Source organism: Orenia marismortui DSM 5156 (assembly GCF_000379025.1).
In the GTDB taxonomy this organism is placed as follows: Bacteria; Bacillota; Halanaerobiia; order Halobacteroidales; family Halobacteroidaceae; genus Orenia; species Orenia marismortui.
Genome location: NZ_KB900617.1, coordinates 586,316 through 643,986 on the forward strand (window position 1 = coordinate 586,316; position 57,671 = coordinate 643,986).

At 30.9% G+C, this 57,671-nt stretch carries 53 protein-coding genes, 1 tRNA gene, 2 other RNA genes and 1 other annotated feature (2 of these 57 running past the window's edge); of the genes, 7 read left to right on the plus strand and 49 right to left on the minus strand.

The window, feature by feature from the left end; translation table 11 throughout:
• Positions 1–507: a sequence feature (16S ribosomal RNA rRNA prediction is too short), on the minus strand; it reaches 113 nt to the left of the window's first position.
• A gap of 465 nt (positions 508–972) precedes the next feature.
• From OREMA_RS18145 to OREMA_RS0102720, 25 genes are all read right to left on the minus strand, one after another.
• Positions 973–1,518, minus strand: a complete 546-nt coding sequence (locus OREMA_RS18145; protein WP_018247724.1) for a class I SAM-dependent methyltransferase — start codon at positions 1,516–1,518, stop codon at positions 973–975.
• A 279-nt stretch (positions 1,519–1,797) separates the two neighbouring features.
• Positions 1,798–2,199: a Fe-S cluster assembly scaffold protein NifU gene (gene nifU / locus OREMA_RS0102610; RefSeq protein WP_018247725.1), complete on the minus strand. Its 402-nt coding sequence runs from the start codon at positions 2,197–2,199 to the stop codon at positions 1,798–1,800.
• A 50-nt stretch (positions 2,200–2,249) separates the two neighbouring features.
• Entirely contained in the window at positions 2,250–3,407 is a 1,158-nt protein-coding gene (gene nifS, locus OREMA_RS0102615; RefSeq protein ID WP_040657272.1) for a cysteine desulfurase NifS, read from the minus strand.
• Positions 3,408–3,488: 81 nt separating this feature from the next.
• On the minus strand, positions 3,489–3,947 hold the full coding sequence (locus OREMA_RS0102620) for an RrF2 family transcriptional regulator (protein ID WP_018247727.1): 459 nt from the start codon (positions 3,945–3,947) through the stop codon (positions 3,489–3,491).
• A 343-nt stretch (positions 3,948–4,290) separates the two neighbouring features.
• Entirely contained in the window at positions 4,291–4,917 is a 627-nt protein-coding gene (locus tag OREMA_RS0102625) for a YczE/YyaS/YitT family protein (RefSeq protein ID WP_018247728.1), read from the minus strand.
• Complete coding sequence (locus OREMA_RS0102630; protein WP_018247729.1) at positions 4,917–5,543, minus strand: YigZ family protein; 627 nt, start codon at positions 5,541–5,543, stop codon at positions 4,917–4,919. Before OREMA_RS0102630 ends, OREMA_RS0102625 begins: the two co-directional genes overlap by 1 nt.
• Before the next feature lie 43 nt (positions 5,544–5,586).
• Positions 5,587–6,900 (minus strand): replication-associated recombination protein A, encoded by a 1,314-nt coding sequence (locus OREMA_RS0102635; RefSeq protein ID WP_018247730.1) that lies wholly within the window; start codon positions 6,898–6,900, stop codon positions 5,587–5,589.
• 231 nt (positions 6,901–7,131) lie between these two features.
• Positions 7,132–7,920 carry a Cof-type HAD-IIB family hydrolase gene (locus OREMA_RS0102640; protein WP_018247731.1) on the minus strand — a complete coding sequence of 263 codons (789 nt, stop codon included), beginning with the start codon at positions 7,918–7,920 and terminating at the stop codon, positions 7,132–7,134.
• A 96-nt stretch (positions 7,921–8,016) separates the two neighbouring features.
• A complete protein-coding gene (locus OREMA_RS0102645) occupies positions 8,017–8,595 on the minus strand; it encodes a 5-formyltetrahydrofolate cyclo-ligase (protein WP_018247732.1) in 579 nt (192 codons plus the stop codon).
• Between the two features lie 126 nt (positions 8,596–8,721).
• Positions 8,722–8,901, minus strand: a non-coding RNA gene (gene ssrS / locus OREMA_RS18595) — 6S RNA.
• Positions 8,902–9,021: 120 nt separating this feature from the next.
• Positions 9,022–10,809 (minus strand): aspartate--tRNA ligase, encoded by a 1,788-nt coding sequence (gene aspS / locus OREMA_RS0102650; RefSeq protein ID WP_018247733.1) that lies wholly within the window; start codon positions 10,807–10,809, stop codon positions 9,022–9,024.
• Between the two features lie 17 nt (positions 10,810–10,826).
• Entirely contained in the window at positions 10,827–12,089 is a 1,263-nt protein-coding gene (hisS, locus tag OREMA_RS0102655; protein ID WP_018247734.1) for a histidine--tRNA ligase, read from the minus strand.
• Positions 12,090–12,176: 87 nt separating this feature from the next.
• The gene (locus tag OREMA_RS18150) at positions 12,177–13,745 is read right to left on the minus strand and encodes a peptidylprolyl isomerase (protein WP_018247735.1); all 1,569 of its coding nucleotides are present in this window, start codon (positions 13,743–13,745) and stop codon (positions 12,177–12,179) included.
• A gap of 271 nt (positions 13,746–14,016) precedes the next feature.
• Positions 14,017–15,513, minus strand: a complete 1,497-nt coding sequence (gene hemZ, locus OREMA_RS0102665) for a coproporphyrinogen dehydrogenase HemZ (RefSeq protein ID WP_018247736.1) — start codon at positions 15,511–15,513, stop codon at positions 14,017–14,019.
• Positions 15,514–15,525: 12 nt separating this feature from the next.
• The gene (locus tag OREMA_RS0102670; protein ID WP_018247737.1) at positions 15,526–16,146 is read right to left on the minus strand and encodes an MBL fold metallo-hydrolase; all 621 of its coding nucleotides are present in this window, start codon (positions 16,144–16,146) and stop codon (positions 15,526–15,528) included.
• An 18-nt stretch (positions 16,147–16,164) separates the two neighbouring features.
• Complete coding sequence (gene dtd, locus OREMA_RS0102675; protein WP_018247738.1) at positions 16,165–16,614, minus strand: D-aminoacyl-tRNA deacylase; 450 nt, start codon at positions 16,612–16,614, stop codon at positions 16,165–16,167.
• A gap of 15 nt (positions 16,615–16,629) precedes the next feature.
• Positions 16,630–18,786: a RelA/SpoT family protein gene (locus OREMA_RS0102680; RefSeq protein WP_018247739.1), complete on the minus strand. Its 2,157-nt coding sequence runs from the start codon at positions 18,784–18,786 to the stop codon at positions 16,630–16,632.
• A 91-nt stretch (positions 18,787–18,877) separates the two neighbouring features.
• Positions 18,878–19,390, minus strand: coding sequence for an adenine phosphoribosyltransferase (locus OREMA_RS0102685; RefSeq protein WP_018247740.1), 513 nt, complete (start codon positions 19,388–19,390; stop codon positions 18,878–18,880).
• Positions 19,374–23,045, minus strand: a complete 3,672-nt coding sequence (recJ, locus tag OREMA_RS0102690; RefSeq protein ID WP_018247741.1) for a single-stranded-DNA-specific exonuclease RecJ — start codon at positions 23,043–23,045, stop codon at positions 19,374–19,376. Before recJ ends, OREMA_RS0102685 begins: the two co-directional genes overlap by 17 nt.
• Positions 23,046–23,172: 127 nt before the next feature.
• Complete coding sequence (locus OREMA_RS0102695; protein WP_018247742.1) at positions 23,173–24,843, minus strand: ABC1 kinase family protein; 1,671 nt, start codon at positions 24,841–24,843, stop codon at positions 23,173–23,175.
• 35 nt (positions 24,844–24,878) lie between these two features.
• Positions 24,879–25,352: a DUF456 domain-containing protein gene (locus OREMA_RS0102700; protein WP_018247743.1), complete on the minus strand. Its 474-nt coding sequence runs from the start codon at positions 25,350–25,352 to the stop codon at positions 24,879–24,881.
• Positions 25,342–25,698, minus strand: coding sequence for a phasin family protein (locus tag OREMA_RS0102705; protein WP_018247744.1), 357 nt, complete (start codon positions 25,696–25,698; stop codon positions 25,342–25,344). Before OREMA_RS0102705 ends, OREMA_RS0102700 begins: the two co-directional genes overlap by 11 nt.
• A 185-nt stretch (positions 25,699–25,883) precedes the next feature.
• On the minus strand, positions 25,884–26,741 hold the full coding sequence (gene secF / locus OREMA_RS0102710) for a protein translocase subunit SecF (RefSeq protein ID WP_018247745.1): 858 nt from the start codon (positions 26,739–26,741) through the stop codon (positions 25,884–25,886).
• Between the two features lie 5 nt (positions 26,742–26,746).
• Complete coding sequence (gene secD / locus OREMA_RS0102715) at positions 26,747–27,967, minus strand: protein translocase subunit SecD (RefSeq protein WP_018247746.1); 1,221 nt, start codon at positions 27,965–27,967, stop codon at positions 26,747–26,749.
• A 280-nt stretch (positions 27,968–28,247) separates the two neighbouring features.
• Positions 28,248–28,916 (minus strand): HD domain-containing protein, encoded by a 669-nt coding sequence (locus OREMA_RS0102720; protein WP_018247747.1) that lies wholly within the window; start codon positions 28,914–28,916, stop codon positions 28,248–28,250.
• Between the two features lie 518 nt (positions 28,917–29,434).
• On the opposite strand from OREMA_RS0102720, the gene OREMA_RS0102725 reads away from it, so the two are divergent.
• From OREMA_RS0102725 to OREMA_RS0102735, 3 genes are read left to right on the plus strand one after another with little or no spacing between them, the layout of a single operon-like run.
• On the plus strand, positions 29,435–30,247 hold the full coding sequence (locus OREMA_RS0102725) for an amino acid ABC transporter substrate-binding protein (protein ID WP_018247748.1): 813 nt from the start codon (positions 29,435–29,437) through the stop codon (positions 30,245–30,247).
• Positions 30,248–30,272: 25 nt separating this feature from the next.
• Entirely contained in the window at positions 30,273–30,920 is a 648-nt protein-coding gene (locus OREMA_RS0102730; RefSeq protein ID WP_018247749.1) for an amino acid ABC transporter permease, read from the plus strand.
• A gap of 5 nt (positions 30,921–30,925) precedes the next feature.
• Positions 30,926–31,636 (plus strand): amino acid ABC transporter ATP-binding protein, encoded by a 711-nt coding sequence (locus OREMA_RS0102735; RefSeq protein WP_026188889.1) that lies wholly within the window; start codon positions 30,926–30,928, stop codon positions 31,634–31,636.
• A 135-nt stretch (positions 31,637–31,771) separates the two neighbouring features.
• Here the strand turns inward: OREMA_RS0102735 and OREMA_RS0102740 are convergent, their stop codons facing one another.
• From OREMA_RS0102740 to OREMA_RS0102750, 3 genes are all read right to left on the minus strand, one after another.
• Positions 31,772–32,254, minus strand: a complete 483-nt coding sequence (locus OREMA_RS0102740) for a ferritin-like domain-containing protein (protein WP_018247751.1) — start codon at positions 32,252–32,254, stop codon at positions 31,772–31,774.
• Positions 32,255–32,647: 393 nt separating this feature from the next.
• Positions 32,648–34,297 (minus strand): hydroxylamine reductase, encoded by a 1,650-nt coding sequence (gene hcp / locus OREMA_RS0102745; RefSeq protein ID WP_018247752.1) that lies wholly within the window; start codon positions 34,295–34,297, stop codon positions 32,648–32,650.
• Between the two features lie 31 nt (positions 34,298–34,328).
• Positions 34,329–34,514, minus strand: coding sequence for a DUF362 domain-containing protein (locus tag OREMA_RS0102750; protein ID WP_018247753.1), 186 nt, complete (start codon positions 34,512–34,514; stop codon positions 34,329–34,331).
• A gap of 414 nt (positions 34,515–34,928) precedes the next feature.
• On the opposite strand from OREMA_RS0102750, the gene OREMA_RS0102755 reads away from it, so the two are divergent.
• Positions 34,929–36,191: a DUF1576 domain-containing protein gene (locus tag OREMA_RS0102755; RefSeq protein ID WP_018247754.1), complete on the plus strand. Its 1,263-nt coding sequence runs from the start codon at positions 34,929–34,931 to the stop codon at positions 36,189–36,191.
• Between the two features lie 7 nt (positions 36,192–36,198).
• Complete coding sequence (locus OREMA_RS0102760) at positions 36,199–36,549, plus strand: hypothetical protein (protein ID WP_018247755.1); 351 nt, start codon at positions 36,199–36,201, stop codon at positions 36,547–36,549.
• 209 nt (positions 36,550–36,758) lie between these two features.
• Here the strand turns inward: OREMA_RS0102760 and OREMA_RS0102765 are convergent, their stop codons facing one another.
• Entirely contained in the window at positions 36,759–37,445 is a 687-nt protein-coding gene (locus OREMA_RS0102765; RefSeq protein WP_018247756.1) for a cell wall hydrolase, read from the minus strand.
• Between the two features lie 340 nt (positions 37,446–37,785).
• Here OREMA_RS0102765 and OREMA_RS0102770 point away from each other — a divergent pair, with 340 nt between their 5' ends.
• Positions 37,786–38,256, plus strand: a complete 471-nt coding sequence (locus OREMA_RS0102770) for a cell wall hydrolase (protein ID WP_018247757.1) — start codon at positions 37,786–37,788, stop codon at positions 38,254–38,256.
• Between the two features lie 312 nt (positions 38,257–38,568).
• Here OREMA_RS0102770 and OREMA_RS0102775 read toward each other — a convergent pair whose 3' ends face one another.
• From OREMA_RS0102775 to pheA, 13 genes are all read right to left on the minus strand, one after another.
• On the minus strand, positions 38,569–40,071 hold the full coding sequence (locus OREMA_RS0102775; RefSeq protein ID WP_018247758.1) for a hypothetical protein: 1,503 nt from the start codon (positions 40,069–40,071) through the stop codon (positions 38,569–38,571).
• Positions 40,072–40,422: 351 nt separating this feature from the next.
• Complete coding sequence (locus tag OREMA_RS0102780; protein ID WP_040657275.1) at positions 40,423–41,112, minus strand: peroxiredoxin; 690 nt, start codon at positions 41,110–41,112, stop codon at positions 40,423–40,425.
• Positions 41,113–41,360: 248 nt separating this feature from the next.
• Complete coding sequence (lepB, locus tag OREMA_RS0102785) at positions 41,361–41,966, minus strand: signal peptidase I (protein WP_018247760.1); 606 nt, start codon at positions 41,964–41,966, stop codon at positions 41,361–41,363.
• Positions 41,967–41,981: 15 nt separating this feature from the next.
• The gene (yajC, locus tag OREMA_RS0102790) at positions 41,982–42,269 is read right to left on the minus strand and encodes a preprotein translocase subunit YajC (RefSeq protein WP_018247761.1); all 288 of its coding nucleotides are present in this window, start codon (positions 42,267–42,269) and stop codon (positions 41,982–41,984) included.
• A 176-nt stretch (positions 42,270–42,445) separates the two neighbouring features.
• Positions 42,446–43,564 carry a tRNA guanosine(34) transglycosylase Tgt gene (gene tgt, locus OREMA_RS0102795; protein ID WP_018247762.1) on the minus strand — a complete coding sequence of 373 codons (1,119 nt, stop codon included), beginning with the start codon at positions 43,562–43,564 and terminating at the stop codon, positions 42,446–42,448.
• 104 nt (positions 43,565–43,668) lie between these two features.
• Positions 43,669–44,694 carry a tRNA preQ1(34) S-adenosylmethionine ribosyltransferase-isomerase QueA gene (gene queA, locus OREMA_RS0102800; protein WP_018247763.1) on the minus strand — a complete coding sequence of 342 codons (1,026 nt, stop codon included), beginning with the start codon at positions 44,692–44,694 and terminating at the stop codon, positions 43,669–43,671.
• A gap of 3 nt (positions 44,695–44,697) precedes the next feature.
• Positions 44,698–45,912 carry a SpoIID/LytB domain-containing protein gene (locus OREMA_RS0102805; protein WP_018247764.1) on the minus strand — a complete coding sequence of 405 codons (1,215 nt, stop codon included), beginning with the start codon at positions 45,910–45,912 and terminating at the stop codon, positions 44,698–44,700.
• A 51-nt stretch (positions 45,913–45,963) separates the two neighbouring features.
• Positions 45,964–46,167, minus strand: a complete 204-nt coding sequence (locus OREMA_RS0102810; RefSeq protein ID WP_018247765.1) for a DUF2905 domain-containing protein — start codon at positions 46,165–46,167, stop codon at positions 45,964–45,966.
• Positions 46,168–47,160 carry a Holliday junction branch migration DNA helicase RuvB gene (gene ruvB / locus OREMA_RS0102815; RefSeq protein ID WP_018247766.1) on the minus strand — a complete coding sequence of 331 codons (993 nt, stop codon included), beginning with the start codon at positions 47,158–47,160 and terminating at the stop codon, positions 46,168–46,170.
• Between the two features lie 20 nt (positions 47,161–47,180).
• A complete protein-coding gene (ruvA, locus tag OREMA_RS0102820; protein ID WP_018247767.1) occupies positions 47,181–47,768 on the minus strand; it encodes a Holliday junction branch migration protein RuvA in 588 nt (195 codons plus the stop codon).
• Between the two features lie 137 nt (positions 47,769–47,905).
• A complete protein-coding gene (locus tag OREMA_RS0102825; RefSeq protein WP_018247768.1) occupies positions 47,906–48,706 on the minus strand; it encodes a BofC C-terminal domain-containing protein in 801 nt (266 codons plus the stop codon).
• Between the two features lie 157 nt (positions 48,707–48,863).
• Positions 48,864–49,628, minus strand: coding sequence for a YebC/PmpR family DNA-binding transcriptional regulator (locus OREMA_RS0102830; protein ID WP_018247769.1), 765 nt, complete (start codon positions 49,626–49,628; stop codon positions 48,864–48,866).
• 79 nt (positions 49,629–49,707) lie between these two features.
• Positions 49,708–50,553, minus strand: a complete 846-nt coding sequence (gene pheA / locus OREMA_RS0102835) for a prephenate dehydratase (RefSeq protein WP_018247770.1) — start codon at positions 50,551–50,553, stop codon at positions 49,708–49,710.
• Between the two features lie 150 nt (positions 50,554–50,703).
• Between pheA and OREMA_RS0102840 the strand changes: the two genes are divergently transcribed.
• Positions 50,704–50,883, plus strand: coding sequence for a hypothetical protein (locus tag OREMA_RS0102840; RefSeq protein WP_018247771.1), 180 nt, complete (start codon positions 50,704–50,706; stop codon positions 50,881–50,883).
• Positions 50,884–51,251: 368 nt separating this feature from the next.
• Here the strand turns inward: OREMA_RS0102840 and rnpB are convergent.
• From rnpB to dnaG, 7 genes are all read right to left on the minus strand, one after another.
• Positions 51,252–51,610, minus strand: an RNA gene (rnpB, locus tag OREMA_RS18245) — RNase P RNA component class A.
• 163 nt (positions 51,611–51,773) lie between these two features.
• On the minus strand, positions 51,774–52,505 hold the full coding sequence (locus tag OREMA_RS0102845) for a zinc ribbon domain-containing protein (protein WP_018247772.1): 732 nt from the start codon (positions 52,503–52,505) through the stop codon (positions 51,774–51,776).
• Positions 52,506–52,786: 281 nt separating this feature from the next.
• On the minus strand, positions 52,787–53,905 hold the full coding sequence (locus OREMA_RS0102850) for a Nif3-like dinuclear metal center hexameric protein (protein WP_018247773.1): 1,119 nt from the start codon (positions 53,903–53,905) through the stop codon (positions 52,787–52,789).
• A 46-nt stretch (positions 53,906–53,951) separates the two neighbouring features.
• Positions 53,952–54,641 (minus strand): tRNA (adenine(22)-N(1))-methyltransferase, encoded by a 690-nt coding sequence (locus OREMA_RS0102855; protein WP_018247774.1) that lies wholly within the window; start codon positions 54,639–54,641, stop codon positions 53,952–53,954.
• A gap of 267 nt (positions 54,642–54,908) precedes the next feature.
• A tRNA-Asn gene (locus tag OREMA_RS0102860) sits at positions 54,909–54,984 on the minus strand.
• Positions 54,985–55,103: 119 nt separating this feature from the next.
• On the minus strand, positions 55,104–56,207 hold the full coding sequence (rpoD, locus tag OREMA_RS0102865; protein WP_018247775.1) for an RNA polymerase sigma factor RpoD: 1,104 nt from the start codon (positions 56,205–56,207) through the stop codon (positions 55,104–55,106).
• A protein-coding gene (gene dnaG, locus OREMA_RS0102870; RefSeq protein WP_018247776.1) for a DNA primase crosses the window boundary here: on the minus strand, positions 56,207–57,671 show its 3' portion. Its footprint extends 371 nt past the window's final position; 1,465 of the gene's 1,836 nt are visible here — the last part of the coding sequence; its start codon lies beyond the right edge, outside the window — the gene reads right to left on this strand; its stop codon occupies positions 56,207–56,209. Before dnaG ends, rpoD begins: the two co-directional genes overlap by 1 nt.

A 57,671-nucleotide genomic window follows, 5' to 3' on the forward strand; every position in this document is an offset into this window, starting at 1 on the left:
GGCACGTAGTTAGCCAGGGCTTCCTCCAAAGGTACCGTCAACTTCAGCTGTTATTAACAACCAAAATATTCTTCCCTAAGGACAGAATTTTACGACCCGAAGGCCTTCATCATTCACGCGGCGTTGCTCCGTCAGACTTTCGTCCATTGCGGAAGATTCCCCACTGCAGCCTCCCGTAGGAGTCTGGGCCGTGTCTCAGTCCCAGTGTGGCCGATCACCCTCTCAGGTCGGCTACCCATTGTCGCCTTGGTGAGCTCTTACCTCACCAACTAGCTAATGGGACGCAGGCTCATCTTTAAGCGATAGCTAAGAAGAAGCCATCTTTGCTCGTAAGAGATTATCAGGTATTAGCCCCTCTTTCGAGAGGTTATTCCTAACTTAAAGGTAGATAACCCACGCGTTACTCACCCGTCCGCTACTCTACTCATTACCCGAAGGTAACTTTCGCGTTCAACTTGCATGTGTTAAGCACGCCGCCAGCGTTCGTCCTGAGCCAGGATCAAACTCTCCAATAAAAGATTTATTTAAATGTGAAAAACACATTTAATTACAAGTTTGATTAGCTCATTTTGTTACGACTAGTTGAAAACTTACATTGTTTAGTTTTCAAAGACCAAATGTCTTTTTGTCATGCGACAAGAAATATTGTATCAATTTCAAACAATGTTGTCAATAATTTTTCAAAATTATTTTTCAATAACTTTTAAAAACAAAAGATTTCTTAGCGACAACATCAATAAGTTTAACATTTGAATCAAGACTTGTCAATAAAAACTTTAAAAAGCAAATTTAAAGTTTTTTTGCAAGCGACAAGAATTAGTATAGCAAAATAACAAAGTATAGTCAATACCTATTAATATTTTTATAAAAATATTAATAATAATGAAATATTGCTAAATTCACAAGAAAACAATTAATTTCCCCAAACAACATTTAATATACTAACACTTATTAATATAATTGTCAACAAAATTATATTTTTTTATAAGCAATAAATAAAGGACCATCTTTTCTATATACTCCTACTATGCTTTTAGAAAAAGAAAGTTCATCAACTTTTTTAAATCTTTCTGATAAAATCATATCATCAAGTTCTTGCTGATAATATGCAGTTACACATCTATCAGGAGTATTTTTTGTTCTTTTTCTAACTTCAACTAACAAATAGCCACTTCTTTTTAAATTTAAATAAGTGTTTCTTATATACTCTTTTCTAGCATAATCCTTTTTTATAATGTTTAATACATAATTTGATATTATAAGATCAAAAGCCAACCTATAATTAACTAAAAATTTTTCATCTATTGTACAATATAATTCTTCTGATTTTTTTAGCGATCTAATTTTATTTATCTGGTCTGTAATATCACAGGCATAAACTTTAAAACCTAATTCACTTAAATAAATAGAGTTTCTCAATTTACCCGCACCATAATCAAGAATATAAGAAATACCATCCTTCTTATATGAACTTATAAACCATCTTATACTATCACAGGATCGATAAAAAATAATCATCCCCTTTTATTTTATATATTGTTTTAAAATTTATTATCCTCATCCAAAACTAAAGATTATTATATAAGTTTATCATCTATTATTCTAAATAAATAAAAAAATTATTCCTATCGCCAGAAGATAAATAATATCAAACTCACTCAATAACATCTCTTAAAAGTAAAAACAGATGGATATCCATCTGTTTTTACTTTTAGATTATAAATTCAATCTAAAAACATAAGTATCAAATTTTAAATAAACTCAATAAACAATATTTAATTTATTTTATTATTCATCTTATTCATGATGGTGATGATCATGATCATCATATTCTCTTTCAATTCCTAAATAATCATCAATAGCTTTATTTAAAGCATCAGCAGCTAAATTAGAACAATGCATTTTAACTGGTGGTAAACCATCCAAAGATTCTGCAACTGCATTATTAGTAATTTTTCTTGCTTCTTCTATAGTCTTTCCTTTAGCTAACTCTGTTGCCATACTACTAGTTGAAATAGCTGCACCACAACCAAAAGTTTTAAACTTAATATCTGTAATCACATCATCTTCCACCTTAATATACATTTGCATAATATCTCCACATTTTGGATTACCAACTCTTCCTACTCCATCAGCATCAGGTATTTCTCCTACATTTCTAGGGTTTTGAAAATGATCCATAACTTTATCTGAATACATAATATATCATCACACTCCTTAACATTCTCTAATCTAATTTTATATTAATATTAAAATTCAGCATTATAAATTGGAGACATAGCCCTTAAATCAGCTACAACTTTCGGTAAAACTTCTAATACTTTATCAACTTCTTCTTCAGTATTGTATTTTCCTAAAGTTAATCTTAAAGAACCATGAGCTACTTCATGAGACAATCCCATAGCAAGTAATACATGAGAAGGATCTAAAGATCCAGAAGTACAAGCAGAACCACTAGAAGCAGCAATTCCCTCTAAATCTAATTTCATTAAGATAGACTCACCTTCAATATATTTAAGACTAAAATTAACATTACCAGGTAGACGTTTAGTTCTATGTCCATTCAATTTTACATGATCAATCTTTTCTTCAATACCATTTATTAACCTATCTCTCATCTTCTCTAGCTTTTTAGCTTTTTGATCCATATTGTTTAAAGCTATTTCAGCTGCTTTACCTAGACCTACAATGCCTGGAACATTTTCGGTAGTAGCTCGTCTATTTCTTTCTTGAGCACCACCATGCATAAATTTATCAATTCTTGTCCCTTTTCTAATATATAAAGCACCTACTCCTTTAGGAGCATTAAACTTATGACCTGACAAAGATAATAAATCAACATTTAATTGATTAACATCTACAGTTATAGTACCTACTGCCTGAACTGCATCAGTATGAAAGATCACTCCTGCTTCCTTTGTTATCTCTCCAATTTCAGCAATCGGTTGTATACTTCCAACTTCATTATTAGCTAACATAATGGTCACTAAAATGGTATCTTCTCTAATAGCATCCTTCACTGCTTGAGGATCAACCATCCCATCTTCATCAACTGATAAATAAGTTACTTCAAAACCACGCTTTTTCTCTAAATATTTACAAGTATGTAGTACAGCATGATGTTCTACTGCAGAAGTAATAATATGCTTTCCCTTTCTTTCTAAAGCAGATGCTACACCTTTAATAGCATAGTTATCAGCTTCTGTTCCTCCACTAGTAAAGATAATTTCTGTCGAATTATCAGCAGAAATTAATGATGCTACTTTATCTCTAGCTTCAGTAACTGCATTTCTAGCCTCTCTACCAAAAGAATGAAAGCTAGATGCATTTCCAAATATATCAGTAAAATAGGGTCTCATAGCTTCTAAAACTTCAACATCTGTTTGAGTTGTTGCTCCATTATCCATATATATTCTTTTCACTTTATTTCCTCCTCTTCACCTAAAAAGTCACTTAATTATTTATATCATAATTAACTATACATTTACTTAAATATGATACATATAACCATGTCTATGACCAGTCTGTTGTGCGTTAATAGCTTCTTGTCTAAGGTCTTCTAATGTGATTGAATCTAAAACTTCATCAATGCTATCTTTAACCTTTTTCCAAATCATTTTAACAACACAATCAGGGCTATTTCCACATTCACCTTTTACTTCATCAGATACACAATCTGCAGGAGCAATTGGCCCTTCTAAAGCTCTAATAATATTACCTATAGTTATATCCTGAGGTTCTTTAGCCAATAAATATCCTCCATGAGCTCCGCGAACACTATTTACTATTCCCGCTTTTCTTAAAACAGCAATTAATTGTTCTAAATAATGCTCTGATATATCTTGTCTTTCAGCAATACTCCTGAGTGGAATAGGACCATCACCTTGATGTAATGCTAAATCAAACATTGCTCTTACACCATAGCGCCCCTTAGTTGATAATTTCATAAAAGCGCCTCCTTTAATCCCGAGTTTTCTTGTTGGTTTTCTTAAATTAATAATACCATAACACTTGGTTACTGTCAATTGAATTAATAAAAAATATAAGAAGATATCTTGTATTCAACCTTATCTATAATTATTTGTATTCCCTACTAAAATTATGTGTTTTGTAGGATTGATTTTTAACACTAGCACTTATAAATACTAAAATCTAAAATAAAACTTAATGGGTGTATTGCAATATTTTTTTGGTGTTAGACTCTAAGGATTTTGGATTAACTATCTCCTAATCCCGAAACTGTTGTTTAATGTACCATAAAAATATATTGACGTTTATTTTTAGAGTCATTTATCTATATATATTCTTACTAATAGTTGATTTAAAGTTTTTATCAGATAATCTATTAATCAACTTGAAAAAATTACTTACCACAGGTCCAACACCAAGGGCAATAACAATGGTACCAATACCAACTGGACCCCCTAATAAATAACCAATACTCAATGCAATTAGTTCCATAGAAATTTTTATCCAACTAATATCGCAACTTAGTTTATTCTTTAGCGTCATCATCAAACTATCTCTAGGTCCAGTACCACACTGAGCAGAAATATAAATCCCCATCCCTATTCCCCAGATGACAACTCCTATCCCTAAACATGATAGCTGTATAAATAAAGTATTTGGATCAGGTATAACCGCTTTCATAATATCAATCATAAATCCAACTAATATTATATTTATTATTGTACCCACAGTAGGTTTTACTTTGGCAAGCATAAAACTAAGTAATACAACAAATATTCCTGTTATTTGTCCAGCTTGACCTATACTTATATTAAAATATCTAGTTAAACCAATATGAAAAACATCCCATGGTGCTACTCCTAAATCAGCCTTAATAGTTAATACTATGCCAATGCTCACAATTGCTAAACCTAATGAAAATCTAAGCCATCCCTTTATAAACTTCATTATCTAAATTCCTCTCCTTTTTCTTCAAATACAGCTTGGCCTCTTGTAGCATCTATAATCCTATCTTTAAAAGCATTAATATAAGTAGGTTTCATAACCGATATAATTTCAACTCCATTATTCATATAGTTAACATTTTTAACTTCTCCTTGATGACCTTCTAAGTCATTAATAACTTCCCCCATTTGGTCATAAGGAATAGAAATACCTAGCTTTATATACCTGACTTTATTTATTAATCCCGCTTCTCTAATAGCCTTTCTAACACTACCCCCATAAGCTCTAATCAAGCCACCAACTCCATGCTTAATACCACCAAAATAACGAGTTACAACTACTGCAACATTAGTTACCCCTTCACCTTCAATAGCTTGTAATGCAGGCGGACCAGATGATCCAGCCGGTTCACCGTCATCACTAGATCTCTGTATAGCATCATCCCCAACACCTACTTTAAATGCATATACATTGTGTCGAGCATCATAAAATTCTTCAGAAATATCAGCAATGAACTTTTCAGCTTCTTCTACAGTATTAACACTCTTAACAGAGGTGATAAACTTACATTTTTTTATCTTCGCTGTTACTCTAATATCTTTAGCAACTGTACTATAACTATCTAACATTTTAACCTCTCCTCTTATCTTGAATACTAACAAATAATCTAAATTACTTTAAATTCTCCAGAAAAGACTTAATTTTATCTTCATAGCCATTTTTAGTAGGCTGATAAAATCTTGTACCCACTAAGTCATTAGGCAAATATTGTTGCTTCACATAATTATCAGAATAATCATGGGGATATTTATATCCCTTACCATATTCCAACTCTTTAGACCCACTATAATGAGCATCTTTTAAATGCTTAGGAACTCCCGCATCTGGTCTTGATTTAACAATATTCAAAGCACCATCTATAGCCTTAATAGTAGCATTACTTTTTGGTGCAGAAGCTATGTAAATAGCAGCCTGAGCCAATGGGATCCTAGCTTCAGGCATCCCAACATATTCTAATGCTTGAGCTGCTGAAACAGCAAGCATTAATGAATGGGGATTGGCATTACCTACATCTTCTGCTGCATGAACAATCATTCTTCTAGCTATAAATCTAGGATCTTCCCCCGCCTCAATCATCTTTGCTAACCAAAAAATAGCAGCATCAGGATCTGATCCCCTTAAACTTTTTACAAAAGCTGAAGTTATATCATAATGATTATCACCAGATTTATCATAATTGATAGCTTTCTGTTGAATACTCTCTTCAGCTACTTTTAGGTTTATTCTCCTAACACCATCTTCTTCATGGGTTGTTAATACTGCTAACTCAAGAGCATTTAAGGCTCTTCTAGCATCACCATTAGCAACTTCAGCTAGATGACTTAAAGCTTCTGAAGTTATATCTACACTATACTCTCCTAAACCACGCTCTTTATCTTCTAAAGCTCTCATTAATATCTTTCTGATTGAATCTGAAGATAATTTCTCTAATTTAAATATCCTAGATCTTGATATCAAGGGTGAATTAACTTCAAAATATGGATTTTCCGTCGTTGCACCAATCAAAATTAAGATTCCATCTTCTACCGATGGTAATAATGCATCTTGTTGACTTTTATTAAACCTATGTATTTCATCAATAAATAGCACCGTTTTTTTGGAATACATTCCCCTTCTCTCTTTAGCCCGTTTAATTACTTCTCGTAAGTCTCTTACCCCTGAAGTAACTGCATTTAACTTTTCAAAATCAGCCTTAGTAGTATTAGCTATAATCTGAGCCAATGTTGTCTTACCTGTCCCAGGAGGTCCATAAAATATAGCTGATTGCAAACGATCAACTTGGATAGCTCTCCTCAATAACCTACCCTCTCCTACAATTTGATCTTGCCCTATAAATTCATCCAAATTACAAGGCCTCATCCTCACTGCTAAAGGCTTATTTTGAATATTATCCTCATTATAAATATTTTGATTGAACAAATCCATCTTATCACCTCATTATATTATCTGAATAATGTATTTTTTAATGGGATAAAAAAGATATTACAAATAATTTATATAGTCTAAAACTCCATTAACCCTAAATTGTAAAATTAAATATATTTTTATTATTTATTATAACATAAATATAACGCCGGAACTAATCCGACGCTATATAATTTATAATTAAGTTTTATATGTAAAAATAAGAAGAATCCTGATTTCCTTAAATCAAGTTCAATCCTTTAAAAACTTTTCTAAAGCATAAGCAACTCCATCTTCTTGATTACTTTTAGTAACAAAATCAGCTACCTCTTTGACACCTTCTGGAGAATTACCCATTGCAACAGCTAAACCAGCCTCTTCAAACATAGCAACATCATTAAAATTGTTACCAATTGCTATAACTTCTTCTGAAGCAATATTCATTCTTTTAATCATATATTTTAAAGCCTTCCCTTTAGAAACCTCTAGATTCATAGTTTCTACACATCTCTCATCAGATCTAGTAATATATAAACCTCCTTCATATTTATCAGCTAATTGAGCAAATGCTTTATCAATATCTTCTGGATCAGCAAAAAAGACAATCTTAGTTGGCCCTTCCTCTAGCTGATATTTTGTGATAATAGTTGGATCTATTCCCTCTAATTCACGGTGAACCTTAGCAACTTCTTCATGAGAAGTAATAACTTCATCTTCAAAATAAAGACTTACCCCATAACCTTTACTATAACCATAATCTAATATTTCTTTAGCCAAACCTAGAGGCATACTTGAGTTTGTATAAACCGATTCCGTTAATGGACATTTAACAATAGAACCATTAGAAGTTACTAGTGGTAAATATACCTCTAATTCTTTAGTATAAGGATATAAAGCTTGATAAGGCCTTCCACTAGCTAATACAAAATTAACTCCTTGATTAGCATATTTAGTAATAATCTCACGATTTTTATCAGAAACTTTATGATCATCATTTAATAAAGTACCATCCATATCAATTGCTACTAATTTAAATTTCACTATATCACCCCACAATAAGTATAAATCTTCTGTTTCTAATTCTTCATTATATAATAGATTCCTTGTTAAAATTATCATAAATCAAATTAACATATTTTAAGAACTACAGACTATAACCTGTTCTTCACTAATTATCTTATCCATTTTAATATCATGATTATCAAAGACAACATTCGCAATAATTTGAAAATCAAAGCAGATAGCTATCTTAGTAAGATTAGAATTCTTAGCTAATAATTTATCATAATATCCTCCACCATATCCTAAGCGGTTACCTCTTTTATCAAAGGCCAACCCTGGCAAAACCACTAAATCAACCTCAGATAAATCAACAATTCTTATGTAATTACTTTCAGGTTCTAAAATACCATAGCTTCCTTGAGTTAATTCAAGGTCATAATCTTTCAACTCTGATAAATATAGTTCTCTATTATCTATATCTGTTACAGGTACTATGACTTTCTTTCCCATATCCAAACAATCTTTAATCATAGTTTCAGTTCTAACTTCATTTCTAAAAGCAACATAAAGCATTATACTTTGAGCAGAATCAAACTCTTCTAAAGCAAACAACTTATTCTTAACTTCTATACTTTTCTCTTCTATATCCTTATTATACATATTTTTTCGCAAAAATAATATTCTATCACGCTGTTCTTTTTTAGATATCTTCATGATTAAATCACCTAATTTTTGAATTAATTAAATTAGCAAAACTATATCACCCTACCTCAAGCTTGCATCCACTTCAAAATATTTAGATATAATAAAAATCTAGCCCAATAGGCTAGATTTTAAAAAAATTGTTCCGCAATGCCGTACTAGACTTTTTATTTTGCTCTCTCTCTACAAAGTGGGTGCCCTCCCATTTGATTTGTACTTCCACTCTTAGGAGGCTTGTACGCCACAAACGAAGCTAGGCTCCCTTTTAATATGGTGTTGGGCAAAATATAAATCCGATCACGAACATCGCAGAACAACTATATATTTTTCTCTCTTCCTTAACTATATTAAAATAATATCATATTTCTAAATTTATCTCAAGAAAAATTCCATTAACAATTTATGGATAGTAATATCCTTAATCAAATCTTAACTTAATTAATCTAACTCAATAGAATCATAATCCACTTCTATCCTTAATTCTTCCAACTGATCTTCAGCTACTATAGATGGAGCTTCTGTTAATAAGCAAGTTGCTTTTTGAGTTTTAGGGAAAGCAATTACATCACGAATAGAATCTAATCTTCCTAATAACATTACTAATCTATCAAGTCCAAAAGCAATTCCTCCATGAGGTGGTACTCCATATTGGAAAGCTTCTAATAAGAAACCAAATTTCTCTTCAATCTCTTCTTCATTCATATTCAATAAATTAAATATCTTCTCTTGTAATTCACTGTTATTAATCCTAATACTTCCCCCACCAAGCTCGATACCATTTAATACTAGATCATAAGCTTGAGAAAGTGCTTGATCAGCATCATCTTCATTTAATAACTCAATATCATCTTCTTGAGGCATTGTAAATGGATGATGTAAAGAAACATATCTTTTAGCATCTTCATCCCATTCTAATAATGGGAAATCAGTAACCCATAAAAATTTAAATTCATTTTCATCGATTAAACCTAAGGATTTTCCTAGTTTTAATCTTAAATTACCTAAAGAAGCAGCTACAACTTTAGGATTATCAGCCACAAATAATAATAAATCTCCAGTTTCTGCTCCCATAATATTTAAGATAGAATCTAATTCTTCTTCAGATAAGAACTTAGCAATTGGAGATTGTACTTTATCTTCTTTAATCTTCATCCAAGCTAAACCTTTTGCTCCATAGATTCCAGCATAATCAGTTAAATCATCAATGTCTTTACGAGAAAAATCTTCTGCAGCATCCTTAACATTAATTCCTTTAACCTGTCCACCTTTAGCTATAGTACCACTAAACACTTTAAATTCTGCATCTTTAACAGCTTCAGATACATCAATTAACTCTAATCCAAAACGAATATCTGGTCTATCTGATCCAAAGCGATCCATTGCTTCCTGATAACTCATATGTGGAAACTCATCTGGAACTTCAGCTCCAATAGTTTCAAAGATTTCTTGAATCATACCTTCTACTAATTCCATAATCTCATCTTGGCTCATAAAAGACATTTCCATATCAATTTGAGTAAACTCAGGCTGACGATCTGCTCTTAAATCCTCATCTCTAAAACAACGAGTAATCTGATAATATCTTTCCATTCCAGATACCATCAATAATTGTTTAAATAGTTGTGGTGACTGTGGCAAAGCAAAAAATTGCCCCTTATTAACACGACTTGGCACTAAAAAGTCTCTTGCTCCCTCTGGAGTACTTTTAGTCAAGATTGGTGTTTCAATATCTAAAAAGTCTTTATTATCTAAATAATTTCTTACTGCTTGCTTTACTTTATGTCTCAAGATAATATTTTCTTGCATAGGTTTTCTTCTTAAATCTAAATATCTATATTTTAATCTTAATTCTTCTCCTGCATTGATATCATCTTCAACTTGGATTGGAGGTGTTTCTGCTTTATCTAAGATATGTAGCTCTTCAGCATAGATTTCTATTTCTCCAGTCTTTAAATCATTATTAATCATTCCTTCTGGACGAGCTTTAACTTCACCCTTAATAGCAATAACAAACTCTTTTCTTAACTCATTAGCTAAATCAAACATATCTTGAGATACTTCTGGACTAAATACTACCTGTACCATCCCAAATCTATCTCTTAAATCAACAAAGATTACTCCTCCATGGTCTCTTCTACGTTGTACCCAACCCATTAATGTTAATTTATCTCCTACATGCTCACTTCTTACTTCACTACAATAACAACTTCTCTTTAATCCCTTCATTCTATTTACCTCCTAAATTAATCTATACGCTTTTTCATCTCTTCTACTAGATTCTCTAGTTTAATCTCTATTTGTTCTCCAGATGTCATATTTCTTATTGTCGCTACACCTTTTTCCAACTCATCTTCACCTAAAATAATACTATAATTAGCATTATTACGATCTGCAGCTTTCATCTGACTTTTAACACTTCTACCCAAATAATCCATTTCAACCTTTAAACCAGCCTTGCGTAATTTATGCAAATATTTAAAAGCTTCTTTATTGGCTTTTTCACCAATAGTAGTAATAAATAAATCAATACTATTATCAATTGGCAACTCAATACCTTGCTCTTCTAAAGTAAGTAAGATTCTTTCCATTCCCATAGCAAATCCAATCCCAGGAATATCACGACCACCAACTTCTTCAGCTAATCCATCATAACGTCCTCCACCAAAGATAGTATCTTGAGCACCCAAACCTTTGTAAATAACTTCAAAAGCAGTCTTAGTATAATAATCTAATCCACGAACTAAGTTAGCATCAAGAATATAATCTATATCTAATAAGTCCAAAAATTCTTTAACTTGATCAAAATCATCTTCACATTCTTCACATAATTCCTCATAGATTTTAGGTGCATTATTCATAAACTCTTTACCTCTATCTACTTTACAATCTAAAATTCTTAGTGGATTTCTATCATATCTATCTTGGCAATCAGAACATAGTTCTTCTAAATAAGGTTTGAAATAATTAATCAGCTTTTCTCTATATTCCGCTCTACATTTTGGACAACCAACACTATTTAAATGCAACTCTAAATTATCCAAACCTAATTCCTCTAATAATTGTAATCCTAAAGCTATAATCTCAGCATCTATAGCTGGATTATCACTTCCTAAAACCTCTACTCCCAACTGGTGAAATTCTCTATAACGACCCGCTTGTGGCCGCTCATACCTAAACATAGATCCTATGTAAAAATACTTAGTTGGCTGTGCTTGACCATAAATTTTATTTTCTAAAAATGATCTGACAACTGAAGCAGTACCTTCAGGACGTAAAGTAATACTTCTGCCACCTTTATCTTCAAAAGTATACATCTCTTTTTCTACGATATCTGTTGCCTCACCAATTCCTCTTTGAAAGAGTTCAGTTGCTTCAAATAATGGTGTTCGTATCTCCTTAAAATTATAGCTACTAAATATTTTTCGGGTTATATTTTCAAGATACTGCCATTTAGCAGTATCTTCAGGTAATATATCCTTAGTCCCTCTCGGGGCTGTAATATTCATTTTATCCCTCCTAAAGATTTGCAAAAATACTGCTACATATACTTATTAGTAGGGGCGTATATATACGCCCCTACATTAATTCCTTATCTAATTCTTTTCAGTTTTAGTTTCTTCTACTTTATTTTCTTCTTCACGTTCTTCTTTAACTTGTTCTTGTTTCTTCTTTTGAATTTCTTTCAATTTTTCCATTTCTGCTTTAGATTTATCTTCTAGACCCATTTGGCTATAAACTCTTGCCAATCTATAATGAGCCATTAGATTATCTCCAGATAATTTAGAGAATTTTTCATACTCTACAACTGCTTCATCAGTTTTATCTTGAGCTCTGTATAAGTCACCTAAACCTAAGTGTAACTCAGCATTATCTTGATTATTAGTTAATCCTTGTTCATAAACTTCAACAGCTTTATCAAATTTCTCTTCTTTTTGATAAATATTTGCTAAACTCATATAGAAGTCTACTTGCTCTGGATACTTATTAATTGCTTCTTGGTAAGTTGAAATAACATCTTCTTGATTACCATTTCTTTGATAAGCATCTGCTAAATTGTGATATAGATAATATGAACCAGAGTTAGCTTTAATGGCAGCTTTGTAATCCTTGATTGCTGTTTTAAGGTCACCTTCTTGAGCAGCAGTAAAGGCATTAATTTCTTTATCCTTAATTATTACTTTAGAATCATCTCTAGTTTCTTCTATCCATTGATTAATAGCTTCACTTTCCTTTTGAGATAATAGTTTCTTTCTTATCTCTTCTTTTTTACTATTAAACTCTTCCCCACTAGCTACTTTCTTATCAGTAACCTTAATAATATGATAACCAAATTCTGTCTTAACTAGATCACTAACTTCTCCTACTTTCATAGCAAAAGCAGCCTTTTCAAAAGCTGGAACCATCTTTCCATGCCCAAAAGAACCTAGTTCTCCACCGCGAGAAGCAGATGGTCCTTCTGAGTATTCTTTAGCTAATTCAGTAAAATCATTACCTGCTTTTGCTAACTTTAATACCTTTTCAGCTTTTTCTTTAGCTTCTTTATCATCTTTATCATCTTTATCATCAGTTTTAATTAAAATATGGCTTGCAGTTACTTCTTCATATTCTTTAGCAATCTCTTCTTCTGTTATCTTTACATCAGCCTTAACCTTAGCTAACATTCCTTCAATACGTTTTTGCATAGTCATACTATTTTTAATAGTATTTTTAACATCTTCTATAGTTTGTCCATTTTTCTTAATTATCTTTTCAAATTCTTCTTTAGATGAAGCATATTTATTAATAGCTTGGTCTAATTGTTCTTGAATAGTTTCTTCAGAAATCTCTGGATTAATACCGTTCTTTTCAGCCGCCTGTAAAATTAATTCTTGATTAATCAGGTTATTTAATACTCGAGATTTTAATCCAACTACTTGATTGGAACTAATTTGATTTTGATATTGTCTTAAATAACCATTTAATTGATACGAATATTCTTGATAAGAAATTTCTTCACCATTAACAGTTGCTACAGGTCTATCAGATCTTTGAGCATAAGCTTCTTGCTGACTATTCCCACCTCTTGGTCCTCTTAAATAAACCAAAGCTCCTGTTGCTACAAAAGCAACTACAATCACATAGATTATAGTCTTCATTCTTTTTCTTAAAGCATCCATTATCATTCTAATTTCCTCCCTTTAAGATATAAAGTAAAATTAGCTAATCAGAGACTCCCATAAATCTATTAAAATAAAGATAATTTCATGATAACACTCCTGTAATATATTACCATAAAAAAGAAAATCTATGCAAATTATGAAACTCTCTGAAATATTCAGCTAAATAATATTGTAACGTATCAGATTAAAGATGTCAATTTAAGCTAATTAATAATAAACAGAATTTTATTCAACTTAAAGAAGAACTATAATATATCAAAATATGATTAATAAATTATTTATAAAACAATTCATTAATTTTAGATATTTTCTCATTAGTACGTTCTTTAATCTCTTCAATATACTGTTTGGGAAACTTAGGATTAACTAACCTTTCTAAGCTATAATCTTGAGTATTAATTAATTTAGTTATTGAACCTCCGCCTAATCCAATTACAGTTTCTCTCTCCTCCATCATCAAAATATTATAAATAGACTCTTTCCCCGCTTTTGCATACCCTATATTTTCTAAGTTACCTAAGATATTCTTCTGTCTATACATATAATAAGGAATTAGATCTAATTCCTTAGTCATTTTTTTGGTATACTTCAACATTTCTGATACTTCTCTATCTGATGGTAGATTATTATCCTCTAAACTTCTTTTTAACCTTGAAGCGCGTTTGATAGCCATAGTGTGGACTGTCAAACTATCAGGATTTAAATCTTTAATTCTTAGTAAAGTTCTTTTTACATCATCTATACCTTCTCCTGGCAGTCCAATAATCATATCCATATTAATATTTTCAAATCCAATTTCTCTAGCCAAAGAAAAAGACTTCGTCACTTCATCCACACTATGTTTTCGTCCTATTACCTCTAGAGTTTTTAAATTCATAGTTTGCGGATTAATACTAATTCTTTTAATACCCTGTCTCTTTAAAACCTCTAATTTAGCTTTACTAATAGTATCTGCTCTACCAGCTTCTACAGTAAAGTCACGGAGTTGAGAAAGAGAAAGGTATTTTTTTAAGTTATTTAATACTCTATCTAATTCAGTACTAGATAGAACTGTTGGGGTACCGCCACCAATATAAATAGTATCAACAACTAAGCCTAAATCTTGAACTACTTTAGATACTTCCCTAATTTCATAATCTAAAGCTTCTAAAAAATTCGGCAGATATTTCTGATACTTAGCTATAGGATAAGCAGCAAAAGAACAATAATTACATCTTGTTGGACAGAAAGGAATTCCTAAATATATACTGACTTTATTTTTTGCCTCTTCTGGAGTAGGAAAATAACTACGCTCCAACTTAATAATATTTAATAATAAATCTCTTTTTTCCTTTGCTACACCATAAACATTCTCTAATAAACTATCAACTTTTTGATAATCAAAGCCTCTTTCTAATAGAAAATGGGCTAACTTAGTAGGTCTAACACCTGTTAAAATTCCCCAAGGACTTAAGTCCTCTCCTAAATAGTCACATAACAATCTATAAATGCTCAATTTCAAGCGCTCTTTACATCGTTTATCAAAATCATTACTATTATAAGAATTAGATAAAATCTCTTTATCCTCTATTTCATTGTTTAAATTATTTTGGCCTGCAAAAAAGCTTCTAACTTTAATCCCTGCTGAAGTATCTAACTTAACTATAATATTTAATTCTGCCTCTACATCTTCATCTATATTATGTATCTCTACTTCAGGCAATAATACATTTAATGTACCTTTAACTGAATTATAATAACTTGAATTCATAGTTAAATTTACCGTAACCATATAAACCCTCTCTTATAAATATGAATTTTCTTTTCTTGCTCTATTTAGAGTAGTTTCTGCTCCATGACCTGGACATATTTTTAAATCTTCTTCAAATTCTAAAATTTTGGTAATTGACTCTCTTAAACTCTGATATGACCCTTTAGGAAAATCAGTTCTTCCTACACCAGTAGCAAAAATAGTATCACCTGTAAATAATATATTTCCTAATTTCATACAGATACTACCTGGAGTATGACCTGGAGTATGGATTACTTTAAACTCTAAATCTCCAATTTCTATAGTATCTCCATCTTCTAATAGTCTATCAGCATTAGGACATTTTAATTCTTGACCCATTTCCCCTATAAAAAATGATAGATTTAACTCTGGGTTCTGTAAAAATTCTGAGTCCTGACTATGAATTAACAATTCAGCTCCGGTAGATTCTAACAGTTTAGGATTAGCTGCGATATGATCATTATGACCATGAGTATTAATGATGTATTTAACATTAAGGTCATGTTCATTAATTATTTTTAAAATATCTTCTGCTTGTGATCCTGGGTCAATTATCACTGCTTCTTTCTTCTCATTAGCAACTATATAACAATTAACCGCTAAAGAACCTACTGATAACCTTTTTATAAACATCTACTTCCTCCTTAAAAATTAAAAATCTCTTTTACTGTCCAGTAATATAGTTACTGGACCTTCATTAACTAAACTAACCTTCATCTCTGTTTTAAATTCACCGGTTTCTACTTTCAATTCATATTTATTAATATAAGAGATAAATTCTTCATATAACTCTTCTGCTTTATTAGCAGAGGCTGCATCAGCAAAACTTGGCCTTCTTCCTTGACGACAATCCCCATATAAAGTAAATTGAGATACTATTAATAATTCTGCATCTACATCTAGTGCTGATAGATTCATCTTTCCAGATTGATCAGAGAATACTCTTAAATCAACTATTTTATCTGCCAAATATTTCATATCTTCTATAGTATCATTTTCTCCAATTCCAAGTAAGATTAATAAACCAGTTTTAATTTTTCCAACTTCTCTATTTCCTACCTCAACAGAACTTGAACTTACTCTTTGCAAAACAGCTCTCATCTTTCTCCTCCTTAATTAAGCAGGATTAGCACGTTGTACATTAAGTACTCCTTCAATAGCTTCTAATTTATTGATAATATCCTTCATATGTTCTAAGCTACTAATTTCTAAAGAAAGGTTAATCGTAGCTGATATATCCTTTTTAATCCGAGCATTGATAGATGTTATATTCACCTTAGCTTCAGAAATAACAGTAGTAACATCATTTAATAATGATCTTTTATTTAATGCTTCAATTTTTAATTCTACTTCATAAGAAGTTTGTTGATCTACATACCATTCTACATCAATAATACGTTCTTGCTCAGTTTCTTCTAAGTTGTGTAGGTTAGGACAATCTTCTCTATGAACTGAAACACCTCGCCCACGAGTAATATAGCCTATGATCTTATCACCAGGTACAGGATTACAACATTTGGAAATTCTAACTAATAGTCCATCAATTCCTTTGACTTTGATCCCTTTATTCTGTGGATTCCTTCTAATATTTCGCTTTTTCTTAAGCTTATTTAATTCATATTTAGGACAATCTTTCTTCTCCTCTGGTATTAACTTTCTAACTATTTGACTGACCGAAAATTTATTATAAGAAATGGCAGCATAAAGGCCTTCAATATTAGCAACACCTAGTCCTTTGGCTATTTCTTCTAATTTTTTATTCTTTTCAGATTCTTTTAAATTTATATGTTCTTTTTTTAATCTCGATTCTAACATTTCTTTACCTTTGACACTAGCCTCTTCTTTACGTTGCTCTTTGAACCAATGCTTAATCTTACTTTTAGCTCGTGAAGTCTTAACAAAGTTAAGCCAATCTCGACTAGGACCACTGTTGGTAGAAGTTAAAATTTCAACAATATCACCATTCTTAAGTCTATATTCTAAAGAAACAATCTTCCCATTAACTTTAGCTCCCACACAAGTATGACCAATATCAGTATGAATATTATAAGCAAAGTCAACTGGGCTAGCTCCTTGAGGTAAAGAAATTACATCTCCTTTAGGTGTAAAAACAAAAACTTCATCTTCAAAAAGATCAATTTTTAAGTTTTCCATAAACTCTTTAGCATCACTTAGATCTTTTTGCCATTCTAACAATTGTCTTAACCAAGAAATTTTTCTTTCAAAGTCTTCATCCTTACGATTTCCTTCTTTATATCGCCAGTGAGCAGCAATACCATATTCAGCTGTACGATGCATCTCCCATGTTCTAATCTGTATCTCTAAGGGTTCACCTTTAGAACCAATTACTGTTGTATGCAAGGATTGATACATGTTTGATTTAGGCATTGCTACATAATCCTTAATTCTACCTGGCATAGGACTCCACAACTCATGAATTATACCCAAAACCTGATAACATTCCTTGACCGAACTTACAATGACACGTAAGGCTGTTAAATCATAAATCTCATTAAACTCTTTTCCACCTTTTATCATCTTTTGATAGATACTATATAAGTGCTTTGGCCTACCATAAATATCAGCTTCAATATCTACTTCAGTTAGTTTAGTATTCAGTCTTTTAATTGCTTCTTCTATATATGCTTCTCTTTCAGCTCGATTTTTTGCTATCTTCTTAGCTACTTCATAATATCTATCAGGTTCTAAGTATCTAAAGCTTAGATCCTCCAATTCCCATTTTAATGTAGATATTCCAAGTCTATGAGCCAAAGGAGCATAAATTTCAAGAGTCTCTGTTGCTTTTCTAATCTGTTTTTCTCTAGGTAAGTATTGTAAAGTTCTCATATTATGCAATCTATCAGCTAATTTAATTAAAATAACTCTAATATCCTTAGCCATAGCTAAAAACATTTTGCGTAAACTTTCTGCTTGGTGTTCCTCTCGCGATTTGAAATCTATTTTACTTAATTTAGTAACACCATTAACGAGCAATTCAATCTCTGGTCCAAACTTTTCTCTTAGCTCTTCTGTAGTCACTTCAGTATCCTCTACCACATCATGTAATAAAGCAGCAGAGATTGAAATAATATCCAACTCTAGTTCAGCCATTATTTGCGCTACTTGTACTGGATGACTAACAAAAGGTTCTCCAGAAACTCTATACTGCCCTTCATGGGATTCTTTTGCCAAATAATAGGCTTCTTTTACTAAGCCTATGTTAGCTTCTTCAGTATATGATTTTATTGTGGCTAATAGTTTGTCTAAAGACATAGCATAATACCCCTTTACTAAATTTTAGATCCTTTTTGTAAATATTCAAATTAATTCTACCTAAAAAAACAATTATCTTTTGAATAAATAATTAATCTATAATTAAAGAAAAGACCTCATAGTCAGTTAATTTTTCTCTTCCATCTAAAAATCCTAACTCCATTAAAAAGGCAATCTCAACAATTTCTCCACCAAGCTCTTCAACTAAATCAGCTGTGGCTTTTACAGTTCCTCCTGTTGCTAATAAATCATCAACAATCAAAACTTTGTCTCCTTTTTCAATAGCATCCTTATGTATTTCCAGTATGTTGCTTCCATACTCTAAATCATACTCAGTCTTTAAAATTTCTCCAGGAAGTTTACCCTCTTTTCTTACTGGTACAAAACCTTTATTTAATTTTAATGCTAGAGGAGCACCAATTAAAAAACCTCTTGCTTCTACTCCTAATACTAGATCAATATCTTTATCTTTATATCTTTCAGCAATTTGATCTATAGCTTCTTCATAAGCATTTGGGTCTTTTAATAAGGTTGTAATATCCTTAAAAGCAATGCCCTCCTTTGGAAAATCTGGAATAGTTCTAATCTTATCTGATAAATTCAACTTTATTCTCCCCTTTCAACTCTATAAATCTTTTTGGATAAATTGGTTGGTTAATTAGATTTAATAGTTTTTGTGAATTTTCTTCAAGTGCAAACTTCTTAAATTCTACAAAAGCTTGCTTATCTTCAACACCTTCATTATATCTTATTGATGTTGTTAAGTCTAGTTTTACATCAGGTTTAGGACTTAATTTAATTATTCTACTACTTTCTTTTAAGCGAGTTAACAATTTCAACTCTTCCAAAATCCCTAATCCTGCTGATATAGTACTTGCTTGTACTTTTTTTCCAACTTTATTACCTACCTGATCAGCTAATTCTTGATTAGTCATAATAACTTCTCTATTATTATCTTTTAGCTTTGTTAAAATAATATACAATTGTGCTAAAACATCTCTATCAGGAGCCATGATTTCTAAAATAAATTCATTTATCCTAGCATCCTGTTCACCATACAATAAATGAATATAAGACTCCCGACCATCACGCCCAGCTCTACCACTTTGTTGATTAAATTCAGTGCGATTAAAATTCAAATGGTACAAAATAATATGTTTAATGTCAGGAATATCAATTCCTTCACCAAAAGCGCTTGTAGAAACAACCACTTTTATTTCTCCATTTCTAAACTTATCTTCAACTAGGCTTCTTTCTTGATTGGTCAATCCTGCATTATAAAAGACAATTTCTTGAGCCAAAAAAGGATTCCTATCTCTAAGAGCTGATGCTATTTCGATACTTTTCTCTCGACTATTGACATAAACAATCGTCTTTTCTCCTTTTTTAACTACCTGATCTATATAATTCTCTTTATTGGAAGAGTTACGCTTATCTATTAAGTTTAAATTTTCTCTAATATGAGTATCGATTACAAGATTTTCAATGCTTAAACAATCTACAATTTCTTGGGTTACTTGATCATTTGCAGTAGCAGTTACCGCTAAGACTAAAGGATCTCCCAATTCAGATAATATTTGTGGTATTCTCTTATAGGTAGGTCTAAATTGATTTGAGGCTAAACCAATATGATGACTTTCATCAACTACAAAAAAGCCTATCTTATCTTTAATTTTGCTAAATCTATCTAAATTATATTCAATAAATTCAGGGGTAGTTAGTAAAACATCTACAGCAGCAGAATTAAGAGCTTCATTCAATTCTTCTCTTTCTTTAACAGTTAAAGCACCATTTCCTTTATACACTCTAATTCCTAACGGAGATAATTTCTCCTTTAAAGAATGGAATTGATCATTAACTAAAGCTCTAAGTGGATAAATAATTATTGTCATCTGATTATATTTTATAGCTTGAAAAGTAGCAAAACTTTGGAACACTGCAGATTTTCCTCGTCCAGTACCAAAAATAGCTAAGGTGTTCTGTTCTTTAAATAAACTATCAATCGCTTCTGCTTGTTTAGGTCTAAAACTATAATCCCCAATTAATGAATTTCTAATCTCATCTAAAACTTGATTGTCAGTTTTAGTTGCTAATTTGGAACGAATTAACTTAGTCTCATAGTCTGCTTTCTGATCTGAAGTAATCTTGGCTTTTTCGATAAACAGATTAACACCTAGACTCTGTTTATTATCTATTCCTCCTGTTACTTCTGAAACTATAGCCTTATATTCAATTCCATTATCTAAATAAGGTGCTAAATATTTTGATAAATCAGCCTTTAAAAAACCAATCTGTTTCTGGTTTTTGCTTACTACTTGTATCGCATTTTTATCATATTGATTATCAGGATCTCGTACTAAAAAAACTAAATCCCCTTTATTAACATAATCTTTGATTATATCCTGGCGGCCTTCAAAAGTAACGCCCACTACTTTAGTGTAAAAAGAATCATTCTCTGCAATACCTCGATAAAAATCATCTTCTAATATTTCTTTACTTTTAGCAAAAAGTTGGTCTACAAAAGATAATTCCGGGAATTTGATATCTTTGATTGTTAAGCTCACAGTCTCTGTTCCACCAAAATCATTAATATCCATAGTAAATGCTAAATCTATCTCTTCATTTTGAACTAAAAGTTTCTTTCTTAATTCAGCCATATTCCAAGCAATAGATTCTACAGTTCTACCTCCACTATCAAAATAAATCTTAATATGATCCTCTTCTTTACCAAATAGACTAAAGTTATTAATAGCTAAATCTTTTAAAGCAAATTTAGGTCTAGGATTGCCACAACCATATGGTTCTAGTTTAGATAATTCTCTGACTAAACCTTTAGAAGCATCTTCTATATCAATAACTTGTTCCAATTTAATTCTATCTATTAAATCTTCCTCTGCTAAGACTTGATCAGCATATCCATTAATCATCTTACGAAACTTATTAATATTCTCAGCCTTTAAAGAACATCCTGCCGCTTCTTTATGTCCTCCAAAGCCTTCGAAGCATTCTTCACAATATTTAAAAGCTTCATACAAATTAAAATTTCTAATACTCCTAGCTGAACCTAGTATTCTACCATCTTCAGCATAAGTCAGTAAAACAATTGGACGATAATACTTCTCTTGAAGTTTAGAAGCAGCATTACCAATCACCCCTGGATGGCCTTCCTCTAAAGTAATTACTAATACCTTTTCTTCTTCTAAATCTATATTTTGAGCTATATACTTCTCAGCCTGAGCTAAGATTTGACTGGTTATATCCTGCCTTCCAACATTCATCTCACGCAATTGATCAGCTAAGTTATTAGCAGTTACAATATCTTCTTCAGTAAGCATCTGTACCCCTAAATGAGCCTGCCCTAATCGTCCAGTAGCATTAATACAAGGAGCTAGATAATAGCCTATAGCCCCAGCAGTAATATCCTTGCTCTTATAACCTACTTTTCCTTTTAAGATTCCAATATTAAAATCTCCAGAACCAAGAAAGCTATTAATTCTTTTTAATCCATATTTAACTATAATTCTATTCTCTCCAACGAGAGGAACTATATCAGCAACTGTTCCTACAGTTACTATACTCATATATTTAATTAATTGATCAAGGCTATCTAACTTACCTAGTTTAAGTAACAAAGCATGTACTAATTTAAAAGCAACTCCTACCCCCGCTAACTTCTTAAAAGGATAAGAACAATCTTTTTGCTTAGGATTAAGTATAGCTAATGCCTGGGGTAAGTTATCTGGGACTGTATGATGATCAGTAATAATCACATCAATCCCAAGTTCATTAGCTAAATTTACCTCCTCGATTCCTGAAATCCCACAATCAACAGTTATAATTAAATCTGTATCTTGCTGAGATAAATTACTAATTGCATCTTTATTCAACCCATATCCTTCTTTCAATCGATTAGGTATATAATAATCAATATTAGCATTTAAATCTTCTAAAACAGTTATTAATAAAGATGTACTGGTAATACCGTCTGCATCATAGTCACCATAAATAACAATCTTCTCTTGCTTATTAATTGCCTGCTCAATTCTAGAAGAAGCTTCTTCCATATCTTTTAGAAGAAAGGGATCATTTAAATCCTCTAGACTAAAATCTAAAAACTCCTCTACTTCTTGAGGAGTTTTTAAACCTCTATTAGCTAAAATCTGAGCCATAATCGGGCTTATATTTAAATTATCAACTAATTCATCTATGGTTTCTTGATCAGCGCCTTGTATGTTCCATATTTTTTCCTGATCTAGCATTATTATCCCCCATTTGTTTGCAAATTATACAATTGTACCACTCTTATATCTTCTTCATTAAGATGAGTTTTCCTTCTTAGATTAATAATTTAGTTTTATCAATAATAATAAAATTTATGTATTTAAATTAAAATCTACCTGATTTGAGAATGGAAAAAACCAACCACATCCCCAAAATAGCAGCTATCAAAAATCCAGAAACACCTAAAATAGGATAACCTAAAAAGGATGGCCCTTTATCTATCAACATAATTAAAGATGATCCAATAATTAAAGCAGAAATAATTAATGAAATAGATAATCTGTTGGTTATTATATCCATCTTGGAAATTAATGGATCTAATCCTATATGATTAAATTTAATCTCTAAATCCTCTTCTTGAATTAAACTAAAGAAATTATGTATCTCTTTAGGTAAATCTGATAAATACTTTGTTATCTCTTGTAATTTTTCTGTTGTCTCTTTGGCTAATCGTTTTGGACTTAATCTTTCTTTTATAATCTGTTTAGCAAAAGGTCTTGCTACAGTTAATATATCAAATTCTGGATCGACCTTAGCTACGACTCCCTCAACAGTTACCAAAGACTTTACTAATAAGATAAATTCTACAGGTAGCTTAATTTTATATTTGAAAGATAAATCTAATAGTCTATTCATAATAGTTGATAAATCAATCTCTTCAAGTGCTACTCCATGATATTCATCCACAAGTCTATAAAAATCACGCCTTAATGATCTCATATCAATTTCTTTAGTTACCATTCCAAGATCTAATAATTGTTCAATAAATTTATCTATATCCTTTCTTAATAGATAAATAAATAAGTTGGCAATCCTTTCACGATCTTCTTTACTTAACTGTCCAACCAATCCAAAATCAAGTAATACTACCTTATAATCATCAGTAATAATTAAGTTCCCAGGATGTGGATCTCCATGAAAAAATCCATCTATCATTATTTGTTTCATAAAAGACTCACTAATTATCTGTGGAATATCATGATTCTTTAACCTTTTATTTGACTTATTAATTTTGAAACCTTTAATAAATTCCATTGTAAATACTTTTTTTGTAGTTAAATCACCAATTACTTTAGGAATAATAACATCTTCTTCATCATTGAAATTCTTTTGGAATTTTTTACTATTCCTAGCCTCTATACAATAATCTAATTCTTCTTTGATCATTTTAGAGAAGTTATCCACTATTTCTACGGGATCAATAATATTATCTGTGAAAACTTTATTCTTTAAGAGATTAGCCAGATTAGACATGATATCCAAATCAGTCTCTATTGTCTTTTGAATATCTTTGCGCTGTACCTTAACTACAACTTCTTCCCCTGTATTTAAGATAGCTTTATGAACTTGTCCAATAGAAGCACTAGCTAAAGGAGTATTAGATAGCTCACTGAAATAATCCCCATATTCTCCTTCTAATTCACTATTAATCTGTTCAACTACATCTTTAAATTCCATAGGTGGAACTTGATCTTGAAGTTTTTCAAATTCATCTATGTAATTTCTAGGGATTAAATCAGGACGAGTACTAAGTAACTGACCTAATTTGATATAAGTCGGACCTAGTTCTTCTAAAACCTTTCTAACCCTAGTTGCTCTACAATCTTGAGGAGGTTTTTTAGCCTCTAATGCCTTGATCCTCTTTCTTAGTGGTACAAACTGACGCAAATCCATCACTTCAATTAAATAACCAAAGCCATGCTTAATAAAAACCTCTACTATTTTTCGATATCTTTTTATATTTCTATAGCGCATATTAATTCCTTTAAAGATCATTATAAGCCACCATCCTGATAGTTGATAGTGTTAAATTAAAAAATTCTTCTAAGTAATAAAGCAGTCATAATCACTGAAATAATAAAAGACAGAAGAGAACCACCAAACTTGCCTACTATAGTTCCTATTCCTACTTTAATAGCCTCTTTCACATTTTTCCCCATTATTAATTCTATGCCTATAGAGCCTAATAGTGGACCTATTAAGATACCAATTGGACCTAATAAAATCAAAGCCAAGATACCACCAATAATTGCCCCAATCAATCCATATTTGCTAGCTCCAAAATATTTTGCCCCTAAGACACTAGCAAAATAATCTAGCCCTTCTGCAACTAAACTCATTAAAACTAAAGATATAATAAAGCCCCATCCAATTACTGTGAATTTAGTTGCTATAGCATAAATTAAAGCTGCTAATAAAATTAAAGGGGTGCCAGGAACCATAGGCACCAGTGTTCCCAAAACCCCTAAGCTAGATAATATAACTGAAATAATTTTAAAGCTCATCTTCTACTACCTCTATTTTATTCTCCTTTAAAGCTTCTATCTCCCGCTCTAAGGATTCTATATGCAACTGAAGTTTATTAATTTGACTATTTAACTTATCTACTTCTTCTTTTTTTACCAAACCTGCTTTATTTAAATTATTTTCAACTTCTTTTATGATTCTTTCCTTCATATTCTCTCGTTGTTCTTTTGCCTTTTGAACCATATCATTAACCAAATCATTAGCTTCTTCACGACTCACTTTTCCTTCTGCTACTAACTGTTGAACCATTTCTTCAACCTTGTCTTTAGTGAAAAATACAGCACCTAAACCAGTAACCATCATCTCTTTAACAAAGTTTAGCACTCTAAACACCTCCATAGGTTGTTAATAATTATATCACAACTCTTATATTTTTTCCAAATAATCCAAAATTGATACTACTATACTGTTATCTATTTTATTTATAATAAATATATACTAAAAATATTAACAACTTAAATAAAAAACCTCTTGGCTTTTAAAAGCCAAGAGGTTTTTTAGGTAAGTTATTATCTTTTGATATTCTTTCTTTGATCCCACTCTACTAAAATAGGACTAGCTACAAAGATAGAAGAATAGGTTCCTGATAACATACCAATTAATAGAGCTATCATAAAGTTTTGAATAGTTGTACCACCCAAGAATATAATAGCTAAAATAGGCAATAAAGTAGTTAAAGAAGTATTAATTGAACGTGGCAAAGTATCTAAAATAGCTTCATTAGTTAACTCACCAAAAGTTTCTTTTTTAGATAACTTCATCTTCTCTCTAATTCTATCGAAAATAACTATCGTATCATTAATAGAATAACCAACAATAGTTAATAATGCTGCCACAAAAGGACTATTAATCTCTATTCTTAATAATGAGAAAATCCCTAAAACAATTAACACATCATGTAATAACGCTAAAATAGCAGCAAAAGCAAATCTAAACTCAAATCTCATACTAATATAAGCTACAATAGCTAGGGCAGCCAATAATAAAGCCAATAAAGCCTTTGTTCTTAATTCTTTACCAATTGTAGCTCCTACTGCTTCAGTTCTTAACATCTTTGCAGAAGAAAATTTGCTGGTTATATTATTCTCTAACTCAGCAGTCTTTGAAGAATCTAGTTTTTCTGTTCTAATTAAAACACTATTGTTTTCAGTCTGTTGAACTACACTCTTCTTATCTAAATTCATTTCCTTTAATATATCTCTAATCTGAGTATTAGAAATATTTTTATCAAAAGTAAATTCCATAATTGTTCCACCTGAAAAATCAATACCTGGATTCATACCCTGGAATAAAATTGATACAAGTCCAACTAAGATTATTATTCCTGAAATTGACATCCAAAGTCTTCTTTTACCGATAATATCCACAAAAGTTACCTCCTTGCCCAACCAAAAGCTTTTGGTTTATTTACTAAGCCAGTATTTAATAATAAGTTGATTAGCATTCTAGTAACTACAATTGCTGTAAACATACTTACTAAAATACCTACACTTAATGTAATTGCAAATCCTCTAACAGTTCCAGTTCCAAAATAACCCAATATTGCAGCAGTAATTAAAGTTGTTATATTGGAATCTAAAATAGTTGTAAAAGCTCTTTTGAATCCAGCATTTACTGCAGCCTTCACAGTCTTACCTTGTCGATATTCATACTTAATTCTTTCAAAAATAATTACATTAGCATCTACTGCCATACCAATAGATAAGATTAAACCAGCAATTCCTGGTAAAGTCAAAGTAGCATTTAATCCTGCTAAAACTCCTAATACAATCACACTATAGAAGCCTAAAGCAACTGCTGCCACTAAACCTGACATCCAATAAACTAAAGCCATAAAGACTATAATCAAAGACAAACCAATAATTCCCGCTTTAATACTTCTATCAATAGAAATCTTACCTAATGTTGGCCCCACAGTTCTATTCTCAATTACATCAACTGGAATAGGTAACGCACCAGCTCTAAGTAATAAAGCATTTTCTTGAGCATCTTCTATAGACTCATAACCTGTAATCTGTGCTTTTCCTCCTGTAATAGTTTCGTTAACACGAGGATTAGTTAATAAGTCTTCATCTAAATAAATACCTACCCTTTTTCCTTGGTTATTTCTTGTTATCTCAGCAAACTTTTTCGCACCTTCTCTATTAAATTCAATAGAAACAATAGGTTGGTTAAACTGAGATTCAAATCCAGCCTGTGCATCTACTAAATATTCTCCAGTCATAAGAACTTCGCCAGCTTCATTTTTAAATATCAATTGGGCTGTTTGTCCAATTGTTTGAATAGCTTGGTTAGGATCATCAATTCCTGGTAGTTCTACAATAATTCTTCTTGCTCCTTGTCTTTGTACAAGTGGTTCTGTTAATCCTAGTTCATTAACTCTTCTTTTAATAACATTCATTACTCTATTCATAGCATCATCGTTCACCTGTGCTGTTTCAGTATCTTTCGCTTCTAAAACAACATGTGTTCCTCCACGTAAGTCTAATCCCAATTCAATACTCTCATCTAAGGGATATAAAAAATATGCTGCTAATGCTAATAATGCTAATACCATAATAAAGCTAAACATTCTTTTTTGTTTCCAATTCATAATTCTGTCTCCCTTCCCCCTTAATAATAACATTTATCACTTGCTTAAATAAAATTTATTCACCAATATAATATTTCTAGGTTTTTGTTTAGATTCCTTTTATAGAAATACTATATCCTGAATACAAGGCTAATTATTATTAATTATATCTACTATTTATCTTTCTTATATTCTTATATATAATTATTGACACACTATTATAACTTCTAAAACCATAAATATTATAACACAACATATTTATTATATCCTGTAAAAAAGAGGTTGTCAATTAATCAAAATCTTATAATAACTTACTTTGATTTATTATTAATTCAAAGTCACATTCTAAATATTGGGCAGCTTTTCTAGACATCAACATTCTTGTTAGAAAAATTTCGAAATATTCTATAACTGAAATAACCTCTAAATCAATTTCTAACCTCAAAGTAATAGTCTTACTTTCTCTATTTACATCTATAAATGATTTTTTAGCAGCATAATTTACACGATCATGAATATCAAAAGTAGCAAATTCCTTATTTCTCACTCTTGTATAATGAACATCAGATTTGTCAGCTATAATCAATGCTGCTGAAATTGGGTTAACTGGCTCACCAAAATTTTCATCATGATTACCTACTGCTCCAATAATCATTGCTATCTCTTCATAATCCATTCCTAAATTACTAAGTAATCTTTCTGTTATTAATGCCGAATGTTGATCATGATCATGGCGATTAATAACATTTCCTATATCGTGAATATAACCTGCAATTTGACCTAGCTCTACTATTCGTCTTGAATAATCTAATTCAGTTAAAATATTACTAACCAGATTAGATATTAATCCAGCATGCCTAAATCCATGTTCAGTAAATCCAATCTCTCCTAAATGTTCATTTGCTGTTTTAATATATGCCTTTACAACTTCATTCTTCTTAATATCCTCTACAGTGACTAGATCTGACATCTGACTTTCCCCCTTAGTACTTATTAACATAATTTTATATAATAATAAAAAGTTAGATATAATCTATTTTTAATATAAACAACCTTAGAATGAAATTTTAATATGTCTTATAGAAAAAAATTGCGACAGTTTCGGAGTTAGGCGTTAGGAAGTGGTAGGTAGGAAGACCTTACTAACTCCTATAACCTATGACCTATCACCTAAAAGTGTCACACTATATCCATTAAATTTCACTTTAGACTTGGATATCTATAAAATATAACTAAAGCAACTTAGAAATAGTATTGAAATAAATCCATAACTCAAAATAAGTCCACTTAATTTAGTATGGATTGATTTAAACAATATATTCATCGCCTAGCTGAGTCAAAATCTACCTTTAATAATTATAAATAATCTTCTAAATATAATTCTTCTTATCTCTGGAGGCTATCTTTTTTTGATTTTATCCTTTACTTTGTTAAAGTAATAAATTATAATATATTCAGAGAATAAATATACATAGGGGGCTAGAATTTATGAAAAAAAATATGATAATTTTAATTGTGTTACTTATGTCAGTGTCTTTAATTATTTCTGGGTGTGGTGGAAATAAATCAGCTACAACTACTAAAAATTCACTTGAAGAGATAAAAGAACAAGGTTATTTTGTAGTAGGGCTTGATGATAACTTCCCACCAATGGGCTTTAGAAGCGAATCTGGAGAGATAGTTGGTTTTGATATAGATTTAGCAAAAGAAGCCGCTAAAAGACTAGGTGTTGACGTTAAATTTAAACCTGTTGATTGGGATGGAGTTATCTTAAGCCTTAAAAACGGTAATATAGATGTTATCTGGAATGGATTAACAGTAACTGAAAAAAGAAAAGAACAAATAGCTTTTTCTAATGTCTATGTTGCTAATAGACAGGCAATAATCGTAAGAAAAGATTCAGATATTAAAACTACTGAAGATTTAGCTGAATCAGTAGTAGGGCTTCAAATGGGTAGTAGTAGTGAGCAAGCTCTAAAATCAAATCAAGAATTATCTAAATCATTAAAAAATATTAGAAAATACTCAAATAACGTTGAAGCTTTATTAGATTTAAGGGCAGGACGAATTGATGCGGTAATTATAGACGAAATAGTTGGTAGATATTATATTACAAAGAAAAAAGCAGACTATAAAGTTCTTGATCAATATTTAGCAGAAGAAGATTATGCAGTTGGAATTAGAAAAGAAGATAATGAATTTAGAGAAGAATTAAATAAAGTACTTGATGAGATGAAAGAAGATGGTACAGCAGCCAAAATTTCGGAGAAATGGTTTAGTGAAGATATTCTTGTCAAGTAAAAAATAAAGTAAGGGGATATTTAAAATGTCGTATATCTTAGATATTACAAAATTCATATTAGGTGGTCTTACAGTAACTTTAAAGTTATATATAGTAACAGCTATATTCTGTCTTCCTCTAGGAATTATATTAGCACTAGCTAAATCATCAAAATTTAAGGTGTTAAACAGAATATTAGGGATATATACTTGGATCTTTAGGGGGACTCCTTTATTACTTCAGCTATTCTTTATTTATTATGGCTTACCTATTATTTTTGAAAGTCTTACACTTACACCATTTTTGGCAGCATCAATTACCTTTGTTATTAATTATTCTGCCTATTTAACTGAAATATTCAGAGCAGGAATTGGATCTATAAATGATGGACAATATGAAGCAGCACATGCTTTAGGAATGAATTATAGACAGACAATGACCAGAATAATCATTCCTCAAGCCATTAGAAGAGTTATACCTCCAATTTGTAATGAAGCAATAAATCTAGTTAAAGATACAGCATTAGTTGTAACTATTGGAATGGGAGACTTATTAAGATCTGCTAAAGAAGTTGTTACAAGGGACTTTACAATAACTCCTTTTATTGTAGCTGCTATATTTTATTTACTAATAAGTTCTATTATCGTAAGTGTCTTTAAGAGAATAGAAGATAAATACTGTATATCTGAATAGAGGGGATTTATATGATAGAAGTAAAAAAGATAAGCAAAAAATTTAAAGATTTAGAAGTACTAAAAGATGTATCACTAGAAGTAAGCAAAGGGGAAATAATCTCTATTATTGGTCCATCAGGTTCTGGAAAGAGTACCCTCTTAAGATGTTTGAATAAGTTAGAAGATATTCAATCTGGGACCATTAAAATTGAAGGGGAATTATTAAATAGGAATAATTGTAAAAAACTAGGAATGGTCTTTCAAGGATTTAACCTATTCCCCCATAAAACTGTATTAGAAAATATAATAGAAGCTCCTATAATAGTTAAAAAGATGAGTAAAGATAAAGCTATAAAGTTAGCTGATGACCTTCTTAAAAAAGTAGGGTTGCTAGATAAGAAGGATAGTTATCCTTCACAACTTTCTGGAGGACAAAAGCAGAGAATTGCTATAGCTAGAGCCCTAGCAATGAATCCACATATCATGTTATTTGATGAACCAACTTCCGCCTTAGATCCTGAACTTGTAGGCGATGTTTTAAGTGTAATCAAAGAACTCGCTAAAGAGCATATGACAATGCTTGTAGTAACTCATCAGATGCAGTTTGCTAAAGAAGTATCTGACAGAGTAATCTTCATGGATCAAGGAAAGATTATTGAAGATGGATCACCTACAGAGATATTTGAAAATCCTAGTCATGATAGATTACGACAATTCTTAAGTAGTATTATCTAAAATGTTTTTTAAGACTTAAATATAAAAGCTCTGATCAAATTTGATCAGAGCTTTTATATTTAAACTACAATTTTAATTCATTATTTTTTTATTACAACTTATCTACCTAAGTACCCCAAAGATCATAAGTTAATTTTATAATCCTTCTTTTATCTGTATAAGCTTTACTAGATGCTTCTTTTCTTCTTTGATTAACTGATCGATAGTTTTTTTATGCTTATCACTCATAACCTTCCTAAATTCATTAAAGGCTATAATAGAATCCTTTTCAAATCTAATAGCTAATTCAATTACCTTTCTTTCTTGAAGATTATCTTTTATTTTTTCAATTAATGGATCTAAATCATTTATTACATGAGTATTAATTAATGATTTAATATAATCTTCATATTCTCCATCATAGCTTTCATGTTTGTCTATAGTAGCTAATTCTTTCCCCATCTCTTTAAACTTAGATTTATGAACTTTCTCTTCTGAAGCTAAAAAATCAAATAACTTCTGAACATCTTTTAAGCTCACTAAATTAGCTAAATTTTTGTAAAATCCATACCCCTCTTCTTCTAACTTTACTGCAACATCAATTAACTCTCGAGCATCAAAGTTGAACGTCTTATACATGCTTAGCCCTCCTTTTATTGAAATTACTATGCTAACTCTAAAAAAGTTGTCTATCCTTGATCTTTTATGATACGAACTGAAATTTTTAAGTATTTAACTAAAAATCTTTTTTGCTACAGATATTCACTGATTTAAAGGTCTTAACAGGTTAAAGAAAATCAAGCAATTTAATTACTCCAATAAAAAATTATCAAATTTAATTTAACAAATCTAAATCTTCCATCATAATAGTTCTAATCATTATTTAATTTCTAAATTAATATTTTATCCGTGTTTATCTGTGACTAAAAATTATTTTTTAGATAATTAATCAATAGCAAAAATTGGGGCATTAAGAATATTATTCTCAATGCCCCAATGCAAAGTAGCTTTATAGTTTATAATTTATTCAAATTATGCTTCTAAGAACATTTCAATATCTTCTTCTACTTCACCAATTCCTGCGATACCAAACTTCTCAACCAATACATTAGCTACATTGGCAGATAAGAATGCTGGTAATGTAGGTCCTAAGTGAATATTCTTAACTCCTAGATATAATAGAGCTAATAGTACGATTACAGCTTTCTGCTCATACCAAGCAATATTATAGGAGATAGGTAATTCATTGATATCTTCTAATTCAAATACCTCTTGAAGTTTCATTGCAATTACTGCTAGAGAGTAAGAGTCATTACATTGACCTGCATCTAATACTCTTGGAATTCCTCCAATATCACCTAAATCAAGTTTATTATATCTATATTTAGCACATCCTGCTGTTAAGATTACTGTATCCTCTGGTAGCTCTTGGGCAAACTTAGTATAGTAATCTCTACCTTTCATTCTACCATCACAACCAGCCATTACGAAGAACTGTTTGATAGCTCCACCTTTTACAGCCTCTACTACCTTATCAGCTAAGGCTAATACCTGATTATGAGCAAATCCTCCTACAATTGTTCCATTTTCAATCTCTTGAGGAACATCACATTTCTTAGCCAATTCAATGATTTCACTGAAATCTTTCTTTCCATTCTCATCAGCTTCAATATGTGTAGCACCATCTAGCCCAGCAGCTCCAGTTGTAAAGATTCTATCTTTATAGCTTGCATTTGCTTTTGGTGGTACAATACAGTTAGTTGTAAATAGAATTGGACCATTAAAACTTTCAAACTCTTCTCTCTGCTTCCACCATGCATTACCATAGTTTCCAACAAAGTGGTCATACTTCTTGAATGCTGGATAATAATTTGCTGGTAACATCTCACTATGAGTATAAACATCTACTCCAGTTCCTTCAGTCTGCTCTAATAATTGTTCCATATCCTTTAAATCATGACCACTGATTAAAATTGCTGGGTTATCTTTTGTTCCAATATTTACTTCTGTAATCTCTGGATTACCATAAGTCTCTGTATTTGCTTTATCTAATTGAGCCATTGCATTTACACCAAATTTACCTGTTTCTAATGTTAATGCTACTAATTCATCATCTGTTAAAGTATCATCTGTTGTCTTAACTAATGCTTCTTGCATAAAGTCATAAAGTTCTTGATCTTCATAATCTAAATTATAAGAATGCTCCATATATGCTGCTAAACCTTTAATACCATAAGTAATAAGCTCTCTTAATGATCTTACATCTTCATTTTCAGTCTGTAATACTCCTACTTCTTCTGCTTTAGCCATAAATTCTTCTTTAGTATCAGCAGTCCAAGTAGCTCCTTCAAATAGATCAATAAACTCTGCTCCAGCTTCTTCCGCCTTAGCCTTAACTTCTCCTCTTAGCGCTAAACCTTCTTTAATCTGCTCTACAAAAGCATCATTATCAAAATTGGCATTAGTAATAGTCATAAACAAGCTCTCCATTACAAAGAAGTCTACCTTAGGAGTTTCAACACCTAACTCTTTGGCTTTTGTACTATAAGTAGAAATTCCTTTTAATACATAAATTAATAAATCTTGAAGATTTGCTGTAGTATCTTGCTTGCCACAGACACCTCTTACTGTACATCCCTTTCCACCTGCTGCTTCTTGACATTGATAACAGAACATTGACATTCTATATCTCCTCCTCTTAATATAATGAAATTTAGTCTTCTAACTCAATACATGAAACAGGACAATTAGCTACACATGCCCCACACTCAATACAACTTTCTGGATTAACCACTTTAGAAACATCTTCAATTTCAAATACATTTGGATCAGCTGGACAAACACTTTGACAAACACCACAAGCAATACACTCGGATTCATCAACTACAGGATAAGACATCTTATCTCCTCCTTATGTAGCTAGTAATTAATTTTTCTTCTTAGCCCTTAATCGGTTTTAAGTAATTTTTACTCTTCTTAACTAAATTATAAAGCAATCTTAATAGAACTTATATGAGTTATCTCACATTACTAAAAAAATTTTAGTAAATATTACTATGTTTAAAAAGCTCTAACTAGATATATTTATGAGTATAAAGCGACAGTAACGAGTGACGAGTAACAGGTGACAAATTAAGATATTTACTGCTTACTGCTCACTTGTCACTAGTTACTGAAGTGTTAGAATTTCTTTCTAATATTCAATTCCTCTACTAATATAAGATATAGAATTAAAAATATAACTTTCAATTATAATATCTTATATGTTATAATCATCTTGTTTGTCAATCTAAATAAATTTTGTAGAAGGGAGATGAATATTATTAAAATAGAATTTACAAAGAAAAGAATATCTGAAGATTTAAAATTTAGATTATTACTTATTTATCCTATATCCTTAATACTTATAGCTTTTATTCTTGATAATCCTCAAAATATTACTCAAGGTTTAAAAAATATTATATTGTCAAGTGATCTTCTAATTACAGATTATCTAGGAATCGGTGGTCTAAGTGCTACTCTTCTTAATTCAGGCATATTAGGTTTAACCTCTCTATTACTACTAAAGTCCAAAAAAGTACGATTAACAGGAATAAGTATAGCAGCTATATTTACTGTTATGGGCTTCTCCATGTTTGGAAAGAACCTCTTAAATGTAATACCTATAATTCTAGGAGTAAAGCTCTACTCAATCTATCAAAAAGAACCCTTGCGAAAATTTTTAATTATAGCTTTATTCAGTACTGCTTTAGCGCCTTTAGTTAGCCAAACTATCTTTATTTTAGGTTTTACAGTTAAGGGGCTGTTCTTAGCAACTTTTATTGGAGTGGTTACTGGATTTATAACCCCACCTCTTGCCTCACATTTATTAAGTAGTCATCAAGGCTTTAATCTATATAATTTAGGATTTACAGCAGGGTTAATAGGAACTTTATTAATGTCACTTTTTAGATCTTATGGAATAGAATATAATCAAAATTTAATCTGGACAACTAAATATACTGGGGTACTTGGAATTATTTTAACCTTTCATTTCTTATCACTAATTTTAGTTGGATATTTACTAAATAATCAATCTTTTAGACGATTGAAAAAATTATGGAAACGATCAGGAAGAATAGTAACAGATTTTGTAACCCTTGATACCTTTCCAGTAACTATAATTAATATGGGATTAATGGGTTTATTCTACACATTACTATTATTTCTAATTGGTAGCCCTTTAAATGGCCCTACAGTCGGTGGATTATTTACTATTGTGGGTTTCTCAGCTTTTGGTAAACATCCCTTTAATACATTTCCTATTATTGTTGGAGTCTTGATTGGAAGTGTAACAAAAATTTGGGGGATTAATAATCCCGGGCTTATATTAGCATTACTATTTTCTACAACCTTAGCACCTATTAGTGGTGTGTTTGGAAGATTAAGTGGAGTCATTGCAGGATTTTTGCACCTCTCAGTAGTAATGAATATAGGATATCTCCATGGAGGATTAAACCTTTATAACAATGGGTTTGCTGGAGGGTTAGTAGCTATAATCTTATTTCCAATACTAGATTCAATAAAAAAGGAGTGAATATTTTATGAAACATGAGAAAATGAAGATAATTAAGATTCTTGATGAAATCTTATCCTTCTCTTTTAATAATAAAGCTAATGACATTGATATCAATATCAAAATAAAAGATCAACAAACTATAATTACCTTCAAGGATAACTCCAAAAATCTCAATCAAAATAAACTTGAGGAGATAGAAGAGATGCTAAATATAGATAAACAGCCTGAGATAGAAGAATATTATTGGGAATTAATTGGACAGAATGATTATTGTGATGAATTATCAGTAGTGGGATTGATGATAGATAAAGCCACAATTAACTATCAACCTAATGAAGGAATTGAAATAACTTTATATAGAAAAAATAGGATATAAAAACCAACTATTACTAGCGATGATGAAACTCTTTAACTACTGGATATTAGCGCTTATTATAATAACAAATAAATAGAGGATAATAGTTGACTCTAGCACTTTATATTGAAATTAAATTTTTATATTAGTGTACAATTAAATAAGTATAAACATCCCCCTAATATAAACTTTTAATATTTATCTTAGGGGGAATTATTAATTTCTTTTAATTATGATGCAAAATAATGGCGTCCAATACGAGTAATTATTGGACGTGTATAAATCCAATGAGAAGTTACTTTAGCTGGATTATAATAAAAGACTGCTCCTCGACTAGGATCCCATCCCTTTAATGCAGCCTCTATTGCTTTAAGCACTTTAGGATCTGGCTCTAACCAAAATTGACCATCATGAACTGCTGTAAATGCCCACGGTTGAAAAATAACTCCTTTAATTGTATTTGGAAAGCGATCATCCAACACTCTATTTATCAATACTGATGCAACAGCTACTTGCCCTGCAAAGTTCTCTCCTCTTGCCTCAGAATAAACTGTTCTTAACAACAAATTCATTTCCTCTTTACTTACATTTAATCTATAATTTGAATTGTTAGTATTTGACATATACTTCTTTTTCAATTTATTAATAGTTTGATTTCCTGCAAAGCCATCAATTCTTAAACTATATTTCTTTTGAAATTCAATTACAGCCTTTTCAGTTATTGGACCATAATACCCAGTAGAGTTAGCATTGAAGTATCCTTTATCAGCTAAGACATCTTGTAATAATTCAACATCTTTTCCTCGACTACCAAAGAATAAAGTTCTACTACCTAAAGCAGCAGCTTCACCAACTGAAGTTAACAAGATCATTACAGCCATAATAATAACAAAATTAATTGTAAATTTCTTTTTCATTTTTTTCACCTCCAAAGTTTGATTAGCGAATCTAATTATATAGAGATAAAAGTAAGGATTCAAAGGTATTTATTGTAAATTAATTGGGAATAAAATAAATTTATTACATAACTTTGATATAGTTGTTGTATATGTTTATTAAATAAGATAATAATAATATATAAATAATTTTATTTTTCACTATTTCATCGTTAGATTAAATACAGTCTACTTTTCAAATAAAAGAACAAGAAGCTTCTTAGCAATAAAAATATTATTGTACTTGATATAAAAACGATAATAATCGTATAAACTATATATTAATATCAACTTTGAAATTTCACAAAAGAAAGGGGATAAAATGAAGAGAAAAATACTAGTTCTAATATCAGTATTACTTATTGGAATGTTCATTAGTTATAGCTACTATAATCTAACTATAGCACAAGCACAAACACCATCATGGTTTTGGAGTTTATCACCAACTACCAGATTAATGATTAGAACTGTTCATGCTGAATCCAAAGGAGAACCATATTTGGCTAAGGTTGCAGTAGCAGCAGTAATGATGAATCGTGTAAGAGATAAAAGGTTTCCTAACACAATTGCAGGCGTAATCTATCAGCCTTGGGCCTTTACACCAGTAGCTCACGGTCTTATCTGGCATCAAAGACCTAGTGAAGATTCAATCAAAGCAACTCTTGCAGCTATGAGGGGTTGGGATCCTACATATGGATGTGTTTATTTCTATAATCCAGCCACCTCTACATCTAGATGGATCTATTCCAGAAGAACTGTTCGTAAAATTGGAAAACATATCTTTGCTAAATAAAGTAAAAGCCCCTATTAGGATTTTAATAGGGGTTTTTATATTTGAATACTTTTTTATTATCTAATAACTAAATTGACTGTTTTAAATTTAACGATAAGAATGCAGTTACCAGATAGCAATGAAGTACTACAAGTCTTAGCAAAAGGTTAAAATTTAATCACAGATTAAAAATAACAGTCCCAGGTTATTGAATAACCTGGGACTTATAAGTTAGCTGTCGGCTCTTAATTAATATTAACAATTAATCTGTATTACTTAAAATTTGTAAAATTTTCACCTTAATCTTAGTGAAAATATTCCTTCATTATACAACTATGGCCTCTTCTTTTTGCTAAATAAAATAGCACGACCCCAGATAATATCAAAATGAGCTGGAGCAACTTTTGTTTCCTGGTTGACATAAACCCTAATGATTATGAAAGCATCTTCATTGTTGTCAACTCCATATGCTGATCCTTGAGGGTTACCTGTACTATAAGGTATAATAACTTCATTGTCTTCTTTACACTTTCTTGCCATTTTTATTACATAATATTCATTATCATTTGTATAACATTTAGGAAAATATTCATCGGCGGGATACTGCTGTCCATTGGTAACGATGGCTGCCCCAACGCCATTCCAAAGCTCTGCACCATAAAAACTAGCGTTGAAATAGGTTGCAAATCCAGTTTGTATGTGGTTGATACCATATATTATTACAAAATCATCATCGGATGCCAACTGAAAATCTTCCGTTTTAAGATAAACTGCATCTCTGTTATCTATCCACACGTTAACATCCTGTAATATCCCCTCATAGTTATCAGATATCGCTAGATTTAAATCCAAATCCACAATATCATATTCTGGATTATCGTATTTGCAAATAATTTGATTTCTCAGATAATCTAGCGTATCCCTTGCATTAGGAACAACCTGGAATTCAGTAGTACCTGTTTCTCTTTTTTTAAGTGCTGGAATAGGCCAAGGTTCTGTTATAGGATAAGGTTTTTTAGGGGTTATGCGTAACACCGTAAAATATCTTTCAAGATTATAAATATAATCCCAGCCAATATCAGGATTTTCAAACTTTGCTGCCCGCATGGTAAATAAAAAGGTATCTTTCCCCCTTTCCAAGCCCATATTCACAAGATTTTGAGGAATATTATCATTATTCATAATACCAGGGTCAAATCCTGCTTTAACAAGAGCATCACGCATTTGCTTATTTATACCTCTATCGGCAGTAGTAATAATAATTGTGGAACCATTAAAAGGATTTCCTGGTCTTCCATAAGGGGTACTATCAGTCCAAATGTTACTTTTACTTATTTGATCACCCATACTGGCACCGATAAAGTGGTAAAAACCCGTATTCTCATCCCCTGCTGTAATAGTATCACTATAATCTTTATCCGGTTTATTTTCAATAAAGCCTAGATAACTTCTAAAACTAAAGTAAACTGCTGGAGGAGGTGTCTTTCCAATTAATACAATTGCTTCATCAGGACGGAGTTTATAGTTAAACCCTGGTGCTACATATTCAATATTGGCTGGGTAGTTATCAGGATCTCCAGGTTCATAGCATTTTGGAGGTCTTTGTCCAGGTGATGGTTCTTGTTTAGGTGCTGGTGGAAGGAGATAGGTCGCATAGGGTACACCGACATTATTACCGAAGGCTGTATCAACTTTACATTCACTTGCTAGCTTTAATATATCTATATATCTTAATTTGCCTTTCTGAACAATAAAGCCTCCTTCTTCTAGTCTTGAGATAAACCCCCTTATACTTCCGCAACTATTAGAAGCTCTTCTAAATAAATTATTCTGCATCAATTCACCTCCTTAAATATTGTCTATGATATTAATATATGAAAACAACTTTATTTTTGTGTAGCATAATCAACTTTAGAATAAAACCAAGATAAGAGTAATGAGTAAGTAGCAACTAACAGACTTATTTGCTACTTACTCATTACCTCACTCTTTAATTATTACTAAAAATAGATAAGCTCAAAAAATTAATCTATAATTTATAAATTTTATTATTAATCCGTGAAAAAATATATATTCTTGACAAAAAAACTCCTTCAAAGCTAGTATTATAAAAAGTTGAATCTTAAATAAATTTCAAAAATAAAAAAGATACACCTTTATGGTGTACCTTAAAATAAATCTATTCGATTACCTTCTTTTTTCCGGTAAATCCCGATAACAAAAGTACCAATCTTTACAATTATAACCTTGTTTCAACCTATCTTCAGCCTCTTTTACTGTTTTAGGTGGTGGCACAATTACTGGATCACCAGGACACCAATTGGCTGGTGTAGCTACATTATATTTATCAGCTGTCTGCAAAGCCTCAATTAACCTTAATAATTCATTAGTATTTCTACCTACCTGTGGTGGATAGTAGACTATAGCCCTAATTATCTGCTCAGGATCAATAATAAATACCGCTCTAACAGTACTAGTTTCACTTACTCCTGGCTGAATCATACCATACTTATTAGCTACCTTAAAACCTAGATCATCAATTATTGGAAAAGGTATCTTTACTCCAAATAATTCTTCTATATTTCTAACCCAAGCAATATGAGAGTAAACACTATCAATACTCAAACCAATTAATGATGTGTTAAGAGCTCTAAAACGATCATAATTTTCTGCAAAAGAAACAAACTCTGTAGTGCAGACTGGTGTGAAATCAGAAGGATGAGAAAATAACATAACCCATCTTCCACGATAATCTGATAAAGATATCTCTCCTTGTGTAGTAATAGCAGTAAAATCAGGAGCAGGCTCATTAATTCTAGGAATATCGCCTGTTTCTTGAACTGAATCTTTAGAGAAAGTACGACTCCCTTTTAAAATAGAAGACACATTATTCAACTCCTTATAGATAACATTTATTAAAACTTATTCATTATTGTAATCAATTATTTTAGAAATAAATGTTATCTAACCTTACTACTTTAAAACAAGAAGAAGAGGATAGGGGATTAGGTGTTTTTTATATTAATAAACAAGTATTAAAAGTTATCCATAAGCTCTAAAAATGTATAAGTTCATTAAATAAAAAAGAGGCAGATTAAAATCTGCCCCTTTTACTGAAAAATTTATTAAGTCAAATCTGGATATCTTGCATGATCTAGCACTCTTATTCTAGTCAAAGGCCAATAAACCCAAAAAGCTTTACCACTAATATCTTCATAAGGAATGTAACCTACTATATCTAATCTTCTACTATCTAAACTATTATTACGATTATCTCCCATGGCAAAGACATGTTCTTTAGGAACATAAAATGGTCCTGCCGTACTATGAATCTCATCACCCATCATATCTCCATTAGTATCAATAGAATAAAGATTCTCTCTAATATAAGATTCATTAATATAATTCTCTTCAACCATCTTATCATTTATAAATAAAGTACCATCTTTAATTTCTATCTTATCACCAGCTAATCCAATAACCCTTTTAATATATTTCCGTTTAGGATCACCTTTTGGTGTTAAGACAATTATATCCCCACGCTTAGGTGAGTGAAAATTATATATAAACTTATTTACAAATAACCTTTCTCCATCATGTAATGTAGGATCCATAGAATGGCCTTGAACTACAAAAGACTGAACAACAAAAGTAATTATAAAGAATGCTAAAACTCCTGCTATCAATACAGATTCAAGTAATTCTTTGATTTCATCTTTAATAGCTAACATAATGCTCCTCCAATCTTATTTGTCTGTAGCTGTAACTTCATCTTCATCCATCTCTACTCTACCTACAGCCAGCCTAGTAATCTTCACTTCTAATTCAGGAGCAATTTCTAAACTTAATTCATCATCTGCTATATTAGTAATAGTACCTTTAATTCCACCTATAGTAACTATCTTTGTTCCTTCCTCTAAACTATCTAACATACTTTGACGTTCCTGTTGTCTTTTCTTCTGTGGCTTAATGATTAATAACCAAAAAATTAATATCATTACCACAAAAGGCAATAAACTTCCTAAAACTTGCATCCTAATTCCTCCTTATAATTTTAGAGAGCTTTTGAAACAAATTAAAATTATCCCTCACATTTTTTACACTACCTGTTTATATTCTCGATTTAACTGCTAAATCCTCTATTAAACTTTTTTTGACTTTAATTTCTTTTTTATCAATTATTTAAAAATTAATTGCTATGAATTTTTTATTACTCTACTTCGAGACCATAACTCTTATAAAACTCTGCTCTGTATTCTAAAAATCTGTCTTCAGCAATAGATTTTCTAATATTCTCCATCATCTCTAATAAGAAATGTAGGTTATGATAAGTAGTAAGACGTACACCTAAAATTTCATTCTGCTTAAGCAGATGTCTAATATATCCACGAGTATAATTTTGACAGACATAACAGTCACAATTATGATCTAAAGGTGTAAAATCTCTACTATAAGTAGCATTACGAACAGTAACTCTACCTTCACTAGTAAATACTAAACCATTTCTAGCAACCCGTGTAGGGAATACACAATCAAACATATCTACTCCTCTCATTACCCCTTCAAACAGATCAAAAGGAGTCCCTACTCCCATTAGATAACGTGGCTTATTCTCTGGTAAAAGGTCAGGAGCATAATCTAATACCTCCATCATCAACTCTTTAGGCTCACCTACACTCAAACCTCCAATAGCATAACCTGGTAAATCAAATTCAACAATCTGTTTAGCACTCTCTTCTCTTAAATCCTTATACATTCCACCTTGCATAATTCCAAATAAAGCCTGATCATCACGAGTTTTAGCATCAATACAACGCTCCAACCAACGAGTAGTCATCTCCAAAGACTTCTTTACATAATCTCTATCAGCAGGATAAGGTGGGCATTCATCAAAGGCCATCATAATATCAGAACCAAGAGCTGTCTGAATCTCAATAGATTTCTCAGGACTGATAAAATGCTTAGAACCATCAATATGTGATTTAAATTCTACACCCTCTTCAGTAATATTATTCATATCACTTAAACTAAAAACCTGAAATCCGCCACTATCTGTTAATATAGGTTTGTCCCAATTCATAAACTTATGTAAACCACCAGCTTCTTCTATTAAATCATGGCCTGGTCTTAAATAAAGATGATATGTATTACTTAAAATAATCTGAGCATTAATATCTTCTAGTTCATCAGGAGTCATAGTCTTCACCGTAGCTTTAGTACCTACAGGCATAAAAATAGGTGTCTCAATATTTCCATGAGGTGTAGATAATTCTCCTAATCTTGCTTTAGTATCTTTACATTTTTTCTTTAGTGTATATTCAAATGACATGTTTTTCCTCCTCTTGTTTAGTTTACAGTTGACAATTTACAGTTTACCGTTAAAAGAATTTTATATTATTTTTGATTTTCAAGGTCTTAACTGTACACTGTCAACTAAATAATAAGCATCCCATCTCCAAAACTATAGAATCTATATTCTTCCTCTACTGCTTGCTGATATGCTCTCATAGTTAAATCCTTACCTGCAAAAGCACTGACTAGCATTACTAAGGTAGACTGAGGTAAGTGAAAGTTTGTGATTAAAGCATCTACTAGCTTAAATTCATATCCTGGATAGATAAAGATATCAGTCCAACCTTTACTAGCTTTAACTTTACCATTTTCATCAGCTACTGTTTCTAGAGTTCTAGTTGAAGTTGTTCCTACTGAAAAGACTTTATTTCCCCGCTTTTTAGTCTCATTAATTATCTGAGCTGTTTCTTCTGATATTTCATAATATTCCGAATGCATATCATGCTCTTCTATGGTATCAACCTTAACTGGTCTAAAGGTTCCTAATCCAACATGTAAAGTAACATCTACGATATTAACCCCTTTATCCTTTATTTGAGCTAATAAGTTATCAGTAAAGTGAAGTCCTGCTGTTGGAGCAGCAGCAGCTCCTCTTTTTTTAGCATAAACTGTTTGATATTTATCGGCATCATCCAACTCTTTAGTGATATATGGTGGTAAAGGCATATTACCTAGTTGATCTAGTATCTCTTCAAAAACGCCATCATATTCAAACTCAACTACCCTACCTCCAAAGTCAGTCATATCTTTAACCTCAGCTACTAACTCTTCATTACCAAATACAATTCTTGTTCCTATCTTAACCTTACCATTCGCTCTAACTAATGTCTCCCACCTATCAAGTTTAACTTGATTTAATAGCAAAATCTCTACTTTGCCACCAGTCTTTTCTTTATGACCAAATAAACGGGCAGGAATTACTTTAGTATTATTTCTAACTAAAGTATCTCCAGGATCAAAATAATCAACAATTTCTTTAAAAATCTTATCTTCTATCTTATCTTCTATTTTATTAATCACCATTAATCGTGATTCATCTCTTGGCTCCATCGGTTCTTGAGCAATTAATTTTTCTGGTAATTCAAAATCAAAATCTTTAACCTTCATCAACTATTCCTCCAACTCCATTTTTGTAATCCTAATTCCATGATAATAATGTTTTAATATCTCTTGATAACTATAACCTTCTTTAGACATTTTATAAGCACCCCATTGGCTCATTCCTACTCCATGCCCCCAACCATAACCTGAAAATACATAGCTATCATTTTGATCTTTTAGCTTAATCTTATTATCTACTCCTAATCTTTCTATATCAAAAGAAAATCTACTTTTATTCCTGCTTAATCTGAGACTCTTATTTTTTACTATAGTAAATCTAGTACTTCTTAACCCTAACCAAAATCTAAAACGCGAGCTATCAATATCATAATATTTATTATTTATATCATGAATCCTAACCAGACTTGGTCTTCCAGAAGGACCTATATTTTCTAAAGTTATTTCTTGTAGATCTTTTATTACAATATTTTTAGTTACTAATATCTTTTCTATCTCCCTTTTAGAATATTCCCTTTTCCAACTATAATGTGGAGATAAATCATCAGGTGAAGATACACTTTGTAAATAAGGTGTTTCACTACCCCAAATAGTTGATCCTTGAGCAGTTTGTCCTCCTGCGCTAGAATGATATACTGAAGCAATCAATTCACCTTGATATGTAGCAACTTCATTTTTAGTCTCCCTTACTGCTTTTAAAGTTCTTGGGTGTTCAAAAGCAACACCTTTGTAAGCTTGAGATCTAACAGTAGCAGATAGATTATAGCCTTTACTTAAGTGAGAGGCTATATTTCTTAAAGCATAGGTTCTAGCTACAACTGTCTGTGCTTTTAAAGATTCTAATGGCCAATTAGCATTAATCTCACTACCTACTACACTGGCTAAATAATGATCAAATTTAATATTATTAATAACTGTTAAGCCTTGATCAGTATTTAGAATTTCTAAAAACCCTCTGTATTTTCTACCATTAACACTTAACAAGTCTTCTGATTTCAAAGGATAAACTATATATCTATCTTCTTGAAAGACATTTTGGCCAAATAAAACAAGATCATTCTGACTAATGAAATTATATGCTTTATCTAAATTTAGGCTTAATTCTAGACCATTATCTAGTACAACTCTAATCCCATTATCTGCTTTAATCAAAACATCATCAACATTATCTAATAAACCAACCTTAACTCTTCTAGATTGGGCCTCACTAACAGGAGTTAATAAGATTAATATAGTTAAAGTTACTACTATTATTTTTAATTTCATCTTATTTTATCATGCCTTTCTTAAACAGATTTTTACTTAAATTAAAAAAATTCATCTAAATAATTTTAAAATAAATGAAATAATAAGACTAAGTAATATACTTGTTGTCAAGGGAAAATAAAAACTAAAATTTTCACCTTTAATATTAATATCCCCTGGCAAACGTCCAATTGGAAATCCTAATTTTATAGCTATCCCTAAAAAAACTAGAATTATTCCAATTAAAATAACATGTCCACCTATTATATCTCTCATTTATTTATCAACCTCGATATTAAAATGATTATAAGCCATCTTAGTTACCTTTCTACCTCTAGGTGTTCGATTTAAGTATCCCAGTTGTAACAGATAAGGTTCATAAACATCTTCAATAGTTTCCTCTTCTTCATTAATAGATGCTGCTAGGGTAGATAGTCCAACTGGACCACCATCAAAGTTATCAATTATAGTCATTAATATCTTTCTATCGATTCTATCTAATCCTAATTGATCTACATTTAATCTTTCTAAAGAGCTTTGGGCTAAATTAGCAGTGATGATGCCATCACCCTCTATTTGAGCAAAATCTCTAACCCTCTTCAAAAAACGATTAGCTATTCTAGGAGTGCCTCTAGAACGTAAAGCAATCTCCTTAGCACCAGCCTTTTCAATCCCTACCTGCAATACCTTTGCTGCCCTCATAATAATCTTCGTTAATTCATCTTCATTATAAAATTGCAAACGATTAATAACCCCAAAACGATCTCTTAAAGGAGAAGTTAAGCTACCAGCTTTGGTTGTAGCACCAACTAGAGTAAATTCTGGCAAGTCCAATCTAATTGATCGTGCCTGTGGTCCACTACCAATCACAATATCTAAAGAAAAATCCTCCATAGCCGGATATAAAATCTCTTCTATCACCCTACTTAGACGATGAATTTCATCAATAAATAAAATATCATTTGGTTGTAGTTTTGTTAAAATAGCAGCTAAGTCACCAGGTTTTTCTATAGCAGGACCTGATGTTGTTTTAATATTTACTCCCATTTCATTGGCAATAATATTGGCTAAAGTAGTCTTACCTAATCCTGGAGGGCCATATAATAAAACATGATCTAAAGACTCTCCTCTTTCTAAAGCAGCTTGAATAAAAACTCTAAGATTTTTTTTGATCTGCTCTTGTCCGATATAATTTTCTAAGCTACTAGGACGTAAATTAAGATCTATATCTTCTCTTTTTTCTACAGGTGAAACAAATCTATCTCTCATAATTATGCTATCCTCCTATACTAACTCAGATGAGCTAAGGACCTTTTAATAATTTCTTCTACACTTATATCCTTATCTTCTTTGCATATCTCTACTACTATTTTATATACATCACTTTGTTTATACCCTAAACTAACTAAGGCTTCTATAGCATCATTAGTTCTAGTATCTACTATCTTTGAAGAAGTATCATCTAATATATTATCAAGCTCTATCTTCTCTTGCAACTCTAAAATCAAGCGCTTAGCTGTCTTATTTCCAATTCCTTTAATCTCTTTTAAAGTATTTATCTCATTATTAATAATTGCTAATTTGAAATCCCTAGTTGGCATAGTTGCTAAAATATTCAAAGCCACTTTAGGACCTATTTTTGATACATTTAACAATTGTTCAAAAAGTTCTAAATCACTTACTGAAGAAAATCCATACAATGAAATATTATCTTCTCTGACATAATGATGAGTATGTATTTCTAATTCTTCACCTATTGTTGGTAAATCTTGCTGTAAACTATCTGGTATATATACCTTGTAACCTACCCCATTTACTTCCACAACAATATATTCTAAATTATTCCTAATTAAATTACCTTTTATATATGCAATCATCTTCTTACCTCCCTCCTTTTAACTTCAATAATAATTGATAAATTCCTGTATTAAAAACAAAAAACAGCCTAGTAAAGACTGCTTAGATTAGGAAATTTATAGGTATCTGTAAAAGATAATTATACTAAGATTATTATTTATCCTTCATCAGCACTTCTAAAGCCTTCCAAGATACTTAATAATTCTTCTTGACTATCTACCTCTATACCTTTAATCAGGTCTTTTTTATCTTTATCAGATAAATTCTTTACTGCTATATCTTTTTTTATCTCCTCTAATTCATTTTCTTCTAAACTCTCACCTCTATAAACTGCTACATATCCATCTTTAACTCCTAAAAATATTTTATTTTTTATTTCTTTTTTCTTATCTTCTTGATTAACATCCTTCTTAGTTTCTACTTCTATGGATCCCATTTCAAGATCATCTATAACCTCTTTCTTCTGCTTAACATCTATATCCTTCTCTTTACTCTTTGGTAAATTATCTTCTTTTACTTCAATAATTATTTTCTTAGAGTCTAAAGGGGCTTTAGTTTGCTGATTAAAATTCAACTTTCCCTCACTAAAATCAAACAAAGATTCTATTAGCAAAGAAGTATCTTTTTTTTCTTCTATTTCCTGATTAAGATCATTAAATATGAATTCAAATCCTTCTAATAGCTTTTTATTATTGATCTTGTCCAAACTTCGATTAATCTTCTTTTCCTCTTTCTTAATTATATCTACTATATTATTATTAGCAGTTCTCATCTTCTCTTTTATCTTAGAGTTGTCTTTATCGCTATCTTCATTCTTATAATTCTTTTCTGTAGGGGGACTTGTCTCTAATTGTTTTAATTTATCTGAATTTAAAGATGAATCTAAGCTAATATAAGTTAATCCAGCAATCAATCCGATAACAATAGGAATTACCCATAACTTGAATAAACTCTTCATCAAACCCCTCCTGTAGTAAATAACATTAAATAAAAGTTAATATTATTTTTGTTACTATTATCTCCAACTTAATTATTATTATGAAGATAATCGTTAAAAGAGTATATTCAAAATAAAATAACACTCAAATGTATGATACACTTGAGTGTTGAAAAGATTAAATTTCATCTTCAATTTCTTCCATAACTTCATCTGGAATATTAAAGTTAGCATAAACCTCTTGTACATCATCATGATCTTCTAAAGCATCTATCAACTTCAATACCTTCTTAGCTTCACTTGGATCTGTTACATCAAGTATATTCTCAGGAATCATAGCAACATCTCCGGAAGAAAATTTATATCCTGCTTCTTCCATTGCTGTTCTAACCTCTTTTAAAGCTCCTGCTTCAGTTATTATTTCTACACTATCTTCTTCAATATTAATGTCCTCTGCTCCAGCTTCTAAAGCAGACATCATAATCTCATCTTCATCAATCTCTTGTTCAATACGATCAATAATTAATTGACCCTTTCTTTCAAACATCCATGAAACACAACCATTTTCACCTAGGTTTCCACCATTTTTAGATAGAACATGCCTTACCTCTGAAGCAGCACGATTTCTGTTATCCGTCATAATTTCCATATATAAAGCAACTCCAGCAGGAGCATAGCCTTCATATACAAATTCTTCGTACTCAACACCTTCTAATTCTCCAGTACCTCTTTTAATAGCTCTTTCAATATTATCTTTAGGCATATTAGCATCCTTAGCTTTCTGAATAGCTAAAGCCAAATCATTATTGGTTTCCGGATCTCCACCGCCATTTCTAGCAGCAACAGTAATCTTTTTAACTAATTTAGAGAATAACTTCCCTCTTCTTTTATCTTCTTTTGCTTTCTTATGTTTTATATTGGCCCATTTAGAATGTCCAGCCATTGTAATACCCCCTTCGATACAATTTCACCTAACTATTTTAACATAGATTTATCCAATTTTCAATTTTAGATAGATCAAATCAACTTACACTGTAGTCATCTATCACCATTGATTTAGGATAAGAACCTAATAACTTGTACCAAGAAGCCTTATAATTAACTAAATCAAGAGCATCTTCAAGCATTTTTTCTTGATAGTGACCTTCAAAATCTATAAAAAATATATAATCACCTAATAACTTCTTAGCCGGTCTAGATTCAATTCTAGTTAAGTTAATTCCTCTAATAGCAAACTCATGTAATATATCATATAGAGCTCCTGGGTGGTCCTGTCCTAAAGAACAAATAATTGAAGTCTTATCATTAGCAGTTGCTGAAACTTCTTCTTGTGATAAAACAACAAACCTGGTCCAATTTTCTTCATTATCTTGAATTCCCTTTCTTAAGATTTCCAAGTTATAATGTTTAGCAGCTTCACTATTTCCAATAACAGCCCAACTATCATCCAAATCATGTAGCTTTTCTGCTCCCTCGACTGTGCTATTGGTAAAATGAACCTGATAATCCACTAAATTATCTTCCAAAAATGAACGACATTGTGCTAAAGCTTGAGATATAGACATAACATGTTTAATCTTATCTAATTCTACTGTCTTTCTAGTTAATAAACTATGTTTAACGGGAATAATAACTTCACTAATAATCTTTACATCATGCTCTACCAACAAATCCAAAGTCAAGGTTACTCCACCTTGAATTGAATTCTCAATTGGCACAATAACTTTGTCCACTTCTCCTCTGCTAACTGCATTAATCAATGCTTTAATGTCTCCATAGGGAATATACTCATCTATTCTCCGAGCATATGTCTTTGCAGCTATTTCTGTAAAAGTTCCTTGTGGCCCTAAAAATCCTAATCTACTCACTACTCTCACTCCTAACAAATAATATTTTAATAATTTGATAATACAACTATTTTAAATATTTAACAGTTAATATTATAAAAAGCACTTTAACATAAAATTCTAAACTACATATTATATAGTAAAACAACTATATATAAGGAGGTGTAAGATATGCTCAAATTATTTAACGGAAAAGAAAATGATCCTAAAGAAAAACCCAAAGAGAAAAAAGACTTGTATGACCCTTATACTTTATTTTTAATTCTAATCCTCTTAATTTTATCAGATCCAGAAACCTATTCATTAGGCCTACTCAAGTCTTTTAAAAATAAATCTAAAGTTTCCTCCTAAATATTGTTTAGACACCTGTTAACAGGTGTCTATTATCTGATAAAATAAGAACAATACCTATTCTTTTATAATTAATTAGTATTCAATTTTATCTAACTTATCCTATTCTCGCCTATTAAATCTAATATCTATTTTTGAAATCTTTTTTTATAAAACTTTTCCTTTATCTAAGCTTTTTTAATCTTTATTTACTTCTTCTTTTAGATCTCCTGCTCACTATTATTAATATTATATATTTAGATATCCTTTTCCACAAATTATATAGCTATTATTTTTTACATTATATAAATAAGCTTTACTTTTACTATGTATAAACAAAGATATAAAAAAACACCACTTTAAGTGGTGTAAGAAATTTTATATAAGAACAAATAAGCAGACTTATAAGCCGGGTTCTGTACCCTCACGGGCAATGATCATCCATCTAGGGTGACAGTTGCCTGCCACCTCAAGCGACCTACCCTGGAAAGATGAGCGAGCTACTCTTAACCTTTTCCTACTTGGTCTTGCTCCGGATGGGGTTTACCATGCGGACGCTGTCACCAGAATCCCGGTGCGCTCTTACCGCACCCTTTCACCCTTACCTGTGCCTAAAAGGCCATCGGCGGTTTGCTCTCTGTGGCACTTTCCCTCGAATTACTTCGGCTGGCCGTTAACCAGCATCCTGCTCTATGGAGCCCGGACTTTCCTCAAGTATAAACATACTTACGATCATCCAGTCTACTTATTTGGTTCTGTCTTAATTACTGTTTAAGATTATAACACCTTTATTTTGGATTGTCAATAAAATAATTTTCAATTTTATCGCCCAACCACAACAAATATAATAACAATTAATTCAGTATAAGTCAATAAATTCAGCAATACATTTTATTCCAATTATAATAATTCTATAAATTATCAATATTTTTTTTCTTAGCATAAAGTATTCTGCCACAATTTTCACAGAAACTTATATTATCATTACTTTCAACTTGATCAATTAAATTAACAGGCAAAGACATTCTACAGCCCATACAATATCCATCATTCATCTCTACTACAACAACCCCTTTTTTTCTACTATATAAATTATTATATTTTTCCCACAGCTCTTTGCCTAGCTTCTCTTTTAACTCTTCTTTAACTTCTTCTATTTTATTCAACTCTAATTTTAATTCTTTTTCAATATTTAAATGGTCATTTTTTAGTTGAGAGATCCTTTGACGTTTTGTCTTTATATCATCTTTCAAGACTGATACTATTTCTTCTTTTTCATCTAATTCCATCATTAATTCTAATAATTCCTCTTCTAACTCTGCTTTACTCTCTAAAGTATGATTTAATTTTTCTTGTAATTTTTCTAATTCTTTAGGATTAGAGTTATTGCCACTATACAGCTGTTCTTCATAATCATCTTCTTGCCTTAATAATCGAGCATCTTGAAATTCTTCTTCCTTTATCTTATCTTTTAATAAATTCAACTCTTCTTCTTTAGTTACTAAATCTTCTTCCTTAGTATTTAAACTTTCCTTTAATCTCTGTATTTCTATCTCAATCTCTTCTTTCTCATTATTTTTATCGATCTCTTTCTTCTGATTATCTAATTCTTGTAATTGATATAATAATGTTAAATCACTCATAATCTATGCCCCCTTAAGTTAATATCCTTTTATATAAATCGGCCTAATATGGTTATCCAAGTTTAAGGTAAAGCTTAATGGATATAAAGTGACACTTTTAGGTGCTAGGTGATAGGTCATAGGAGTTAGTAAGATCTTTCTATGTCCTAACTCCTAACGCCTAACTCCGAAACTGTCGCTTTATTTATCTATAACCTCACATTTATATTTTATTCTACATTCACAAACCTATATCAAAGTTAAAATATACATAGAAAAAAGCAGGCCATAATATGACCTACTCAAATTATTTGAAAAGGATTAGTATTAATTTCTGATCTTAATACACCTACCTTTAAATTATTCTTCTTTATTTTTTCTAATAAATATTCCACCATAGCATCTTTCATAATCTTCTCAGTACCATAATGACCAACATCGATTAAAGAAATCCCTTTTTCCTCTGCTAGTTGGGCATCATGATATTTAATATCTCCAGTTACTAATAAGTCTGCACCTTTAAATGATGCTGTTTTAATAAAATCAGCACCACTCCCACTACAAATAGCAACTTTATGAATTTGACTATGAATATCCCCTACCAATTTAAGATTTTCTAGCTCTAATTTTTCTTTAACTAATTTAATATATTCTTCTAAAACTATCGCTTCCTTTAAGTATCCTATTCGTCCTATACCAGATTTTTGTCCTTGATTATCTAAAGGATAAATATCATAGGCAACTTCTTCATAAGGATGTGCTTTAAGCATTTTATTAATGACTTTATGTAATATTTTACTTGGAACTATAGTTTCCAAGCGATATTCTTCTACCTGATTAATTTCACCTTTAGAGCCTAGGTAAGGATTGCTATCTGCTAAGGGCTTAAAACTACCAACACCTTCTTGCTCAAAAAAACAGTTACTGTAATTGCCAATCCAGTCTGCTCCTGCTTTACCCATAGCTTCCTTAACTTGATTTATTGCATTCACAGGTACAAAAACAACTAGCTTTTTTAAACTTTCTGACTTAGTCACCTGTAAAATATCTGTATTAGTTAATTGTAATTTTTTAGCTAAAATATCATTCAATCCACCTTCAGCAATATCATAATTGGTATGTGCTACATAGATAGAAATATTATTCTTAATAGCTTTTTGAATTAATTTACCAAGTGGTGTATTAAATCTCAGATTAGAAATACCTTTAAAAATAACAGGATGATGAGCAACTATTAAATCAACATCTTTTTCAATCGCCTCTTCTAATACTTGTTGATTTACATCTAGAGTAACTAAAACTTTATCTACTTCTTGATTATAATCACCTATTTGCAATCCAATATTATCCCACTCATAGGCTAAATTCTTAGGTGCTAACTTGTTTATTAAATTTGTAACTTGCTGTAACTTAACAGACATCCAATAACCTCCTTACTCATACCAAGACTACAACATATTTCTATAGCTATATCTTCAATTCAGATCTAAGTTCTGCTAAATTTCTAATTTTAGTCTTTAAATAATTAATCTTTGGATTTTCAGCATCATTTTCTGAAATTTTATCAATAACCTCTTGCCATTTTTTCTCTAACTCATTAAAATAATAATTTAATAAGCTATCTCTATTTTCTAATAATTTTGGCCCTAACTCTAATATGAACTCATTATTTATTTCCATATTTCCAGGTCTAGCAGCTATAATTTGATATAACCTATCATCTTCTCTTACTAAGGATTCATCTACAATCTTAAAATTATTATTAGCCAACCATTTACGCAAAGACCCTGCCCCAGCCATAGGTTGTAAAACTAACTTTTCTAGACCTTGAGCTAAATTATAATCATCTTCTAATATATTTATTATAGTTCTACTTCCCATTCCAGCAATAATAACTTGGGTAACCTCATTTCGATCTAATACTGATAACCCAGAACCTTGCCTTACTTCAACACGATCTTCAATACCAGCTTGATGAATATGTTTTGATGCTGCCTGACAAGGTTGTTTATTATAATCACTAGCAATTAACTTAGAACAATCAGTATTGTTAGCTAAATATATTGGTACATAGGCATGGTCAGTACCAATATCTGCGGTATTAGCTGGTAAATCTAACAGTTCTATTACTTTTTTCAATCTAGGTGATAAATTCATAATACTCTCCTTATGTAATATATTCATTATTTTAAGTAAAAATCCTTTTAATTATTAAAAAACCTTAGTGTATGATCATACACTAAGGTTTTTATCCTTTATTTATCATTTAAATATGATTATATTTAAATTAAATTTTTAATTGCTACTCCCAAAGCAAAGCTATATTAGTAAGATAAAAATCTTATATACTAAGCTGCTAGAAGATGGGAGCTAAACATAAAGCAGCTTATAAACAATTTATGTAAATTGTTTATTAAAAAATAATGGCTCCCCGAGCAGGACTCGAACCTGCGACAAAGTGGTTAACAGCCACTCGCTCTACCAACTGAGCTATCGGGGAACATCAACAATTAAAATTATATATTAACTAAATTTAAATTTCAACTTCATGTTCTAATTAAAAAAGGCGATAATATTTAAATATCATATTTTTTCAAGCATAATCTCGCCTTTTCTATTTTATGTTAAATAATCTTTTAATTTTTTACTTCTACTTGGATGTCTTAATTTTCTTAAGGCCTTAGCTTCAATCTGTCTAATTCTTTCTCTTGTTACTCCAAACTCTTTTCCTACTTCTTCTAAAGTTCTAGATCGGCCATCTTCAATTCCAAATCTCAATTCTAAGACTCTTTTCTCACGATCTGTTAATGTATCAAGCACTCCATCTAACTGTTCCTGTAATAACATAAATGAAGCAGCTACAGAAGGTTCTGGAGCATCTTCATCCTCAATAAAGTCTCCTAAATAGCTATCTTCCTCTTCACCAATTGGAGTCTCTAATGATACAGGCTCTTGTGCAATCTTTTTGATCTCTCTAACCTTTTCTTCGGTTATATCCATTTCATTTGCAATTTCTTCTACAGTAGGCTCTCTACCTAACTCCTGCACTAAATGGCGTGAAACTCTAATCAACTTATTGATTGTTTCTACCATATGTACAGGCACCCTGATTGTTCTAGCCTGATCAGCAATAGAACGAGTAATTGCTTGCCTAATCCACCAAGTAGCATAAGTACTAAATTTGTACCCCTTTGTATAATCGAACTTCTCTACGGCTTTAATTAAACCTAAATTACCTTCTTGGATTAAATCTAAAAATAACATTCCTCTACCAACATATTTTTTAGCAATACTTACTACCAATCTTAAGTTAGCAGCTGCAAGCATCTGTTTTGCTTCTTCATCGCCCTCTTCCATTCTCTTTGCTAAAGTCTTTTCTTCGTCAGCAGTCAGCAAGGAAACTTTACCAATTTCTTTTAAATACATCTTAACTGGGTCATCAATCCCTACCCCGCTTGCTACACTCAAATCTAGAGCAGAAGGACCAAATTTTCCATCATCTGAAGAACTATCATCATCACCTTCTCCATCATCTTGGTCATCATCTTTTACTTCAATGCCCATAGCTGAAAAACTCTCATAAATCTCTTCAATTTGATCTGTATCTAAATCTATTTCAGATAAAGCATCTATTATCTCTTGGTAACTTATTTCTCCTTCTTTCTTACCTTTAGAGATCAAACTTTTTACTTTCTTCTCGATAAGTTTTCTATCTTCAGACATTAATTTACCTCCTTTCTTAACAACTCTAGATATTCCATTTGTAATTTGGTTACTCTGTCATCTTCTCCATTTGATTCCGCTTTTCTTATTTCTGTTTCTAAATGCTGTTTCCTCATTGCAACTTGATACTCCTTTATTCGTTTAATATAATTATCATCACACACCATATCTTCAGTATAACTTAGCATATCATCATCTTTAACAGATAATTTAAGTAATAAATCTTTAGTTTCTTTATCATCAATCTTATTTAATAAGCTATTAATATCTAGTTCATTATTTTTATCATAAAAATCATAGATTAACTTAACAAGTTCTTTATATTCCTTTTGTATAAAATCCTTTGGTCTCAAACTACCTTTTAACTTATTAATAATTTCAGGATTTCTTATAACATGTCGTAGTAATTCATTGATAGCTTTTAAGTGCAAAATTAATTCAGAATCATTTAATTTTTCTTTAAGATTAGACATTTTTTTATTATTAATATTATTCCTATAATTAAGCTTTCTATCCTGACCTTGCTTTTTAAATCTATATTTTTTTATCTCATTTTTCAGTACACTCAGCTCTATATTTAATCTTGATGAAACCATCTTACAATATTCAGCTAATTCTATTTCATTATTTATTTCTAGCAAGACAGGTATTACTCCTTTTACTGCTTTAACCTTATTGTCTACATTTGAAAAATCCTGATTATCCAAAATGCTATTTATCTTAAACTCTATTAATGATTGTGCTTTTTGTTGCAAACTTATAAAGCCATCTCTTTGTTCTTCCTTTATAAACTGATCTGGATCCTGATCTTGAGGCAAAGTAATAACTTTAACTATTAGTCCTTCTTCTTTTAAAATATCCAATCCCCTAAGTGTAGCTTTAGCTCCTGCAGTATCAGAATCGTAAGCTATATATACAGTATTTGCATATCTTTTTAATAATTTAGCCTGATTACTTGTTAGAGCTGTTCCTAAAGAAGCTACAGTATTTTTTATATTAAATTGATTTGCAGTAATAACATCTGTATAGCCTTCAACTATTATAGCTTCATTAGTATTTTGAATATGCCTTTTAGCTACATTTAGACCATATAAATTTTTACTTTTATCAAAGATTATTGTATCAGGAGAGTTTAAATATTTAGGTTGATTTACCTCTTCTATAATCCTCCCCCCAAAACCAATAACTTGTCCACGATGATTATATATTGTAAAAATAACTCTATTTCTAAATCTATCATAATACCCACTACTATTTTTTCGCGGAATAATTAAGCCTGATTTAGCTAATATTTGATCTGAATATCCTTTATTTTTCAAGAAGTTATATAAACCTTGCCAACGATTAGGAGCAAACCCTAAATTAAATTTCTCGATAATTTCATTATCAAAACCTCTATTGTTCAAATAAGCCTTAGCTTCTTTTCCTAAATCAGAACTTGTTAAAAGATAATTATAAAATCGA

What these genes read in the sequence shown, in the direction of transcription:
- OREMA_RS18145 (WP_018247724.1), bottom strand. Translation starts at nt 1,518, where the DNA reads ATGATTATTTTTTATCGATCCTGTGATAGTATAAGATGGTTTATAAGT.
- nifU (WP_018247725.1), bottom strand. Translation starts at nt 2,199, where the DNA reads ATGTATTCAGATAAAGTTATGGATCATTTTCAAAACCCTAGAAATGTA.
- nifS (WP_040657272.1), bottom strand. Translation starts at nt 3,407, where the DNA reads ATGGATAATGGAGCAACAACTCAAACAGATGTTGAAGTTTTAGAAGCT.
- OREMA_RS0102620 (WP_018247727.1), bottom strand. Translation starts at nt 3,947, where the DNA reads ATGAAATTATCAACTAAGGGGCGCTATGGTGTAAGAGCAATGTTTGAT.
- OREMA_RS0102625 (WP_018247728.1), bottom strand. Translation starts at nt 4,917, where the DNA reads ATGAAGTTTATAAAGGGATGGCTTAGATTTTCATTAGGTTTAGCAATT.
- OREMA_RS0102630 (WP_018247729.1), bottom strand. Translation starts at nt 5,543, where the DNA reads ATGTTAGATAGTTATAGTACAGTTGCTAAAGATATTAGAGTAACAGCG.
- OREMA_RS0102635 (WP_018247730.1), bottom strand. Translation starts at nt 6,900, where the DNA reads ATGGATTTGTTCAATCAAAATATTTATAATGAGGATAATATTCAAAAT.
- OREMA_RS0102645 (WP_018247732.1), bottom strand. Translation starts at nt 8,595, where the DNA reads ATGAAGATATCTAAAAAAGAACAGCGTGATAGAATATTATTTTTGCGA.
- aspS (WP_018247733.1), bottom strand. Translation starts at nt 10,809, where the DNA reads ATGAAGGGATTAAAGAGAAGTTGTTATTGTAGTGAAGTAAGAAGTGAG.
- hisS (WP_018247734.1), bottom strand. Translation starts at nt 12,089, where the DNA reads ATGAATATTACAGCCCCGAGAGGGACTAAGGATATATTACCTGAAGAT.
- OREMA_RS18150 (WP_018247735.1), bottom strand. Translation starts at nt 13,745, where the DNA reads ATGATAATGGATGCTTTAAGAAAAAGAATGAAGACTATAATCTATGTG.
- hemZ (WP_018247736.1), bottom strand. Translation starts at nt 15,513, where the DNA reads ATGGTTACGGTAAATTTAACTATGAATTCAAGTTATTATAATTCAGTT.
- OREMA_RS0102670 (WP_018247737.1), bottom strand. Translation starts at nt 16,146, where the DNA reads ATGTTTATAAAAAGGTTATCAGTAGGTTCTTTAGCGGTTAATTGTTAT.
- dtd (WP_018247738.1), bottom strand. Translation starts at nt 16,614, where the DNA reads ATGAGAGCTGTTTTGCAAAGAGTAAGTTCAAGTTCTGTTGAGGTAGGA.
- OREMA_RS0102680 (WP_018247739.1), bottom strand. Translation starts at nt 18,786, where the DNA reads ATGTCTTTAGACAAACTATTAGCCACAATAAAATCATATACTGAAGAA.
- recJ (WP_018247741.1), bottom strand. Translation starts at nt 23,045, where the DNA reads ATGCTAGATCAGGAAAAAATATGGAACATACAAGGCGCTGATCAAGAA.
- OREMA_RS0102695 (WP_018247742.1), bottom strand. Translation starts at nt 24,843, where the DNA reads ATGATCTTTAAAGGAATTAATATGCGCTATAGAAATATAAAAAGATAT.
- OREMA_RS0102700 (WP_018247743.1), bottom strand. Translation starts at nt 25,352, where the DNA reads ATGAGCTTTAAAATTATTTCAGTTATATTATCTAGCTTAGGGGTTTTG.
- secD (WP_018247746.1), bottom strand. Translation starts at nt 27,967, where the DNA reads ATGAATTGGAAACAAAAAAGAATGTTTAGCTTTATTATGGTATTAGCA.
- OREMA_RS0102720 (WP_018247747.1), bottom strand. Translation starts at nt 28,916, where the DNA reads ATGTCAGATCTAGTCACTGTAGAGGATATTAAGAAGAATGAAGTTGTA.
- OREMA_RS0102725 (WP_018247748.1), top strand. Translation starts at nt 29,435, where the DNA reads ATGAAAAAAAATATGATAATTTTAATTGTGTTACTTATGTCAGTGTCT.
- OREMA_RS0102730 (WP_018247749.1), top strand. Translation starts at nt 30,273, where the DNA reads ATGTCGTATATCTTAGATATTACAAAATTCATATTAGGTGGTCTTACA.
- OREMA_RS0102740 (WP_018247751.1), bottom strand. Translation starts at nt 32,254, where the DNA reads ATGTATAAGACGTTCAACTTTGATGCTCGAGAGTTAATTGATGTTGCA.
- hcp (WP_018247752.1), bottom strand. Translation starts at nt 34,297, where the DNA reads ATGTCAATGTTCTGTTATCAATGTCAAGAAGCAGCAGGTGGAAAGGGA.
- OREMA_RS0102750 (WP_018247753.1), bottom strand. Translation starts at nt 34,514, where the DNA reads ATGTCTTATCCTGTAGTTGATGAATCCGAGTGTATTGCTTGTGGTGTT.
- OREMA_RS0102755 (WP_018247754.1), top strand. Translation starts at nt 34,929, where the DNA reads ATGAATATTATTAAAATAGAATTTACAAAGAAAAGAATATCTGAAGAT.
- OREMA_RS0102760 (WP_018247755.1), top strand. Translation starts at nt 36,199, where the DNA reads ATGAAACATGAGAAAATGAAGATAATTAAGATTCTTGATGAAATCTTA.
- OREMA_RS0102765 (WP_018247756.1), bottom strand. Translation starts at nt 37,445, where the DNA reads ATGAAAAAGAAATTTACAATTAATTTTGTTATTATTATGGCTGTAATG.
- OREMA_RS0102770 (WP_018247757.1), top strand. Translation starts at nt 37,786, where the DNA reads ATGAAGAGAAAAATACTAGTTCTAATATCAGTATTACTTATTGGAATG.
- OREMA_RS0102775 (WP_018247758.1), bottom strand. Translation starts at nt 40,071, where the DNA reads ATGCAGAATAATTTATTTAGAAGAGCTTCTAATAGTTGCGGAAGTATA.
- lepB (WP_018247760.1), bottom strand. Translation starts at nt 41,966, where the DNA reads ATGTTAGCTATTAAAGATGAAATCAAAGAATTACTTGAATCTGTATTG.
- yajC (WP_018247761.1), bottom strand. Translation starts at nt 42,269, where the DNA reads ATGCAAGTTTTAGGAAGTTTATTGCCTTTTGTGGTAATGATATTAATT.
- tgt (WP_018247762.1), bottom strand. Translation starts at nt 43,564, where the DNA reads ATGTCATTTGAATATACACTAAAGAAAAAATGTAAAGATACTAAAGCA.
- queA (WP_018247763.1), bottom strand. Translation starts at nt 44,694, where the DNA reads ATGAAGGTTAAAGATTTTGATTTTGAATTACCAGAAAAATTAATTGCT.
- OREMA_RS0102805 (WP_018247764.1), bottom strand. Translation starts at nt 45,912, where the DNA reads ATGAAATTAAAAATAATAGTAGTAACTTTAACTATATTAATCTTATTA.
- OREMA_RS0102810 (WP_018247765.1), bottom strand. Translation starts at nt 46,167, where the DNA reads ATGAGAGATATAATAGGTGGACATGTTATTTTAATTGGAATAATTCTA.
- ruvB (WP_018247766.1), bottom strand. Translation starts at nt 47,160, where the DNA reads ATGAGAGATAGATTTGTTTCACCTGTAGAAAAAAGAGAAGATATAGAT.
- ruvA (WP_018247767.1), bottom strand. Translation starts at nt 47,768, where the DNA reads ATGATTGCATATATAAAAGGTAATTTAATTAGGAATAATTTAGAATAT.
- OREMA_RS0102825 (WP_018247768.1), bottom strand. Translation starts at nt 48,706, where the DNA reads ATGAAGAGTTTATTCAAGTTATGGGTAATTCCTATTGTTATCGGATTG.
- OREMA_RS0102830 (WP_018247769.1), bottom strand. Translation starts at nt 49,628, where the DNA reads ATGGCTGGACATTCTAAATGGGCCAATATAAAACATAAGAAAGCAAAA.
- OREMA_RS0102840 (WP_018247771.1), top strand. Translation starts at nt 50,704, where the DNA reads ATGCTCAAATTATTTAACGGAAAAGAAAATGATCCTAAAGAAAAACCC.
- OREMA_RS0102845 (WP_018247772.1), bottom strand. Translation starts at nt 52,505, where the DNA reads ATGAGTGATTTAACATTATTATATCAATTACAAGAATTAGATAATCAG.
- OREMA_RS0102850 (WP_018247773.1), bottom strand. Translation starts at nt 53,905, where the DNA reads ATGTCTGTTAAGTTACAGCAAGTTACAAATTTAATAAACAAGTTAGCA.
- OREMA_RS0102855 (WP_018247774.1), bottom strand. Translation starts at nt 54,641, where the DNA reads ATGAATTTATCACCTAGATTGAAAAAAGTAATAGAACTGTTAGATTTA.
- rpoD (WP_018247775.1), bottom strand. Translation starts at nt 56,207, where the DNA reads ATGTCTGAAGATAGAAAACTTATCGAGAAGAAAGTAAAAAGTTTGATC.